The sequence below is a fragment of the Enterobacter sp. UPMP2060 genome, assembly GCF_053709655.1.
This window is the reverse complement of record NZ_JBSKJQ010000001.1, coordinates 848,292-904,025: the sequence shown is the minus strand read 5'-3', so window position 1 is coordinate 904,025 and position 55,734 is coordinate 848,292. Positions and strand designations below refer to the sequence as shown.

General features: G+C 55.9%; 60 protein-coding genes (2 of these 60 running past the window's edge). 37 read left to right on the top strand and 23 right to left on the bottom strand.

What is annotated here, in order from left to right:
- Nucleotides 1-651 carry the 3' portion of a GntR family transcriptional regulator gene (locus ACWKXN_RS04470; RefSeq protein ID WP_023311557.1) on the top strand. The gene continues 36 nt to the left of window position 1, outside the view, so only the last 651 of its 687 coding nucleotides appear in the window; the start codon falls outside the window, past its left edge; it ends in the stop codon at nt 649-651.
- A gap of 33 nt (nt 652-684) precedes the next feature.
- On the opposite strand, the gene ACWKXN_RS04465 is transcribed toward ACWKXN_RS04470, so the two are convergent.
- On the bottom strand, nt 685-1,116 hold the full coding sequence (locus tag ACWKXN_RS04465) for a universal stress protein (RefSeq protein ID WP_033145406.1): 432 nt from the start codon (nt 1,114-1,116) through the stop codon (nt 685-687).
- Nucleotides 1,117-1,404: 288 nt separating this feature from the next.
- Here ACWKXN_RS04465 and ydfZ point away from each other — a divergent pair, with 288 nt between their 5' ends.
- Nucleotides 1,405-1,608, top strand: a complete 204-nt coding sequence (gene ydfZ, locus ACWKXN_RS04460; protein WP_014883679.1) for a putative selenium delivery protein YdfZ — start codon at nt 1,405-1,407, stop codon at nt 1,606-1,608.
- 43 nt (nt 1,609-1,651) lie between these two features.
- Here the strand turns inward: ydfZ and ACWKXN_RS04455 are convergent, their stop codons facing one another.
- The 5 genes from ACWKXN_RS04455 to ACWKXN_RS04435 all read right to left on the bottom strand — a co-directional run bounded on the left by ACWKXN_RS04455 (nt 1,652) and on the right by ACWKXN_RS04435 (nt 7,461).
- Entirely contained in the window at nt 1,652-3,115 is a 1,464-nt protein-coding gene (locus ACWKXN_RS04455) for a mannitol dehydrogenase family protein (protein ID WP_182930717.1), read from the bottom strand.
- 219 nt (nt 3,116-3,334) lie between these two features.
- Nucleotides 3,335-4,702 carry an MFS transporter gene (locus ACWKXN_RS04450; RefSeq protein ID WP_064672413.1) on the bottom strand — a complete coding sequence of 456 codons (1,368 nt, stop codon included), beginning with the start codon at nt 4,700-4,702 and terminating at the stop codon, nt 3,335-3,337.
- 73 nt (nt 4,703-4,775) lie between these two features.
- Nucleotides 4,776-5,795, bottom strand: coding sequence for a Zn-dependent oxidoreductase (locus ACWKXN_RS04445; protein ID WP_143347084.1), 1,020 nt, complete (start codon nt 5,793-5,795; stop codon nt 4,776-4,778).
- 14 nt (nt 5,796-5,809) lie between these two features.
- A complete protein-coding gene (gene manD, locus ACWKXN_RS04440) occupies nt 5,810-7,024 on the bottom strand; it encodes a D-mannonate dehydratase ManD (RefSeq protein ID WP_032657497.1) in 1,215 nt (404 codons plus the stop codon).
- A 110-nt stretch (nt 7,025-7,134) separates the two neighbouring features.
- On the bottom strand, nt 7,135-7,461 hold the full coding sequence (locus ACWKXN_RS04435) for a YnfA family protein (RefSeq protein ID WP_454543367.1): 327 nt from the start codon (nt 7,459-7,461) through the stop codon (nt 7,135-7,137).
- Nucleotides 7,462-7,613: 152 nt separating this feature from the next.
- Here ACWKXN_RS04435 and ACWKXN_RS04430 point away from each other — a divergent pair, with 152 nt between their 5' ends.
- Nucleotides 7,614-7,949 carry a DUF1283 family protein gene (locus ACWKXN_RS04430; protein WP_048976917.1) on the top strand — a complete coding sequence of 112 codons (336 nt, stop codon included), beginning with the start codon at nt 7,614-7,616 and terminating at the stop codon, nt 7,947-7,949.
- Nucleotides 7,949-8,509 (top strand): spermidine N1-acetyltransferase, encoded by a 561-nt coding sequence (gene speG, locus ACWKXN_RS04425; RefSeq protein ID WP_023311549.1) that lies wholly within the window; start codon nt 7,949-7,951, stop codon nt 8,507-8,509. Before ACWKXN_RS04430 ends, speG begins: the two co-directional genes overlap by 1 nt.
- Nucleotides 8,510-8,526: 17 nt before the next feature.
- Here speG and ACWKXN_RS04420 read toward each other — a convergent pair whose 3' ends face one another.
- Nucleotides 8,527-9,237, bottom strand: coding sequence for a YnfC family lipoprotein (locus tag ACWKXN_RS04420; RefSeq protein ID WP_454543366.1), 711 nt, complete (start codon nt 9,235-9,237; stop codon nt 8,527-8,529).
- 104 nt (nt 9,238-9,341) lie between these two features.
- Between ACWKXN_RS04420 and ACWKXN_RS04415 the strand changes: the two genes are divergently transcribed.
- From ACWKXN_RS04415 to dmsD, 3 genes are all read left to right on the top strand, one after another.
- Nucleotides 9,342-9,608, top strand: a complete 267-nt coding sequence (locus ACWKXN_RS04415; protein ID WP_029739394.1) for a DUF1161 domain-containing protein — start codon at nt 9,342-9,344, stop codon at nt 9,606-9,608.
- A 131-nt stretch (nt 9,609-9,739) separates the two neighbouring features.
- Complete coding sequence (gene ynfE / locus ACWKXN_RS04410) at nt 9,740-12,178, top strand: selenate/tellurate reductase subunit YnfE (RefSeq protein WP_454543365.1); 2,439 nt, start codon at nt 9,740-9,742, stop codon at nt 12,176-12,178.
- Between the two features lie 93 nt (nt 12,179-12,271).
- Nucleotides 12,272-12,886: a Tat proofreading chaperone DmsD gene (gene dmsD / locus ACWKXN_RS04405; protein ID WP_454543364.1), complete on the top strand. Its 615-nt coding sequence runs from the start codon at nt 12,272-12,274 to the stop codon at nt 12,884-12,886.
- A 39-nt stretch (nt 12,887-12,925) separates the two neighbouring features.
- On the opposite strand, the gene ACWKXN_RS04400 is transcribed toward dmsD, so the two are convergent.
- Both ACWKXN_RS04400 and ACWKXN_RS04395 read right to left on the bottom strand, forming a co-directional pair.
- Entirely contained in the window at nt 12,926-14,641 is a 1,716-nt protein-coding gene (locus ACWKXN_RS04400; RefSeq protein ID WP_454543363.1) for a SulP family inorganic anion transporter, read from the bottom strand.
- Between the two features lie 169 nt (nt 14,642-14,810).
- Complete coding sequence (locus ACWKXN_RS04395; RefSeq protein WP_454543362.1) at nt 14,811-15,236, bottom strand: VOC family protein; 426 nt, start codon at nt 15,234-15,236, stop codon at nt 14,811-14,813.
- Between the two features lie 252 nt (nt 15,237-15,488).
- On the opposite strand from ACWKXN_RS04395, the gene ACWKXN_RS04390 reads away from it, so the two are divergent.
- A complete protein-coding gene (locus tag ACWKXN_RS04390) occupies nt 15,489-16,037 on the top strand; it encodes a hypothetical protein (protein ID WP_320735385.1) in 549 nt (182 codons plus the stop codon).
- A 122-nt stretch (nt 16,038-16,159) separates the two neighbouring features.
- On the opposite strand, the gene ACWKXN_RS04385 is transcribed toward ACWKXN_RS04390, so the two are convergent.
- Nucleotides 16,160-16,996, bottom strand: coding sequence for a MipA/OmpV family protein (locus ACWKXN_RS04385; RefSeq protein WP_454543361.1), 837 nt, complete (start codon nt 16,994-16,996; stop codon nt 16,160-16,162).
- Between the two features lie 203 nt (nt 16,997-17,199).
- Between ACWKXN_RS04385 and ACWKXN_RS04380 the strand changes: the two genes are divergently transcribed.
- The 3 genes from ACWKXN_RS04380 (at nt 17,200) to ACWKXN_RS04370 (ending at nt 19,882) form a co-directional block, all read left to right on the top strand.
- A complete protein-coding gene (locus tag ACWKXN_RS04380; RefSeq protein ID WP_048976204.1) occupies nt 17,200-17,877 on the top strand; it encodes a response regulator in 678 nt (225 codons plus the stop codon).
- Nucleotides 17,877-19,265, top strand: a complete 1,389-nt coding sequence (locus tag ACWKXN_RS04375; protein WP_412730745.1) for a sensor histidine kinase — start codon at nt 17,877-17,879, stop codon at nt 19,263-19,265. Before ACWKXN_RS04380 ends, ACWKXN_RS04375 begins: the two co-directional genes overlap by 1 nt.
- A 137-nt stretch (nt 19,266-19,402) precedes the next feature.
- Complete coding sequence (locus tag ACWKXN_RS04370; protein ID WP_029739386.1) at nt 19,403-19,882, top strand: RrF2 family transcriptional regulator; 480 nt, start codon at nt 19,403-19,405, stop codon at nt 19,880-19,882.
- Between the two features lie 97 nt (nt 19,883-19,979).
- Here the strand turns inward: ACWKXN_RS04370 and oqxB are convergent, their stop codons facing one another.
- Both oqxB and ACWKXN_RS04360 read right to left on the bottom strand, forming a co-directional pair.
- Nucleotides 19,980-23,135, bottom strand: a complete 3,156-nt coding sequence (gene oqxB, locus ACWKXN_RS04365; RefSeq protein WP_454543360.1) for a multidrug efflux RND transporter permease subunit OqxB — start codon at nt 23,133-23,135, stop codon at nt 19,980-19,982.
- Between the two features lie 23 nt (nt 23,136-23,158).
- The gene (locus tag ACWKXN_RS04360) at nt 23,159-24,334 is read right to left on the bottom strand and encodes an efflux RND transporter periplasmic adaptor subunit (protein WP_033145392.1); all 1,176 of its coding nucleotides are present in this window, start codon (nt 24,332-24,334) and stop codon (nt 23,159-23,161) included.
- 336 nt (nt 24,335-24,670) lie between these two features.
- Here ACWKXN_RS04360 and ACWKXN_RS04355 point away from each other — a divergent pair, with 336 nt between their 5' ends.
- The 3 genes from ACWKXN_RS04355 (at nt 24,671) to ACWKXN_RS04345 (ending at nt 25,767) form a co-directional block, all read left to right on the top strand.
- Nucleotides 24,671-25,024, top strand: a complete 354-nt coding sequence (locus tag ACWKXN_RS04355; RefSeq protein WP_033145391.1) for a helix-turn-helix domain-containing protein — start codon at nt 24,671-24,673, stop codon at nt 25,022-25,024.
- A 70-nt stretch (nt 25,025-25,094) separates the two neighbouring features.
- Complete coding sequence (locus ACWKXN_RS04350; protein WP_039262680.1) at nt 25,095-25,412, top strand: YebG family protein; 318 nt, start codon at nt 25,095-25,097, stop codon at nt 25,410-25,412.
- 139 nt (nt 25,413-25,551) lie between these two features.
- Nucleotides 25,552-25,767 carry a DUF6500 family protein gene (locus ACWKXN_RS04345; RefSeq protein WP_039262681.1) on the top strand — a complete coding sequence of 72 codons (216 nt, stop codon included), beginning with the start codon at nt 25,552-25,554 and terminating at the stop codon, nt 25,765-25,767.
- Nucleotides 25,768-26,087: 320 nt separating this feature from the next.
- Here ACWKXN_RS04345 and ACWKXN_RS04340 read toward each other — a convergent pair whose 3' ends face one another.
- Entirely contained in the window at nt 26,088-26,699 is a 612-nt protein-coding gene (locus ACWKXN_RS04340; RefSeq protein WP_080934407.1) for a helix-turn-helix transcriptional regulator, read from the bottom strand.
- 14 nt (nt 26,700-26,713) lie between these two features.
- Complete coding sequence (locus ACWKXN_RS04335; RefSeq protein ID WP_096150476.1) at nt 26,714-27,343, bottom strand: helix-turn-helix transcriptional regulator; 630 nt, start codon at nt 27,341-27,343, stop codon at nt 26,714-26,716.
- A gap of 352 nt (nt 27,344-27,695) precedes the next feature.
- Between ACWKXN_RS04335 and ACWKXN_RS04330 the strand changes: the two genes are divergently transcribed.
- The 7 genes from ACWKXN_RS04330 (at nt 27,696) to clcB (ending at nt 34,334) form a co-directional block, all read left to right on the top strand.
- The gene (locus tag ACWKXN_RS04330) at nt 27,696-28,319 is read left to right on the top strand and encodes a glutathione S-transferase family protein (RefSeq protein WP_064672400.1); all 624 of its coding nucleotides are present in this window, start codon (nt 27,696-27,698) and stop codon (nt 28,317-28,319) included.
- 155 nt (nt 28,320-28,474) lie between these two features.
- Nucleotides 28,475-29,212 carry a YoaK family protein gene (locus ACWKXN_RS04325; protein WP_409245256.1) on the top strand — a complete coding sequence of 246 codons (738 nt, stop codon included), beginning with the start codon at nt 28,475-28,477 and terminating at the stop codon, nt 29,210-29,212.
- 276 nt (nt 29,213-29,488) lie between these two features.
- Nucleotides 29,489-30,199 carry an osmoprotectant ABC transporter permease OsmY gene (gene osmY, locus ACWKXN_RS04320; RefSeq protein WP_126544515.1) on the top strand — a complete coding sequence of 237 codons (711 nt, stop codon included), beginning with the start codon at nt 29,489-29,491 and terminating at the stop codon, nt 30,197-30,199.
- 18 nt (nt 30,200-30,217) lie between these two features.
- Nucleotides 30,218-31,117, top strand: coding sequence for an osmoprotectant ABC transporter substrate-binding protein OsmX (gene osmX / locus ACWKXN_RS04315; protein WP_454543359.1), 900 nt, complete (start codon nt 30,218-30,220; stop codon nt 31,115-31,117).
- An 8-nt stretch (nt 31,118-31,125) separates the two neighbouring features.
- On the top strand, nt 31,126-31,773 hold the full coding sequence (gene osmW / locus ACWKXN_RS04310; protein ID WP_006808875.1) for an osmoprotectant ABC transporter permease OsmW: 648 nt from the start codon (nt 31,126-31,128) through the stop codon (nt 31,771-31,773).
- Nucleotides 31,773-32,921, top strand: a complete 1,149-nt coding sequence (osmV, locus tag ACWKXN_RS04305) for an osmoprotectant ABC transporter ATP-binding protein OsmV (RefSeq protein WP_029739367.1) — start codon at nt 31,773-31,775, stop codon at nt 32,919-32,921. Before osmW ends, osmV begins: the two co-directional genes overlap by 1 nt.
- 102 nt (nt 32,922-33,023) lie before the next feature.
- Complete coding sequence (gene clcB, locus ACWKXN_RS04300) at nt 33,024-34,334, top strand: voltage-gated ClC-type chloride channel ClcB (protein WP_039262690.1); 1,311 nt, start codon at nt 33,024-33,026, stop codon at nt 34,332-34,334.
- On the opposite strand, the gene bioD is transcribed toward clcB, so the two are convergent.
- From bioD to ACWKXN_RS04285, 3 genes are all read right to left on the bottom strand, one after another.
- Nucleotides 34,269-34,964: a dethiobiotin synthase gene (gene bioD, locus ACWKXN_RS04295; protein WP_039262691.1), complete on the bottom strand. Its 696-nt coding sequence runs from the start codon at nt 34,962-34,964 to the stop codon at nt 34,269-34,271. The genes clcB and bioD overlap by 66 nt on opposite strands.
- Before the next feature lie 130 nt (nt 34,965-35,094).
- Nucleotides 35,095-36,315 carry a sugar metabolism global transcriptional regulator Mlc gene (gene mlc / locus ACWKXN_RS04290; protein ID WP_023311510.1) on the bottom strand — a complete coding sequence of 407 codons (1,221 nt, stop codon included), beginning with the start codon at nt 36,313-36,315 and terminating at the stop codon, nt 35,095-35,097.
- 94 nt (nt 36,316-36,409) lie between these two features.
- Nucleotides 36,410-37,342, bottom strand: a complete 933-nt coding sequence (locus ACWKXN_RS04285) for a LysR family transcriptional regulator (protein WP_048980481.1) — start codon at nt 37,340-37,342, stop codon at nt 36,410-36,412.
- A 121-nt stretch (nt 37,343-37,463) separates the two neighbouring features.
- On the opposite strand from ACWKXN_RS04285, the gene ACWKXN_RS04280 reads away from it, so the two are divergent.
- From ACWKXN_RS04280 to ACWKXN_RS04245, 8 genes are all read left to right on the top strand, one after another.
- Nucleotides 37,464-38,717, top strand: coding sequence for an MFS transporter (locus tag ACWKXN_RS04280; protein ID WP_454543358.1), 1,254 nt, complete (start codon nt 37,464-37,466; stop codon nt 38,715-38,717).
- A gap of 173 nt (nt 38,718-38,890) precedes the next feature.
- A complete protein-coding gene (locus tag ACWKXN_RS04275; protein ID WP_047742055.1) occupies nt 38,891-39,373 on the top strand; it encodes an Hcp family type VI secretion system effector in 483 nt (160 codons plus the stop codon).
- Nucleotides 39,374-39,386: 13 nt separating this feature from the next.
- Nucleotides 39,387-39,836: an STM2901 family protein gene (locus tag ACWKXN_RS04270; protein WP_064672393.1), complete on the top strand. Its 450-nt coding sequence runs from the start codon at nt 39,387-39,389 to the stop codon at nt 39,834-39,836.
- Complete coding sequence (locus ACWKXN_RS04265) at nt 39,836-40,165, top strand: DUF1493 family protein (protein ID WP_087822471.1); 330 nt, start codon at nt 39,836-39,838, stop codon at nt 40,163-40,165. The genes ACWKXN_RS04270 and ACWKXN_RS04265 overlap by 1 nt, the downstream gene beginning before the upstream one ends.
- A 101-nt stretch (nt 40,166-40,266) precedes the next feature.
- Nucleotides 40,267-41,754, top strand: a complete 1,488-nt coding sequence (locus tag ACWKXN_RS04260; protein ID WP_454543357.1) for a carboxypeptidase M32 — start codon at nt 40,267-40,269, stop codon at nt 41,752-41,754.
- 171 nt (nt 41,755-41,925) lie between these two features.
- Nucleotides 41,926-42,450: a thioredoxin fold domain-containing protein gene (locus ACWKXN_RS04255; RefSeq protein WP_232248372.1), complete on the top strand. Its 525-nt coding sequence runs from the start codon at nt 41,926-41,928 to the stop codon at nt 42,448-42,450.
- A 174-nt stretch (nt 42,451-42,624) separates the two neighbouring features.
- Nucleotides 42,625-43,203 (top strand): acid resistance repetitive basic protein Asr, encoded by a 579-nt coding sequence (gene asr / locus ACWKXN_RS04250; RefSeq protein WP_454543356.1) that lies wholly within the window; start codon nt 42,625-42,627, stop codon nt 43,201-43,203.
- Between the two features lie 280 nt (nt 43,204-43,483).
- The gene (locus ACWKXN_RS04245) at nt 43,484-44,305 is read left to right on the top strand and encodes a trypsin-like serine peptidase (RefSeq protein WP_045888859.1); all 822 of its coding nucleotides are present in this window, start codon (nt 43,484-43,486) and stop codon (nt 44,303-44,305) included.
- 1 nt (nt 44,306) lies between these two features.
- On the opposite strand, the gene ACWKXN_RS04240 is transcribed toward ACWKXN_RS04245, so the two are convergent.
- The 4 genes from ACWKXN_RS04240 to ACWKXN_RS04225 form a co-directional block, all read right to left on the bottom strand.
- On the bottom strand, nt 44,307-46,469 hold the full coding sequence (locus ACWKXN_RS04240) for a bifunctional diguanylate cyclase/phosphodiesterase (RefSeq protein WP_039262697.1): 2,163 nt from the start codon (nt 46,467-46,469) through the stop codon (nt 44,307-44,309).
- Between the two features lie 83 nt (nt 46,470-46,552).
- A complete protein-coding gene (gene mdtI / locus ACWKXN_RS04235) occupies nt 46,553-46,882 on the bottom strand; it encodes a multidrug/spermidine efflux SMR transporter subunit MdtI (protein WP_024909144.1) in 330 nt (109 codons plus the stop codon).
- Nucleotides 46,869-47,231 (bottom strand): multidrug/spermidine efflux SMR transporter subunit MdtJ, encoded by a 363-nt coding sequence (gene mdtJ, locus ACWKXN_RS04230; RefSeq protein WP_029739354.1) that lies wholly within the window; start codon nt 47,229-47,231, stop codon nt 46,869-46,871. The genes mdtI and mdtJ overlap by 14 nt, the downstream gene beginning before the upstream one ends.
- Nucleotides 47,232-47,349: 118 nt before the next feature.
- Nucleotides 47,350-47,520: a protein YdgV gene (locus ACWKXN_RS04225; protein WP_085930315.1), complete on the bottom strand. Its 171-nt coding sequence runs from the start codon at nt 47,518-47,520 to the stop codon at nt 47,350-47,352.
- A gap of 133 nt (nt 47,521-47,653) precedes the next feature.
- On the opposite strand from ACWKXN_RS04225, the gene ACWKXN_RS04220 reads away from it, so the two are divergent.
- On the top strand, nt 47,654-48,688 hold the full coding sequence (locus tag ACWKXN_RS04220) for an AI-2E family transporter (protein ID WP_039262698.1): 1,035 nt from the start codon (nt 47,654-47,656) through the stop codon (nt 48,686-48,688).
- Nucleotides 48,689-48,786: 98 nt separating this feature from the next.
- Here ACWKXN_RS04220 and ACWKXN_RS04215 read toward each other — a convergent pair whose 3' ends face one another.
- Entirely contained in the window at nt 48,787-49,812 is a 1,026-nt protein-coding gene (locus ACWKXN_RS04215; protein WP_454543355.1) for an LLM class flavin-dependent oxidoreductase, read from the bottom strand.
- A gap of 195 nt (nt 49,813-50,007) precedes the next feature.
- Here ACWKXN_RS04215 and ACWKXN_RS04210 point away from each other — a divergent pair, with 195 nt between their 5' ends.
- From ACWKXN_RS04210 to ACWKXN_RS04200, 3 genes are all read left to right on the top strand, one after another.
- Nucleotides 50,008-50,901, top strand: coding sequence for a PhzF family phenazine biosynthesis protein (locus ACWKXN_RS04210; protein WP_232938182.1), 894 nt, complete (start codon nt 50,008-50,010; stop codon nt 50,899-50,901).
- Nucleotides 50,902-50,978: 77 nt separating this feature from the next.
- Nucleotides 50,979-51,326, top strand: a complete 348-nt coding sequence (yajD, locus tag ACWKXN_RS04205) for an HNH nuclease YajD (RefSeq protein ID WP_003857471.1) — start codon at nt 50,979-50,981, stop codon at nt 51,324-51,326.
- A gap of 52 nt (nt 51,327-51,378) precedes the next feature.
- On the top strand, nt 51,379-51,648 hold the full coding sequence (locus ACWKXN_RS04200) for a hypothetical protein (RefSeq protein ID WP_454543354.1): 270 nt from the start codon (nt 51,379-51,381) through the stop codon (nt 51,646-51,648).
- 12 nt (nt 51,649-51,660) lie between these two features.
- On the opposite strand, the gene ACWKXN_RS04195 is transcribed toward ACWKXN_RS04200, so the two are convergent.
- On the bottom strand, nt 51,661-52,446 hold the full coding sequence (locus tag ACWKXN_RS04195) for a MipA/OmpV family protein (RefSeq protein ID WP_454543353.1): 786 nt from the start codon (nt 52,444-52,446) through the stop codon (nt 51,661-51,663).
- Nucleotides 52,447-52,570: 124 nt separating this feature from the next.
- Here ACWKXN_RS04195 and ACWKXN_RS04190 point away from each other — a divergent pair, with 124 nt between their 5' ends.
- From ACWKXN_RS04190 to ACWKXN_RS04175, 4 genes are all read left to right on the top strand, one after another.
- A complete protein-coding gene (locus ACWKXN_RS04190) occupies nt 52,571-53,266 on the top strand; it encodes a response regulator (RefSeq protein ID WP_029739347.1) in 696 nt (231 codons plus the stop codon).
- Nucleotides 53,263-54,459, top strand: a complete 1,197-nt coding sequence (locus ACWKXN_RS04185) for a sensor histidine kinase (RefSeq protein ID WP_454543352.1) — start codon at nt 53,263-53,265, stop codon at nt 54,457-54,459. Before ACWKXN_RS04190 ends, ACWKXN_RS04185 begins: the two co-directional genes overlap by 4 nt.
- A gap of 78 nt (nt 54,460-54,537) precedes the next feature.
- Nucleotides 54,538-55,686, top strand: a complete 1,149-nt coding sequence (locus tag ACWKXN_RS04180) for an efflux RND transporter periplasmic adaptor subunit (protein WP_454543351.1) — start codon at nt 54,538-54,540, stop codon at nt 55,684-55,686.
- A protein-coding gene (locus ACWKXN_RS04175) for an efflux RND transporter permease subunit (protein WP_454543350.1) crosses the window boundary here: on the top strand, nt 55,683-55,734 show its 5' portion. The gene runs 3,026 nt beyond the window's last position; the window shows 52 of its 3,078 coding nt (coding positions 1-52); it begins with the start codon at nt 55,683-55,685; the stop codon falls past the right edge of the window. Before ACWKXN_RS04180 ends, ACWKXN_RS04175 begins: the two co-directional genes overlap by 4 nt.

Sequence of the window (55,734 nt, the reverse complement as noted above, 5' to 3'; positions counted from 1 at the left end):
GTTAACCAGCAAATCTATCGCATTTTGCGACGTGATATTGTCCATTGCCTGATCCCACCGGGAACGCCGCTTTCTGAAAAAGAGGTGTCCGTGCGTTTTGACGTTTCCCGTCAGCCGGTACGTGAAGCGTTTATTAAGCTTGCTGAAAACGGACTGATTCAGATCCGCCCGCAGCGCGGCAGCTACGTGAACAAAATTTCACTCTCTCAGGTACGCAACGGCTGTTTCGTTCGCCAGGCCATTGAATGCGCGGTGGCGCGCCGCGCCGCAACGCTTATCAACGACAACCAGTGTTACCAGCTGGAGCAGAACCTGCACCAGCAGCGTATTGCGATTGACCGTAAGCAGCTCAATGATTTCTTCCAGCTTGACGATGAATTCCACCAGAAGCTGGCGCAGATCGCGGATTGTCAGCTGGCCTGGGACACCATCGAGAACATCAAGGCCACCATTGACCGCGTGCGCTATATGAGCCTCGATCACGTCTCCCCGCCGGAAATGCTGCTCCGACAGCATCATGATATTTTCAGCGCGCTGGAAAAACGCGACCCGGACGGTGTGGAAAAAGCGATGACGCTGCATCTGCAGGAAATTAGCGAATCCGTGCAGCTTATTCGTCAGGAAAATAGCGAGTGGTTTAGCGAAGAGTAATATGCGCCGCCCCTTTCGGGTGCGGCGAGGTGATTAGCGAACGACTAACACCGGGATCGTGGCGTAGCGCAGAATAGATTCCGCATTTGAACCCAGCAGATGCGTGGAGATGCTCGGATTTTTCGACCCGATGACAATCGCATCATATTTCCCCTCCTTGCTCAGCTTGATAATTTCATCCCGGACGTTGCCAAAACGCACCATGCTGTGAATATTCTCAGGGGCAATATCGAACAGTCTTTTTAACTCGTTCATTTTCTTCCCGGATTCTGCGGTCATATACTCTTCAAACTTTTTTATATCGGCGTTGAAACCGCGCAGCAGAGACCGGCTGCTGGCAGGCAGAATATTGACCAGGGTAATCGACGCGCCCTCAGCCTTCGCAAGGCTTGCCGCGTGGCGAACCGCTTTGTCGCTCAAATCCATTTCAAACACGTCTACAGGCATCAAAATGTTCTTATACATAAGCCTGACTCCTTATTCCGATGAAAGGGTTATTTCCTGCACACAGGATGACATCAAGAATATAAACCAACCCTCAACGCTTCCCTGTCGAAACTATCAATTAATGAAAATAACGGTCCACTTTGTAAATTACCGTCCTGAACCGTCAGCGCCCGACGAAATAAAGAAAAAAGTGTGAGTTTGATCAAAAACAAAAACATGAAGCGCGGACAGGCGTATTTATATGCCCCGTGAACGGCATAACCCGAAATAGCGCCGTAACGAACAGGTTAGAGAGGAGAAAATACCATGATGACATACGACCGTAACCGCAATGCAATCACCACCGGCAGCCGCGTCATGATTAGCGGCACGGGCAAAACTGGCGTGATTAAAGCGATCCACAGCGACGGGCTGGATGCCGCGCAGGTGCGCCGCAGCAAAACGGTTGAAGTGGAAGGATGCGAAGGTAAGTTCGAACCGATTGAGCTGATTCGCCTGGGGATGCACTAAGCTGTGCGCAGCCATGCCGCCGCGCGCGGCGGCATGTGCTGAACTACCGTTGAGACGCGTACTGCGCGACGGTCGCTTTCGCGCCTTTTTGCAGCAACGACCGGTACGCGGCCATCACCGCAGCCACAAAGCGCGGCTCCTTCGGTAACTCGTTACCAAAGATGGCCTCAATGCCGAGAAGCGCATTGACCCGGCTTTCGCCTTCCGCACTTCCGTTCACCGCCGCCTGAATCACCGCCAGCTGCGGATCGCTCACGTCGATGGCGTTACCCTGCTCGTCCACGCCGCCGACATAACGCATCCACCCAGCCACACCCAGCGCCAGCAGTGGGAAAGGTTTCTGGTGCACCAGGTGCCAGCGCACGGAGTCCAGCATACGCTGCGGGAGCTTCTGGCTGCCGTCCATCGCGATTTGCCATGTCCTGTGGCGCAGGGCCGGGTTGCTGTAGCGGGCAATCAGGAGATCGGCATAGCGGCCTAAATCAACGCCCTTCACTTTCAGCGTGGGCGCCTGCTCGTTAAGCATCAGCGCACGCGCGGCGAAGCGGTAGTTCTCATCTTCCATACAGTCGTTGATATGCGGGTAACCGGCCAGATAGCCCAGGTACGCCAGGAACGAGTGGCTGCCGTTGAGCATGCGCAGCTTCATCTCTTCAAACGGGATCACGTCTGACACCAGCTCGGCACCGGCCTTTTCCCACTCGGGACGTCCTGCCACAAAGTTATCTTCGATCACCCACTGGCGGAACGGTTCACAGGCGACCGCCGCCGGGTCACGCACGCCGGTCAGCTGTTCGATTTTATCCAGCGTATCGGGCGTGACCGCCGGCACGATACGATCCACCATGGTTGACGGGAAGGTGACGTTAGCCTCGATCCAGTCCGCCAGCTCGCCGTCTACGGCCCGGGCGTAAGCGCAGGTCACATTGCGCATCACGTGGCCGTTCTCCGGCATGTTGTCGCAGGACATCACGCTAAACGCGGGCAGACCCGCCGCTTTGCGACGCGCCAGCGCTTCCACCACCACGCCCGGCGCGGATTTCGGCTGGTGCGGGTTTTGCAGGTCGGCGACGATAAACGGGTGATCGAGCATCAGTTGTCCGGTCGCCGGTGAATGGCAGTACCCTTTCTCGGTGATGGTCAGCGAGACAATCGCCACCTGCGGTTCGCACATCGCCGCCAGAACGCTTTCCAGCCCGTCAACCTGCGCATGCAGCGCTTTTTTAACCACGCCAACCACGCGGGATGTCCATGCGTCGGCAGACATCTCCGCCACGGTGTAGAGGTTATCCTGCGCCTTCAGATCGGCAATCTGCTGCTCGCCGCCAATCAGGTTAACCTCACAGTAGCCCCAGTCGCTGCCGTGCCCGGCAGCGAGAATGTCGGCGTACACCGCCTGGTGCGCCCGGTGAAAGGCGCCAAAACCCAGATGAACAATGCGTGGTTGAAGGCTGTCGCGATCGTACTGAGGCAGCGTCGCGTTGGCCTGTAATAAGGTGTTTTCCATGATTAAGACTCGTTAATTAGAAAGTCCTGGACCGCTGCCGCTCCTCTGAAGCGGCGGCGCCTGCTGACTACACCAACTAGAATGGCAGTTGGGGTAAAAAAATAACTGCCATCAACCATACTGATACTGCCGTTTGAGATTTTGATTTATATTAACTTTTGCTCATGTGGTGTGACATAAAGATAAAGTTATGTGACAGGTCACGTAAGTTATAAACCATTAGCGTCGCGAGGAGACCGCGCCGTAACCCACGCTCTCCTCTGGCGCGGACTCCGCTGCGTCTTGCGCCGCGCTCAAATCACGGTCGCGCACTTCGGGCATCAGGATCGCCGAGACCAGCCCAATCACGGAATAGGCCACCAGCATGGCGACAATCGGCCACCAGGAGCCGGTCATGTTGCAGAAGATCCCCGCCAGCACCGGACCAAAGCCCACCGCCACCAGCCCGCCCGCCTCTTTCGAGATAGCCATACGGGTAAAGCGATTTCGCGAGCCAAACATCTCCGCCATGGTGATATTTTCCAGCGCAAACAGCCCCAGCACGGCGAAGTTATGGATAACGATGATCGAGAGCATGATTGTCCCCGGCGCATAGCTCTTATCGACGATGATAGAGAGCATCGGATACGCGAGAAGAATGGCGGAGATATTGAGGATAATGTACGGCAGACGGCGCCCTACTTTATCGGAAAGCCAGCCCAGCAGCGGAATGGAGATAAACCCGAGAATGGAGCTTACCATCAGCGCATCGGTCGGGATGGCTTTATCGAACAGCAGCGTCTGGACCAGATACCCGGCGAGGAACGTCTGGATCAGACCCGAGTTGCCCGCCTGACCGAAACGCAGGCCGGTCGCCAGCCAGAAGGATTTACTTTTCACCATTGAACCCAGCGAGGTGTCCGGCTGTACGGTTTGGGCATCGTTCACTTTCTCAAAGACCGGGCTCTCTTTCAGGTTCATTCGCAGCCAGATGGCGAAAATCATCACCACGACGCTGGCGAGGAACGGCACGCGCCAGCCCCAGGCAATCAGCTCTTCACGGTCGAGGGCAAAGAACATCACTGCCCAGATCGCCGTTGCGCTCAGCGTTCCGCAGTTAGTGCCCATCGCCACCAGCGAGGAGATAATGCCGCGTTTCCCTTTCGGCGCGTACTCCGCCAGCATGGTCCCGGCCCCGGAGATCTCAGCCCCGGCCCCCAGGCCCTGGATGATACGCAGCGTTACCAGCAGAACGGGAGCAAAAATCCCGATCTGCGCGTAGGTCGGCAGGACGCCAATCAGCGTGGTGCAGATCCCCATCATGGTGATGGTGATAAACAGCACCTTCTTACGACCAATGCTGTCGCCCATTCTGCCAAAGATAAAGGCGCCGACAATGCGTGCGATATAGCCTGCGCCGTAGGTCCCCATCGCGAGGATCAGCGCCATCGCGGCTGACTGTTCCGGGAAGAAGATCTCGTGAAAGACCAGGGCAGCCCCCAGCGAGTAAAGCTGAAAGTCCATAAACTCCAGGGCGGTGCCCAGCCAGCCGGAAACGGCGGCTTTCACCAGATCGGAGGTAGTTCTTTGAGGTTGTGCTTGCGTCATAATGGCTATCTCTGAAGGGTAAGATGCGTACCACATAGAGCCTGTCTGCGCAGGCTCTTAACCGCGTAAAGGATTATTGCCCGAACGTGAGCAAGACTTTGCAGCACTGCCGCTGGTCTTTCTCAAACAGTTCAATGGCGTCTGTTACATGGTGATAGTCAAAGGCATGAGTGATCAGTTTTTCCGGGTCGATCAGCCCTTTTTTCAGCCAGTCGATGACGACCGGGAATTTGTTGGCATTGAGGCGCGAGGAGAAGATCGCCAGCTCTTTGCCGGTGATGCCCTGCTGGACAATATGGCTCGGCTCGCTGGAGAAGCCCATCAGCACGATACGCGCCGCCGGAGAGGCCAGGGTAATCGCCTCCTGCAATATCGACGGATGACAGGCGGCATCAATGATTAACGTCGGTTTGATCCCCCTTTCGTCCAGCGCGGCCTGTAGCGACTGCTCGCCGTTATTCAACACCCAGTCCGCGCCGCTGCGCTGGGCCATTTTCAGGCGTTCGTCGATGCGATCAACCACGATAACCTGCTTCACCTTATAGACGCCCTTCAGCGCCTGCACGGTGACCAGCCCCATCGGCCCTGCGCCGTAAACCAGCGCGACGTCCTGCTCGATGGGGTTGGCCTGCCCCGTCACGTTGGCGGCGATGGTGAAAGGCTCCACCATGACGGCGTGTTTATCAGGAATGTCATCCGGAATAGGCCAGGCATTTTTAGCGGGTACCGCCGCGTATTCACTGAAGCCCCCGTCGCGGTGTACGCCCAGCACCACCAGCGAGGTGCAGACGTTCGGTTTTCCGACGGAACACGGATAGCAATGTCCGCAGCTGATCACCGGATCGACCGAGACGCGCTGGCCCAGACGGGCACTGTCGACACCCTCGCCTACGGCGTCAATCACGCCAAAAAACTCGTGGCCGATCGTGCGTGGATATTTCGCAAACGGGTTATGGCCGCGATAGATGTGGCTGTCCGAGCCGCAGATCCCCGCCAGCGTGATTTTGACGCGAACTTCACCTGCACCTGGCGCCGGGAGTGGCCGCTCTTCAATCACCAGTTCGTTCGGCTGTTGAATCACTACGCTTTTCATCGTTCGCTCCTCGTTTACCAGTTCCACAGCGTGCCGTCCTCAAGACGGGCCACCGGCAGATAGGCCGGATCGTACGGGTATTTCGCCGCCAGCTTTTCATCAAACTCGATGCCCAGCCCCGGCCTGTCGCCCGGATGCATATAGCCGTTATCAAAACGCCAGCTGTGCGGGAAGACTTCCAGCATCTGTTCGGAATAGCCCATATATTCCTGGACGCCAAAGTTCGGCACCCACAGGTCGAAATGCAGCGCGGCGGCGTGGCATACCGGCGAGAGATCCGACGGGCCGTGCGAGCCGGTGCGCACCTGGTAGAGCGAGGCGAAGTCCGCGATGCGACGCATCCCGGTGATCCCGCCCGCGTGGGTAATGGTGGTGCGGATATAGTCGATGAGCTGCTCTTCGATGAGCTGCTTGCAGTCCCAGATGCTGTTAAACACTTCCCCCACCGCAATTGGCGTGACGGTGTGCTGGCGGATCAGGCGGAAGCAGGCCTGGTTTTCCGCAGGCGTTGGATCTTCCATCCAGAACATGCGGAATTCCTCGATGCTCTTGCCGAATCGCGCCGCTTCGATTGGCGTCAGGCGGTGGTGCATGTCATGCAGAAGATGTTCATTGAAGCCGAATTTACTGCGCACCGCGTCGAACAGCTTCGGTGTGAAATCGAGGTATTTTTCGGTGGACCAGAGCTGCTCTTCCGGCCAGTCGCCTTTGGTCGCAGGCTCGTAGGCAAGCCCCTTCCCTTTGGCCATGCCGTAGGTGGTTTTCATACCCGGCACCCCGCACTGCACGCGGATCGCCTTAAAGCCCATCTCTTTATGGCGGGCGTAGTCTTCCAGCACGTCGTCAATCGTGTGGCCGGTCGTGTGGCAATAGACCATCACCCCTTCGCGGGATGCGCCGCCCAGCAGCTGGTAGAGCGGCATGTTGGCCGCTTTGGCTTTGATGTCCCACAGCGCCATGTCCACGGCGGAGATGGCCGACATAGTGACCGGGCCGCGACGCCAGTAGGCGCCCTTATAGAAAAACTGCCAGATGTCTTCGATACGGTGCGCATCGCGGCCAATCAGCTGCGGGCAGAGATGGTCTTTCAGGTAGGAAGCCACGGAGAGTTCACGCCCGTTCAGCGTAGCGTCACCGAGGCCGACAATCCCCTCATCGGTGGTGATTTTAAGGGTGACAAAGTTCCGCCCCGGGCAGGTAACAAACACGTCAGCCGCGACAATCTTCATATTTCCTTTCCTTACATCATTCGTTGTGATGCTGGAAACTTACCCACCAACCAGACTACCATACAAGTATAATGATCATAAAATCCGCTAACGATCACAAAACCGGGGGCTCAGGCCCGCCCCCATCCCGCCACAATAATCAGCATGCCGCACAGGGCAACCAGCGCGCCGGCCCAGTCGTACGCGCTGAGCCTGACGCCGTCCACCACGCGTAACCACAGCAGCGCGGTACAGACATAGACGCCGCCGTAAGCGGCGTAGACGCGGCCGCTGGCGGCAGGATGCAGCATTAACAGCCAGACAAACAGGGCCAGCGCGACGCTTGCCGGGATGAGGAGCAACACGGTTCCCCCCTTCTTCAGCCAGAGCCAGGGCAGGAAGCAGCCGATGATTTCGCATAGCGCGGTGGCAAAAAAAAGCAGCGTCGTTTTGAGCATATTTCACGTCAGGTGAGGATTTATTTAGACATCATACCTGATGATATCCTTTACTTTTCCATACTTGCACCGCGGGTATGACGTCTTTTCGCTTTGGTGTAGAATCTGTTCGGGGTAACTTGATTATCTGCACCCGTTTAAAAGGAAACGCTATGACCACATTAAGCAAACGCCTTTGTCTGACAGCCCTGCTGGCGCTGTCGTTCGCCTTTGCCGCCTCTGCGACAGCGGAAACCAGCAAGCTCATTATCGAGTCTGGTGACAGCGCGCAAAGCCGCCAGAACGCCGCCATGGACAAAGAACAATGGAATGACACCCGCAGCCTTCGCCACAAGGTCAACAAACGTGCTGAGAAAGAGTGGGATAAAGAAGATGTCGCTTTTGACGCGCGCGATAAGTGTCAGCAAAGTGCAAACGTCAACGCCTACTGGGAGCCAAACACCCTGCGCTGCCTGGATCGCCGCACTGGCCGCACGGTAGCCCCGTAATGTCGGCGCCCTGCGACGTTAAGCTTCGTCCGCTGGAGCGTGAAGACCTGCGCTTCGTCCACCAGCTCGACAATAACGCCAGCGTGATGCGCTACTGGTTCGAAGAGCCGTACGAGGCTTTTGTTGAGCTGTCCGATCTCTACGATAAGCACATTCACGATCAGAGTGAACGTCGTTTTGTGGTGGAGTGTGAAGGCGAAAAAGCCGGTCTTGTGGAGCTGGTTGAAATCAACCATGTTCACCGTCGGGCGGAGTTTCAGATCATTATTTCCCCTGAGCATCAGGGAAAAGGCCTTGCCTCACGGGCAGCGAAGCTGGCAATGGATTACGGATTCAACGTTCTGAATCTCTACAAGCTTTACCTGATTGTGGATAAAGAGAACGAGAAAGCGATCCATATCTACCGCAAGCTGGGCTTTATGGTGGAAGGCGAGCTGATTCACGAGTTCTTTATCAACGGCGAATACCGCAATACCATTCGCATGTGCATCTTCCAGCATCAGCATCTTGCCGGGCACAAGCCGTCAGGCGCCAGCCTGCTGAAACCGACCGCGCAGTAACCTGCGCGGTTTTATTCTCAGTAGTATTCAATCGTGTTTTTGATGGTGTATTTGTGCTCAACGGCAGGTTTGACGCTATCGTCCGTGATCGTCAGGTCGCAGCTCACCGGATTATTGTGTCGATCGTAATCGCAGCTCTGCTTCACGTTGCCCAGCGGCTTATTATTCAACATGCTCACTGCCGAGTAATCCATTCTTTTGCGAACGTCTTTAGACGGCGTCGACTGGACGGACAGGTGCTGATCCCCCGAGACGGTGGTTTTGCCCAGCGGGTAGCCATCCGCATCGTAACGATACTTCACTTCCATCTCTTTGCCGTGCGCCGCCACCACAAAACCGTTGTCGTCGGTATCCCACGTTATCCCGGCTGACGGCAGTTCGGCCAGCTGGCATTTCCCCTGCAGCTTCACTTTTCGCTGCTGGGTTTCCGCATCAAGGTAGTAATTGGCATCCAGCACCAGCGCCACGCCGGTATTGGCCTCCAGGTCGTGCAGTTCCAGGGTATCGAAACACCCTTCCGCCGACACGGTGCCGGTCACCCGTTTGGACACTTCGCCCTTCTCGTTGAGCAGCGTCTGGGTGAAGTCTTTCACCGGGCCGCGCAGGGGATCAAAATCAAATTCGTTCGAGAAACTCGCCATCTCGGGCGTAAACGACAGCGGCGCGGAGCTGTTGTCGCACCCCACCAGTGTTGCTGCCAGTAGCGTTATCGCTGCGTATTTCTTCACATTTATTACCGTACAGGGAGATTATTCCCAATCATATTAGCAAATACAGTTGTTTACACGAAGCCTGCTAAAATTAATCTCTACACAGAGAAAAGGAGCTAGAGATGAAACGGTTACCCTGGATTACCGCCCTGCTGTTAATGAGTGCCTCAACGGCCGCGCTGGCGGCACCGGATTCCTGCGAGCGCGTGAAAAGCGACATTCAGCAGAAAATTATCAACAACGGCGTGCCTGAATCAGGTTTTACGCTGAGCATTGTGCCGAACGATCAGGCTGACCAGGCGGGCACGCAGGTGGTAGGCCACTGCGCCAACGACACCTTTAAAATTTTGTACACCCGCACAGGCAACGGGGCTGCTGAAGCGCAGTAATTTACCCTCAATCCCCTTTGATTTGATGAGGATTAAGATTTAATACCCCCAAATCAGTAACACTCACCCCATCATTAGCCCGGTTATCATTTCGGGAAAAATAATACGTAATTATAATGATGGGGTGAGCCATGTCCGATACTGAACATCACGGCGGAATTAGCCGTCGAACTCTCATGAAATCCACGGCAATAGGTTCTCTGGCGCTGGCCGCCGGCGGGATCTCGCTTCCTTTCGGCTTAAAAAGCGCCGCCGCGGCGGTGAAGAACGCCGTCCAGCCTGCTGAAGATAAAGTGGTGTGGGGCGCCTGCTCGGTCAACTGCGGCAGCCGCTGCGCGCTGCGTCTGCACGTCCGTGACGACGAAGTGTACTGGGTCGAAACGGATAACACCGGCGAGGATATTTACGGTAACCATCAGGTGCGCGCCTGCCTGCGCGGACGTTCAATTCGCCGTCGAATCAATCATCCTGACCGTCTCAACTACCCGATGAAACGCGTGGGCAAACGCGGTGAAGGCAAGTTCGAGCGCATCACATGGGATGAAGCGCTGGACGCCATCACCGCCAGCCTTAAAAACGTGGTCAGCAAATACGGCAACGAAGCGGTTTACATCAACTACTCTTCCGGCATCGTCGGCGGTAATATCACCCGCTCCTCCCCTTACGCTTCGCTGGTGGCGCGCCTGATGAACTGCTACGGCGGTTTCCTGAGCCACTACGGCACCTACAGCACGGCGCAAATCGCCTGCGCGATGCCCTACACCTACGGCAGCAACGATGGCAACAGCACCTCGGATATTGAAAACAGCAAACTGGTGGTGATGTTCGGCAATAACCCGGCGGAAACCCGCATGAGCGGCGGTGGGATCACCTATTATCTGGAGCAGGCCCGCGAGCGATCCAATGCGCGCATGATCGTTATCGACCCGCGCTATACCGATACGGCAGCCGGACGCGAAGATGAATGGATCCCGATCCGTCCGGGTACCGATGCCGCGCTGGTGGCGGGAATCGCGTGGGTATTGATCGACGAAAACCTGGTCGACCAGCCGTTTGTGGATAAATACTGCGTGGGCTATGACGAAAAAACGCTGCCGGAAGGCGCGCCCGCTAACGGCCACTACAAAGCATACATTCTCGGCCAGGGCGATGACAACACGGCGAAAACGCCGGAGTGGGCCTCACGCATCACCGGCATTCCTGCGGATCGCATCATCAAACTTGCTCGTGAAATCGGCTCCGCGAAACCGGCCTATATCTGCCAGGGCTGGGGACCACAGCGCCAGGCGAACGGCGAGCTGACGTCGCGCGCCATCGCCATGCTGCCGATCCTCACCGGAAACGTCGGCATCAACGGCGGTAACAGCGGCGCGCGCGAGTCGACCTACACCATTACCATCGAGCGTATGCCGATACCGGATAACCCGGTCAAAACGCAAATCTCCTGCTTCAGCTGGACGGACGCCATCGCCCGCGGACCGGAGATGACCGCCATGCGCGACGGCGTGCGTGGTAAGGATAAGCTGGACGTGCCGATTAAGTTCATCTGGAACTATGCGGGCAACACCATCATCAACCAGCACTCCGATATCAATAAAACCCACGATATCCTGCAGGACGAAAGCAAGTGCGAAATGATTGTCGTCATCGACAACTTCATGACCTCGTCAGCGAAGTACGCCGATATCGTGTTGCCGGACCTGATGACCGTCGAGCAGGAAGACATTATTCCTAACGATTACTCCGGGAACATGGGCTACCTGATTTTCCTCCAGCCCGTGACCGCGCCGAAGTTCGAGCGTAAGCCGATCTACTGGATCATGAGCGAAGTGGCGAAACGCCTCGGGCCGGATATCCATCAGAAATTCACCGAAGGACGCACGCAGGAACAGTGGCTGCAGTTCCTGTATGCCACAATGCTCAAGAAAGACCCTAAGCTTCCGTCCTATGACGAGCTGAAAAAAATGGGCATTTATAAGCGTAAAGATCCGAACGGACACTTTGTGGCCTATAAAAATTTCCGCGAGAACCCGGAAGCCCATCCGCTGAAAACGCCATCGGGCAAGATTGAGATTTACTCCAGCAAGCTGGCGGAGATTGCGGCTACCTGGGAGCTGGCAAAAGATGAGACCATCAGCCCTCTGCCCGTCTACGCGTCGACCTTTGACGGCTGGGATGCGCCCGAGCGCGCGCAGTTCCCGCTGCAGCTGTTCGGCTTCCACTTCAAGGCCCGTACCCACTCGAGCTACGGTAACGTCGACGTGCTGAAAGCGGCCTGTCGTCAGGAGGTGTGGCTTAATCCTGTCGATGCAGCAAAACGCGGCATCAAGAACGGCGATACGGTGCGCGTATTTAACGATCGCGGCGAGGTGCGAATTGAAGCGAAGGTCACGCCACGCATCATGCCCGGCGTGAGCGCCATGGGCCAGGGAGCGTGGCATGATGCCAATATGAATGGCGATCGTATCGATCACGGCTCATGCATCAACACGCTGACGACCCATCGACCTTCTCCGCTGGCAAAAGGCAACCCGCAGCACACCAATCTGGTGCAGATTGAGAAGGTGTAGAGGGCGAAACGCGAGACCCTGGTTTATTCTGTGGTCAGTATTATCGGTTAACACAGTCGCGCGGGCGTCATCCGCGCGAGCAAGGAAAGTTTAATGAAAGACGTCTCACATCGTGAATCGTTCGCGTTCAGCGCCCGGGTGCTGGGCGCGCTGTTTTATTTCGCTCCCGACAGCGAGCAGGCCGCGCCGCTGGTGAAAGCGCTCACCGCTGGCGAATGGGTTCAGCACTGGCCCCTGCCTTCGGAAACGCTGCAGCCGGTTGCCGATACGTTTGCCTCATCTTCCGATGAACCGCTGGCGGACGCCTGGCAACGGCTGTTTATTGGTCCGTATGCCCTGCCCGCTCCGCCGTGGGGTTCCGTCTGGCTGGACCGTGAATCCGTATTGTTTGGCGACTCGACCCTCGCGCTGCGCCAGTGGATGCGGGAGAACAATATTGCGTTTGAGATGCAGCAGAATGAGCCGGAAGATCATTTCGGTACGTTGCTGCTGCTGGCGGCGTGGCTGGCCGAGAATGGCCGCGAGCCGCAGTGCAATCAGCTTCTGGCGTGGCACCTGCTGCCGTGGAGCACCCGCTTCCTGTCTGTGTTTGTCGACAACGCCGGGCATCCGTTTTATGCCGCGCTCGGCAGGCTTGCGCAGCTGACGCTCGCGGACTGGCGATCCGGGCTGCTTATTCCGGTTGCGGAAAAAACGCTGTATCGCTAAGGGTGTGGCTTGCTCGCGGATGGCGGGCAAGCCTTTAGCTTATACCTCGCCACCTGATTCACTCGCACTCTCTTTGCTTTGAATGAACCGAAGTGCCAGATAGAGGTCTGGCGCCAGAATCATGTCATCATCATTCATCGTTGGCCGGCTATCTTTAAACCAGCGCGTTAATTCCGTTTTTCTGCCCGCAAGGATTAACATAATCTCTCGACCTTTCAGATCGCGCTTTAACTCATTTATGGTTGCCAGAACGCTGATATCTGAATAGGTGAAGCATGCAACGGCATCAATGACCACCCATTTAGGCTGTACTGCTGCACCATCAACCAGGTTCAATACCCGACGTTTAAAATAAGCCACGTTAAAATAGGTCAACGCGGAGTTAAATCGATACATCAGCACGCCCGGGACCATTTTAATATCGGTTGTATTCCCTAATGAGTGAATCATTCCATCTTCGTCGGTTCCCAGTAAGTGCTCAGAGGGACGAAACACCGTACGCAGGAACTGTAACAGGCCAAGCAACACCGCAAGGCCGATCCCCTGGATAACGCCGATAATTAACACACAGCCAAACGTGAAAAAGGCCAGGCGAAATGCCTGTTTATTTCTTCGCCTCAGATTCCATAACCCGCGCAGATCAATTAATGACCAGGATGCGTACATCAGAACAATACCTAATGCAGATACCGGAATAAATTGTAATGGCTGAGTGAAAAACACCACCACGATACCGATGAGTAAGGCTGCGACGATGGAAACCAGCTGGCTTTTCCCACCCACTGAATCATTAACCGCTGTCCGGGAATCGGCTCCACTGATAGCAAACCCCTGAGATAACCCAGACATAATGTTCGCAATACCCAGCGCTCTGAACTCTGCATCAGCATTAATTTCATAGCCATTTTTCGCGGCGAAACTGCGGGCGGTCAGCATCAGGCTGACAAAACTGACCAACGCCAGGTTCAGTGCCGGGATCACTAAATCACGCATCGGACCGGGCTGGAACGCGCCCCAGTTAACGACGGGTAAACCAGGCTGGAAGCCTTCACCCCCAATAGTGGCAATACCGTACTGTTGCGCAGATGTCGCCCATACCAGTAGCGTTGTCATCACAATGGCAATCAACGGTGCCGGCCAGTGGCTGCGATACGTTTTGATCGCCATTAAAATAATTAACGTTAAAAGTGATATGCCAACGGTTAATAAATGGCTTTCTGAAAGACGGCCTGGCAAGGCCATTATTTTCTCAATAACCTGCGCTTCGTCGAGTTTTATCCCCAACACCTTGCCTAATTGCCCGACAATAATCGTTACGGCAACGCCATTAAGCAAACCCGTAAGGATGGGATGAGAAAGTAAATCGGCAAGTGCGCCCAGACGAAATTTACTGGCAAGCAGACACCACCCGCCCATCATCAACGTCATGATAATGGTCAGCTGCCAGTGCAGTTCGGGATTACCTGCAGAAAGCGGAAACACGACGGCCGCAATCACCGCGCAGGTCGTGGCATCAGGGCCCACAATAAGCTGACGCGAAGAACCAAAGAGTGCATACGCTATCATCGGTAAAACGCAGGAATAGAGCCCCACTATTGCCCCAACACCCGCCAATTCAGCATAAGCAATAGCCACGGGTAGCGCGACAGCCGCAACGGATAACCCGGCTTTAATATCATGTTTTAGCCAGCTTTTATCGTAGGCTAACAAAGTTTGTAAACCTGGCATGATGTTTAGCAATTGTTTTCCGAACACGTTGTTCTCCGGATAAGGATATTAGCCACGTCATGCTGGCACACTTCTCAGTGAGGTTCTGGCTTTCGAATGCTCCGGATTAAGGCGCCACTGTTCAGAATCTAATAACAGTTCAACTCTTTATTATTCTGACTGATGTTAAACATAGTTCAAAAACGACCGCTTGTGACTATTCTTCGTCTGGGAACGTATCTGCTTCAGGAGAATAATGCTGACAAACGCATGCCAGCTTATGACCGTCAGGATCGCGCAGATAGGCAACATAAAAATCAGGGCCGTACGCGGTTCGTGTCCCTGGCATGCCTTCACTCTTCCCTCCCGCAAGAAGGCCTGCTGCATGGAAACGTCTGACAAGCTCCGCGTTAGCTGCACGGAATGCGAACATTGTCCCGTTTCCCGCCGTTGCGGGTTGCCGGTCAAACGGAGGACAAATGCAGAAGCTAAACCCTTCATCTGGATTATTTTCATCTCCCCACATTGCCCAGTCCTTGGTCCAGGCAGGCAAACGTGAATAGCCAAGCACGTTAAAAATCGCGTCATAAAACGCCGCGGCGCGCTGAAGATCCTTTGTACCTATAGTGATATAAGTCAGCATCTTGTCACCTCCTCTTTGCCGTTTTCTGAACAGCGATTATACCTCAGAGTCTATGATTTTAGCGGCGGCAAAAGGCTGATTTTCACTCCTGTAAGCGCGTGGGGTAAGGGTTCGCAGAACATGTTCTATCGTAATTTCAGCCCCCATCCGCGACGTGAATATCTCGAGTTTTGGTATGTATGCTAAAATTTATCCAACTGAAGACCGAAAACAGTCCTTATAATTTCAGTACGTTAGCCAAAGTGAGCGAATATGGATAATATTCCACATAAGCAGACAGATCGGAAAAGATGCCCCACATGGCTGTGGTGCGGAAGTTTTTATCTTTTTACGTTGCATTGCTCTGCAGATGAAATAAATCTGTATTCAATAAACACCGGCTCATACGTTTATCATCTGACCCATAATCGAGGACAATACACGGAAAACTTTGAAAATAAGTTCATATCCGTGGAGAGGAAATTCTCGGATACGTCGAAATACAGTCTTGTGCTAGGGACAATGAAAAACAGCTTTAATGACAGATGCCTCGCTGCCGGCGTAAGAAGAGACTGGGCTGGATGGGATAACGGTTGGGTTTTTAAAGGAATCTATGGATATGTAGGTGAATTTTTCTTTGATACTTTCGATGATTGTGGTGACCATGGTTCATACCATGATTTTAAAAAAGCAACGGGGATAGGATTTTCGCCCTATATATATCATGGGTTCCAGTATAATTTTACATCTTATTTTGGAATGGATGTGGGTATTATCATACCTTCCGTGTTTGTCATTACGGCACAATGGAGCTTTAGATAAATCCGTCAACCTCGTGTGCAGTGCTGTAATTGTCTGCAAAGGGAACCGCCCCGCCATCTCAACCGGAGCGGCTTTAATTACCGCAAGTGCCTGCTCAAAACGTTAAGCCACCGCAGCCAACATCAAAAACTGTACGTCACCTTCAAACTCCCCGTGGGCGATGTTTTGCGTTGCACAATGGGACTATCACCCGCATCCCCCGTCAGCTGCGTAACGCCCGCTGAGGCAAGCACGCTCCAGCGCGAGGTGAGCCTGTGGGTCCAGTCAAGATTCATCGAGTAGCCATAAATCCCCGCCACGGCGTCATGTCGGGCAAAGCCCGATGCGCTCGACTGAGCGGCGCTGACCCCGTAGTAGGTCTGCATATACTTGTCGGATCCCCAGCTGCCGGTCAGCGCCAGCGTCACCTCATTTTTTGGTGAGGTATAGAACGGGCTGGAAATGCCGAAATGCACCGCTTCACCGTTGTCCCTCTCAGAAACCGGAACCTCTGCCTGCAGCTGCAGGTGAAGCCAGTCGGTCACCCTGTACTCAAGCCCTGGCACAACGATTGCCGAGCCTTTTATCTCGCCCATTCCTCGCAGCTCGTCGCTGCCGGAGCTGATCGAATCGCTGCTCACGTCTTTATCTTTACGCCCAACTCGATAGCTCAGCGCGGCGCTGTAATCCAGGTTGCCGATGTTGTTGCCGTAACCGATCCCTCTCGTGGTGCCGATAAAAAAGCCGTTTGCCATGGCGTACTCCACCACCTGAGCCGCACTGACGCGGGTTTTATCAGAACCCGAGTAGCGCGACGAGACGTCCACGCCGCCCCCCAGGGTTAAGACGTTACCCTGGCTCTGTTCTGCCGCCAGTACGGGCGTAGCCAGTAACGCCAGAACGACGCCCGGCACGATGTTTTTCAGGCTGCGGCCCGGAAGTAAATGGGGGAACGTATGACGCAGTTCGATGTTTCTCATTAAAGAAGCCCTTCTGGATTCAAATGATGACGATGCATGCGGTTAACCGCCAGAACGCCCATTTTGAATACCGACCCTAAGGTTCTTATGAGCCGAACATGAAGAAACACTGAAGCGCGAGCCGGTGCTGTAATCCGGGCAGGTTTCCTGATACCGTTTTTTTCTTAAGATGTTCTTCATTCACGGTTGATACAGTTGCCAGTGTGAAAATTCTACTAATCGAAGACGACCTGGATCTCGGCAACGGCGTACGTATCGCCCTCTCCGATCAAGGGTTTGACGTCATATGGGTACGCCGCAAAGAGGATGCGCTGCATCAGCTGGACGTCTGCGTGCCGGAACTTATTTTGCTCGACCTGGGGCTGCCCGACGGCGACGGCATGAGCCTGATGGCGCGTTTGCGTCAGCAGCTCAAGGGGATCCCGGTCATCATTCTGACGGCGCGAGGCACGCTGCAGGATCGGCTGTGCGGGCTGGATGCCGGTGCGGACGACTATCTCGTCAAGCCATTTATTCTCGCCGAGCTGCTGGCGCGGGTGAGAGCCCTGGCGCGGCGCAGCTACGGTTTCGAGAATGAGGCGATAGAAATTCGAGGCTTATCGCTTCATGTTCCGACGCGCCGCGTGACGGTGAGCGCGCGCCACGTAGACCTGACGGCGAGTGAATATGCGCTGCTGGAAACGCTGATGCTGCGCGCTGACCGCGTGATTACGCGACGGTTTCTGGAAGAACGGATATTCGGCAACAAAGAGAACCTCAGCAATGCGCTCGACGTGCATATGGGAAATTTGCGGCGAAAAATCGGCGACGGCTATGTGCGAACGGTGCGGGGCGTCGGGTATGTCATTGATACCGTCTCAGTCCAGAAGGTGTCCGGGTAATGCAAAACGTCTGGTACCACCTGAGACGCCCAACGCTGGTACGGCGAATTATTATCGCCCAGTTGCTGCTGCTTACCCTGCTGTGGTGTCTATTTTTAACCTTCATTCTGTGGGAGGACCTGCGCAGCCCTCCCATCCTTACGGGCAGTCATACCTACGACACCCTTTTTACCCTGGTCGAGCGGATGGACGAACACCCGCAGGATCGTACCGCGGTGCTGGAAGCCTTTAGCAAGGCGCTGCGTGAGGGCTATGGCGGCGGCGAAGATCCCGCGCTGTCAATCAACTTCATCGTGCGCAAAAATAACGCGATTATTTTTTCATCGCCTGATGCGCCAACGGGGGTAACCAACACCCGGTTTGGGGAAATGCAGCGTGTTCAGAGCGATGGTCGTACCTGGACCAGCCGAACCCTTAAATCCGCTCATTCCGACGTGGAGGTTACCCTTTTCACCCCGGCCGGCGGCTGGAACTTCTTTATCTACCTGAACTCGCGCGGCTACTACATCATGCCGCTGCTGGTCTGCTTCCCTTTTCTTCTGTTTCCCGCGTGGCTGTCAATCCGCATTGCGATGCGCCCCTGGAACAAGGTGGTCAATGAAATTACGCTACGCACGCCTGACGATCTCTCCCCTTTAAAAGCCGTTCCCGGACACAGGGAGCTTCGCCAGATGGTGGATGCGATCAATGACTTCCTTGCCAGGGTGCGTGAAAGCGCGGAAAGGGAACGGGTTTTCATTGCGGATGCCGCGCACGAGCTGCGTACGCCCCTCGCGGCGATGCGCATCAACGTGGAAGCGCTGCAGTCCTGGGTCATCAGTGAGAGCCAGCAGGAACTGCTTGCGGGGGTGATTCGCAGCAACAGCCGGGCAGCGCGTCTCGTCAACCAGCTGCTGCTGATGATGCACAGCGAAGCGCGGATTGATACGGACAGGGAGCCCGTGCCGCTGACGACGCTTATTCAGGAGCGAATGGCCGAGCTGGAACCGCTGGCGTCTGCGCGCAGGATTGAGCTGGAATTCTTCGCCGAGGATGACATCTGGATCCCCGGCGTCAGGGAACGCCTGGTATCGCTTATTGATAACCTCATTGAGAACGCCGTGAAGTACAGTCCCGAGCGCGGGCGAATTCAGGTCGATGTCTGCATAGCAGATGGCTTCGCGCGGCTTCGCGTTTCAGATGCAGGGCCCGGTATTCCGGTTGAACTGCGCGAGCGCGTGTTCGACCGTTTTTTCCGCGACCCCAATCAGGTGCAAAGCGGGAGCGGGCTGGGGCTTGCCATCGTTAAAGCGGTGGCGCAGCAACACAACAGCAGCGTAAACCTGAGTACTTCCGCTGAAGGTGGCCTGATGGTGACGGTTGACTTCCCGAACCGCACGTTTTGCTAAATCAGAACAGGGAGTTCGATCGCAAATGCCGCAGATTGCTTCAAAATAATTACCGTATTTGTTATATTGTTGTTTATTGCTTATTCACCTCTGCGGTGCCAAAAAGAACAAGATTCACCGCAACCCAGGACAGAAAAATGTTAGATTACCGCTTCCCGACAGCTTTGCAGATGGTTCTCAGCGTAGCGATGGCGGAGCAATTGGGTGAACGTTCCACGAGTGCGATTCTGGCCTACGGCCTGGAAGCGAACCCGAGCTTCATCCGCAAATTGATGGTTCCGCTGACGCGTGACGGCATTATCGTCTCAACGCTTGGCCGTAACGGCTCAATTCATCTTGGTCGCCCGCCGGAAGAGATCACCCTGCGCGACATCTACCTTTCGGTCATCGAAGATAAAAAGCTGTGGGCGTCGCGCCCTGACGTGCCGGCCCGCTGCGTGGTCAGCGCTAACGCCTGCTGGTATTTCAAATCGATATCCGAAGAAGCCGAGGAGGCTTCGTTAGCGGTACTGGCCCGCCATACCGTGGCCAGCGCCCTGGAAGCGGTTAAAAATGCCGATAGCAGCGGATGGGATCCGCTCCCGGACCTTATTGCCCAGTATCAAAAAACGTCGTAACGATCTTGCCGGGTGGCGCTGCGCTAACCCGGCCTGCATTCAGATGTAAAAAAACCGCCTTCACAATGAAGGCGGTTTTTTATTATCGGCAACGTCCCTATGCGGGCAGAACGTCCCTTTCCTCTTTTTTCCCGCGCGTCACGAATTTACGCAGCGTCACGTAAAACACCGGCGTCAGGAATAGACCAAACAGCGTCACGCCCAGCATCCCGGAGAAGACCGTGATCCCGGTGACGCCGCGCACTTCTGCGCCCGCGCCGTGGCCGAGGATCAGCGGAATAGTCCCGGCAATAAAGGCGATGGAGGTCATCACAATCGGACGTAAACGCAGGCGGCACGCCTCCAGCGCGGCTTCCATAATGCCTTTGCCCTGAATTTCCAGCTCGCGGGCAAACTCCACGATAAGAATCGCGTTTTTACACGCCAGCCCCATCAGCACCACCAGCCCCACCTGCACGAAGACGTTGTTATCGCCTCCGGTCAGCCAGACGCCAAACAGCGCGGAGAGCATCGTCATCGGCACGATGAGGATCACCGCCAGCGGCAGCGTCCAGCTTTCATACAGCGCCGCCAGGACCAGGAACGCCAGCAGCACCGCGACCGGGAAGACGATCAGCGCCGTGTTGCCCTGCGTCGCCTGCTGGAAGCTCAGGTCCGTCCATTCAATGTTCATCCCGTTTGGCAGGATCTGCTTAGACATCGCGTCCAGCTGCGTCATCGCCTGCGAGGACGAGAGCACGCGCGGGTCGGCATCGCCAATCAGATCCGCCGCCGGGTAGCCATTGTAGCGGATCACCGGATCCGGCCCGTAGGTGGTCGTGATTTTCACCATACTGCCAATCGGCACCATTTCGCCCTGACTATTACGGGTGCGCAGATTCGCAATATCTTCAACGCTGTCGCGGAACTGCCCGTCGGCCTGCGCCATCACGCGCCAGGTACGGCCGAACTGGTTGAAGTCATTCACGTACGACGAGCCCAGATAGGTTTGCAGCGTTCCGAAAAGATCGGTCAGCGACACGCCCTGCGCTTTCGCCTTGTCACGGTCGACCTGCACGTCCAGCTGCGGAACGTTAGCCTGGTAGGTTGAAATCGGGAAGTGCATTCCCGGGGTCTGCATAATCGCGCCGGACATGGTGTTCACCGCGTTTTGCAGCGCGCCATACCCCAGACCGCCGCGGTCCTGGATGTACAGAGAATAGCCCGACCCCTGACCCAGCCCTAAAATCGGCGGCGGCAGAATGGAGAAGCCAAAGCCTTCCTGAATTTGCGCGATTTTCGCGTTGATCTCCGCGTTAATTTCCGCCGCAGTATGTTTGCGCTGGTCGAACGGCTTCAGGCCAAAGAAGACCGTCCCGGTATTCGGCGTATTGGTGAACTGCAGCGCGTTCAGCCCCGGGAACGCCACCGCGTAGTCCACGCCTTCGGTATTCATCCCGATTTCGCTCATTTTGCGGATCACCGCGTCGGTGCGCGCCAGCGACGAACCTTCCGGCATCTTCACGCCGCCAATCAGGTACAGCTTATCCTGCGTCGGAATAAACCCGCCGGGCACCGCTTTAAACATCACGCCAGCGGCACAGAGCAGCAGCAGATACACCACAAATACCGAGCCGCGTCGTCCCAGCGTTTTGCCCACCAGCCCTTGATAGCCGTTCGAGCTGCGGTGGAAAAAGCGGTTAAACGGACGGAAAATCCAGCCGAACAGACGATCGATAAGCCGGGTCGGGAAATCTTTCGGCGCGCCGTGCGGTTTTAACAGCAGTGCCGCCAGCGCCGGAGAGAGCGTCAGCGAGTTAATGGCGGAGATGACCGTGGAAATCGCGATCGTCACCGCAAACTGCTTGTAAAACTGACCGGTAACGCCCGAGAGAAACGCCATCGGCACAAACACCGCGCACAGTACCAGCGCAATCGCGATAATCGGCCCGGACACTTCGCGCATCGCCTGATGCGCCGCCGCAAGCGGAGCAAGCCCCTCTTCTATGTTTCGCTCGACGTTTTCCACCACCACGATGGCATCGTCCACCACGATGCCGATGGCCAGCACCAGCCCGAACAAGCTCAGGGTATTCAGCGAGAAGCCGAGCAGGTAGAGAATGCTGAAGGTACCCACCACCGAAACCGGCACCGCGATCAGCGGAATGATCGACGCGCGCCAGGTTTGCAGGAACAGGATCACCACCAGCACCACCAGCACCACCGCTTCCAGCAGCGTTTGCACCACCGCACGGATCGAATCGCGCACGAAAACGGTCGGATCGTAAGGTGCCGCCCACTTCATGTCCGCAGGGAAGCGCGTGGACAGTTCGTCCATTTTCGCGCGCACCGCGTTAGACAAATCAATGGCGTTCGCCCCCGGCGACTGGAAGATACCAATCCCGACCGCGTCTTTATTGTTCAGCTGGGAACGCAGCGCATAGCTGCCGGACCCCATTTCGATACGCGCCACGTCGCGCAGGCGGACGACCGTACCGTCCTGCGTCGTTTTCAGGACAATATTGCCGAACTCTTCTTCGGTATGCAGACGGCCCTGGGCGTTAATGGAGATCAGGAAATCGCTCTCTTTCGGCAGCGGCTCGGAGCCAAGCTGCCCGGCGGACACCTGTACGTTCTGCTCCTGCATCGCCGTGACCACGTCCGACGCGGTCAGCCCGCGGGCCGCCACCTTGTTAGGATCCAGCCAGACGCGCATCGCGTATTCACCCGAGCCGAAAATCTGGATCTGGCCGACGCCGGGCAGGCGCGCCAGCTCGTCCTTCACCTTCAGCGTGGCGTAGTTACGCATATACAGGGAGTCGTACTTGCCGTTGGGCGAAAACAGATGCACCACCAGCGTCAGCGTCGGGGACTGTTTCTGGGTGGTAATGCCCAGGCGCCGGACGTCTTCCGGCAGACGCGCTTCGGCCTGCGCGACGCGGTTTTGCACCTGCACCTGCGCCTGATCCGGGTCGGTTCCCGGCCGGAAGGTGACGGTGGTGACCAGCACGCCGTCGGAGCCCGCGACGGACTTCATGTACATCATGTTCTCAACGCCGTTGATCGCCTCTTCCAGCGGCGTCGCCACCGTCTCGGCAATCACTTTCGGGTTGGCGCCCGGATACTCCGCGCGCACCTGCACGCTTGGCGGCACGACGTCAGGATATTCGCTCACCGGCAGCAGCGGGATGGCGATTAACCCTGTGATAAAAATCAGAATCGACAGCACCGCGGCAAAAATCGGCCTGTCGATGAAAAAGCGGGAAAAGTCCATGGATGGATTCTCAGGTCAAGGGATCAGTTGAGGGCGGCGCTGGCGGTCATAGCAACGGTTTTCGCGTTAACCGGCATACCCGGCATAAACACTTTTTGTAAACCCTCGACGATAACTTTATCGCCAGGGTTCAGCCCCTGCCGCACGATGCGTAAACCGTCTGCCAGACGGCCCGGCGTAATGTCGCGGCGCTGCGCTTTCCCCTCTTTATCGACGATATAAACGTACTTACGATCCTGATCGGTCAGCACCGCTTTGTCGTCGATAAGCGTGGCTTTGAACTCCGCGCTGCCCGGCAGGCGGACGCGGGCAAATAGTCCCGGCGTGAACTGACGCTGGGCGTTATCCAGCAGCGCGCGCATGCGGATGGTGCCGGTACTCGGCGTCAGCTGATTATCAAGGAAGTCCACTTTGCCCTGGTGGGGATAACCCTCCTCGCCCGTCAGGCCAATCTCAACCGGAAGCGCCGTGTGATTGCTGGACGCCCCCTGCCCGCTGCGGGCCAGATTCTGGTAGTGAAGGTAGGTCGACTCGTCCACGTCAAAGTAGACGTAAACCGTCTTCTGCGAGACCAGCGTGGTGAGAACGCTGGCGGTGTCGCCCGCAGTCACCAGATTGCCGCTGGTGATCAGCGCCCGGCTGGCGCGACCGTCGATAGGCGCGGTGACTTTGGTGAAGTCCAGGTTGAGCTGCGCGGCGTCAACTGCCGCCTGCGCGGCACGGATATCGGCCTGCGCCTGAGTGGCGGCCGAACGACGCTGCTCCCACTCTTCACGGGAGACAACGTTGGTATTGACCAACTTATCGGTACGGTTGGCCTCACTTTGCGCCAGGCTGGCCTGCGTTTTAGCTCTCGCCAGGTTCGCCTGCGCCTGTTCCAGCGCCGCGCGATAGGTTCGGTCATCAATCGTGAACAGCACCTCGCCCTTCTTCACTTCCTGGCCGTCGGTGTAATTCACTTTATCAATGTAGCCGGACACGCGCGGACGGAGCTGAACGCTCTCCACCGCTTCAATCCGGCCGTTAAAGCTATCCCACTGGCTAATGGATTTCACCACCACGTCAGCAGCGCTGACGGCGGGCGCAGGCGGCGCGGCGTTTTGCGCGACGCTGTTGTCGCATCCGACGAGCAGCACGGAGAGCAACATGACCCCCAGCGCGTTCAAATGAAAGTTACCCCAGGTTTTTTGCAGGCTCATTATTTTTATTCCGGTAATTGTCGCCGCCGGGCAAGACGCAGCAGGAGGCACTGCGCCACTTCCTTTGTCCGGTGGCTGTCTTAAGGCCATTTGTGTCGTTCATCGCCACAAAACTGTAACAGTTGCGAATCCACTATCGCGGCGATTGTAGGAAGGCGCTTAACTAAGTGCAAGAATAATTGTTGCACTTTATGTGCTATTTGAGCGGATGTGAAAAGACCCGTTACGGTCAGGGATTTAAATGCAACAATAAAACTTGCAAATAATACAAAAACGCGCCACCTTTTAATGCAATAGACAAAGATACTTTTTAACAGGCAGCGTGGGAGTAACCCGATGAACACTGGCGCATTTATGCATGATTTACTCGACTGGATCGACAACAACCTGGATAGCCGTCTGGACATTGAGTCCGTTGCCAGGCGATCCGGTTACTCAAAATGGCACCTCCAGCGCCTGTTCAAAGAGCATACGGGCTATCCCCTCGCCGGGTATATTCGCGCGCAAAAGCTGCAAAAATCGGTTGAGCGCTTAACCCGCAGCGATGAACCGATTCTGAACGTGGCTATCGCGCTGGGCTTCGACTCCCAGCAGTCCTTCAACCGCAGCTTTAAGCGTCAGTATGGTCAGGCACCCGGGGCGTGGCGGCGGAGTGTGGGTGGCCCGGAATCGCAGCAGCTTTGCCAGTAATGCATATTTTGCTGCAACTTCTATCGGGAGCTGCTATACTGTATATAAATACAGTATAGCGAGGTGCACGATGGCTGTTGAAACAAAATTTGTTGTCGTTAGAAAAGGTGAAGAGAAAATGACATTTGCCAGTAAGAAAGAGGCTGACGCTCACGACAAGCTGCTCGATATGGCAGACGCGTTCACCGACTGGCTGTTGCAAAGCGGAATGCAAATGGATGAAACGCAGGCTGAAAATCTTGGCCTGTATCTCGCCGAGCAGAAAGAGACCGTGCAGCATATTCTGCGTACCAGCAAGCTTCCCGATCTCAATGCTTCAGCTGCAACGGATAAAACAGAATCCGATGCGGCTGACACGAAAAAAATCAGGGCCGTGAAAGCTGCCTGATTGCCAGGAAAATCATTACAGATCCCGGCGCCGTAAGCAGATAACTGCTCACGGCTTTTTTGCTGTCTGTTGGGATCCACTGCCGGTTGATGGTAACAATGTCATTGTTTCATATTCAGAACATAAATAAGGAGATGACGTGCGCCAGGAAATGAAGGCGAAAATTATCAGGATCTGTGATTCAAAAATTGCCTCTAAGGGAAGCCACGTTGGGCTTTCGTTTTATGCTTTTTTTGCTAATAAAAATGACGATCCAGAACTGCTTATGGAAGTTGCGCACTGGTGGATTATGGAAATGAAACTCGATCATTTTGAAAAGGCAGAAAAGATCAGAAACCTCGTCTCAGCCCTGTAACACGCTAAAGCGGGATGGCGGGTGAGGACAAAACCGGAAGATGAATCCCCACCCGCTCGGTCAGGGCGGGAATACTCCTGCCACAGGCCATGACGACGCGCTCTGCATCCCGTTTCTCCCGAAAGGACAGGACGCCAGCTTACACGCCAACTTCTCGTTCAAAGCTGATTTTTTTCTGCTGATGTGCGCTTTGCACTGTGTGTTGAATAGCTTAATGAGATCGTCCGGCGTTTAGCACGTTCGGTGTCAAATCAGCTTTATCGCACCTTTCAGTGTTAATACTAAGTCCTGTAATGCGCTCCGTAATAATAGATGCCGCATTACTGCGGCGGCTGGAGCTTCTGTATCACTTTGCGCAGTTCCAGATCATTCTTGACCCCCAGCTTAAACATAATCTTTCGCTTATGGGTACTGATCGTTTTCTGACTTCGAAACATTTCGCGTGATAATTCAATCCCGGTTTTACCGCTTTTGAGGCCAATAAGTACTTTTTTTTCTGCATCGGTAAAAATCATACCGTCGGTTATATTATTCTCCTGCTCCTGCAGTCGCAGGAAGTGAGCACTGATATAACGTTGTTTTTTCATACTGTGTTTTATTAGCTCACGCAGTTCAAGCAGACGTTCATCCACACAAAGCAGTGAACAACGGTATGACCTCATGAGCTGATGCGCCAGCTTCTCCTGACATGCAGAGAGCATAACCAGAGCAGTTCCTTCACCTGGCCGGCAGAGACTTTCGTACTCCGCGGCGGAGATATCAGTAAGCGTGTCATATGCAGAGAAATCAAGCAAAGTCAGATGTGCATTGTCATGCCGTATAACTTCATAATTCCATTCGGGATTTTGTTCGCAAAAAGCCTTCAGGCTGGATAGAAACCCATTCAGTAAAGTCGGATGAACCACACGGGAAAAAACAGTAAAAGTAAACATAGTTCTCCAGATGTTCAGACTGAATAGATCTGATCCAAACGATTAAGCAGATCCAGCCAACTGGCTGACTTTTGCAGCCCCAGACGCAACCGGATGTTATGTTTATGGGTGAAGACCGTTTTATATCCCATATGGCGCAGACTGGCGATTTCATAGGCACTCAGACCTCGGGCGAAGTCGATAAGAATATTAAGCTCAGAGTGTGAGAGCCTATTTTTTTTATTCATATTATTTATTAGCATGGGGCGTGAAGGCAAATATCCTGATCTGAAATTTTTGGATAACATGCGCTGAGAGAGTTCTTCTTCCAAATAATTCTCACAGAGTAGCGTCTGTACACCAAGCTCGTACATCAGTCTAATAAGAAGGACATCTCGTTTTGCAACCCATACGATAATTTCTTTTCCCTGCATTATCAGATGATGAATTATCCGTAATAGAGAATATATTTCTTCACCGGCACCACTAACGCCTGCAGCGAATAAAGACGTTTGATCAGTAAAGAGGGTTACCTCCTCTATCAGCTCGTCTGGTTCAATCACCAGCAGGGAGCTATTGGCGACCTGGATGCTGTTTTTAGCCGCATTGCGAAACAGTGGCCGGGGTTCATAAAGTATAATTTCTGTTATTTTTGGCTGTAACATCGTATCATTTATAAATATAAGTCAATACTAATAATATTAGAGAAACATGTTGAAATATTGGAGTGGTTTTATGTCCAATAAAGGATGTCAATTGTATATAATTATTTTCCAGGGGATTCCCGGGGCGGAATTTATTTTTTCGGCAGGAAAACGGTGGTCGCTGGCTTTGTACCATCGACAACTCCTGCGGTACGAGCGCGGGGCAGTTGTCAGCGACGGCAAAAAGATCGGCATCCGCCGGAAGTGGTCGATTGGGCAAGACAGTACATCCCACTAAATTTTGCCCCAACCTTCCCCGCGCAACTGGTGTATTGTTTTTAGACAATTCATTCCTCTAAAGGACACCTGCGCAATGATCACCATCCTCGGCAAAACCACCTCCATTAACGTTCGTAAAGTGCTCTGGACCTGCGAAGAAGCAGGCCTCGAATATCTACAGGAAGATTACGGCAGCGGTTTTGCCTCAACGGAAACGGAGGCCTTCCGAGCGCTGAATCCCAACGCCATGGTGCCGGTGCTGATCGATGACGACTTCGTGCTGTGGGAATCCAACGCCATCTGCCGATACCTGGCGCGCAAGGCCGGACGTCACGATCTGCTGCCCGCAGAACCGCAGGCCTGCGCCAACGTTGAGCGCTGGATGGACTGGCAGGCAACCGAATTTAACAACGCCTGGCGCTATGTCTTCCCGGCGCTGGGGCGTAAAAACCCGGACTTTAACGATCCAGAACGTATTGCGGCGGGAATAAAAGAGTGGAACCACTGCATCACCATTCTGGAAATCCAGCTGCAGCGCACCGGGGCCTTTGCGGCGGGCGAGACGTTTACCCTTGCGGATGTCGTGCTTGGGCTGTCGGTGAATCGCTGGAAAATGACACCCTTTGATAAGCCCGACGTGCCCGCGATCGAGGCCTGGTTTGAACGCCTTAACCAGCGACCGGCGTTTTTGCGTCACGGAAATAACGGCATGATTTAAAGTATTCTCGACCCCATTTTGAGTAAGGATATTTTAATTAATTACTAAACCCTGAAAGTCGTCAGAGGAAATAATAATTAAGCCATATCCTGGACAGCCCGTTGCGCCGCTTTGCTAGCCTGAATATTCAGGCAAAGCTCAATCTGGAGGTATTCTTGCTGATTAGACTCAAGAAAGAACGAACGCATAAGGAGGATCGCCGGCTTGCTCTCTGGCTGGCGACCTCGGCAGGTTTGCTGAATGCCATCGCTCTCGGGGCATTTGGTTTTTTCCCCTCACACATGACCGGCAACACCTCACAGTTATCGAGCGAAGTCTCTTCCACCGATCTGAGCGATATGATTTTCTTCGGCTCGATTATTCTCTCTTTTGTCGCAGGCGCCATTATTGCGCGCATGATTGTGATATGGGGCATTATTCATAACGTCAGGCTGGTTTTTTGCCAGATCCTGTTTGTCGAAGGGTTATTACTGACCGGCGTCTCCTTCTACGAGATGTATTTTCATGCCCTCACCAGCAACCGCATGATTATTCTTTTTCTGTGCGGACTAATGGGCATTCATAACTCCACCTCCACGCAGCTTTCCGGCGGGCGGGTGAGATCAACGCACATTACCGGCACGCTGACGGACGCGGGGATATCCCTGGCCTCGGTACTGGTGGCGATGCTGCGCAGGGATTACTCCAAAGATACGGCGGCGCAAAAAAGTCAGCTGACAACCCACTTAACCACTCTTTTCTCGTTTATTTCGGGCGGCATCGCGGGGCTGCTGCTGTTCAGATGGATCGGGTTTAACGCCATGCTGGCGCTCGGGTTGATGCTCGCCGTGGTCGCTATCGTTTCAATTATCACCGTCTCGACGCGGGTTCGACGGGTTCGTGCCTCTCTCTGAAGTTAATGACCGATATCCGGCGTATGAGCTCCTTAGATGTGACACCGTCACATCTAAAAATTCGCTTTAGGACTATTCTGTCTGACCCTCAATCAGCCCTTATGCCATAAGGCCTAACCCAAGGTTGTCACTGTTTTCATAGGGTTACTGATTTTACCCCTTCGCTGGAACCCTTCCCAAACGCTTGCTATAGGTGAAATACCCCTGCCGAAACATGGCATAACAACAGGCAACCGGTGGTTGCTATAACGCATGCGCACAGGGAGACACACCGCAATGCACCCATTACTCAAACGTTCGCTGCTGTTTGTCGGCGCTATTATCGTGGTCCTCGCCCTCCTCGTCTGGGGTATCGGGATGGAGACGATAAGGGCGCGCCAGGTTGACCTGGTTTATCTCGGGCAACAGCACATGATTCTGGTTTTCTCATCGATGTTTTTTGCCCTGCTGGTCGGTATTCCGGCCGGTATTCTGCTGAGCCGCCCGGCCGCGCGGGGTATCGCCGAATATGTGATGCAAATTTTTAACGTCGGCAACACGCTCCCGCCGCTGGCCGTACTGGCGCTGGCGATGGTGGTGATTGGCATCGGCGATACGCCCGCCATCATCGCCCTGTTCCTCGCCTCGCTGCTGCCGATCGTGCGCAATACCTACGCCGGGCTGTGCTCGGTACCGCCGTCGCTGCTGGAAGCGGCAAACGGCATCGGGATGACCAAATGGCAGCGTCTGCGTCAGGTTGAGCTGCCAGCCGCCTGGCCGGTCATGCTCTCGGGGATCCGCATCGCCACCGCCATTAACGTCGGTACCGCGCCGCTGGCGTTCCTGATTGGGGCCAGCAGCTACGGCGAGCTGATTTTCCCCGGTATCTACCTGAACGATTTCCCGACCCTGATCCTCGGCGCGGCGGCCACCGCCCTGTTCGCCCTGATCCTCGATACCCTGCTGGCGGCGCTGGGTCGCGTAATGAGTCCCCATCTCGCTCGATAACTATAACAAGGAGCTTCTATGAGACTGTTTTCCGGCCTGACGGCGCTGTGTGCCGCGGCGCTGTTCACCAGCCAGGCGATGGCGGCCCCGCTGATTCTGGCGACCAAGAGCTTTACCGAGCAGCATATTCTCTCGGCGATGACCGTGCAGTACCTGCAAAAGAAAGGTTTTCAGGTCCAGCCGCAAACCAACATTGCCACGGTGATCTCCCGCAACGCGATGATCAACAAGCAGATTGACATGACCTGGGAGTACACCGGCACGTCCTTGATTATTTTTAACCATATCAACCAGCGCATGTCGCCGCAGGAGTCTTACGAGACGGTGAAACGCCTGGACGCAAAGCACGGTCTGGTCTGGCTCAAGCCCGCCGACATGAACAACACCTACGCTTTCGCCATGCAGCGCAAGCGCGCCGAGGCGGAACACATCAACACCATGTCGGAGATGGTGGCGAAGATTGAGCAGGTCCGTAAAACCAACCCGGACAAAAACTGGCTGCTTGGCCTGGACCTTGAATTTGCCGGACGCAGCGACGGCATGACGCCGCTGCAGGAGGCCTACAAGATGGAACTGGACCGCCCGCAAATCCGTCAGATGGACCCCGGTCTGGTCTATAACGCGGTGCGCGACGGCTTCGTTGACGCCGGCCTGATTTACACCACAGACGGGCGCGTAAAAGGCTTCGACCTCAAGGTGCTGGAAGACGATAAAGGCTTCTTCCCGAGCTACGCGGTAACGCCGGTGGTGCGTAAGGACACGCTGGAGGCCAACCCCGGCCTGGAAGAGGCGCTCAACACCCTCTCGGCCCAGCTCAACAACGACGTTATCACCGAGCTGAACAAGAAGGTGGATATCGACCATCAGTCACCGCAGCAGGTCGCCCGCGATTTCCTGCGTAGCAAACAGCTGCTGTAGGAGGCGCTATGGAGACGATTCACTACATTCTGGACAACTGGGATTACCTCTTAACCCTCACCCTTCAGCACCTGTGGCTGGTGGCGCTGGCCGTAGGTTTAGCCATCATCATCGGCGTACCGCTGGGCATTCTGATTGTCCGCCATAAGTGGCTGGCTACGCCGGTGCTGGGGATAGCCACCATCGTGCTGACCATTCCGTCCATCGCCCTGTTTGGCCTGATGATCCCGCTGTTTTCGCTGATCGGTCAGGGTATTGGCGCCCTGCCCGCGATCACGGCGGTGTTTCTCTACTCGCTGCTGCCGATTGTGCGTAACACCCATACGGCGCTCGACAGCCTGCCGCCGGGCCTGCGCGAAGCCGGACGCGGCATCGGCATGACCTTCTGGCAGCGGCTGCGCTGGGTCGAAATCCCGATGGCGCTGCCGGTGATTTTCGGCGGGATCCGCACCGCCGTGGTGATGAACATTGGCGTGATGGCGATTGCCGCCGTGATCGGCGCGGGCGGTCTGGGCCTGCTGCTGCTCAACGGCATCGGCGGAAGCGATATTCGCATGTTGATTGCGGGCGCGCTGATGATTTGTCTTTTAGCAATTGTGCTCGACTGGCTGCTGCACCGTCTGCAGGTGGTTCTGACTCCAAAGGGGATTCGATAATGATAAAACTGGAAAACCTCACCAAACAATTTTCACAGAAGCACGGCCAGACCTTTAAGGCCGTCGACAACGTCAACCTGACCGTGCCCGAAGGGGAAATGTGCGTCCTGCTCGGCCCGTCCGGCTGCGGGAAGACCACCACCCTGAAGATGATTAACCGCCTCATTACCCCGAGCAGCGGGACGATCCTGATCAACGGTGAAGACACCAGCGGGATGGACACCGTCACCCTGCGCCGCAACATTGGCTACGTTATCCAGCAGATTGGCCTGTTTCCGAACATGACCATAGAAGAGAACATTACCGTCGTGCCGCGCATGCTGGGCTGGGATAAAGCGCGCTGCAAAACCCGCGCCGAAGAGCTGATGGATATGGTGGCGATGGATCCGCATAAGTTCCTCAACCGCTACCCGCGCGAGATGTCTGGGGGCCAGCAGCAGCGTATTGGCGTCATCCGCGCCCTGGCGGCGGATCCTCCGGTACTGCTGATGGATGAACCCTTCGGCGCGGTGGACCCGATCAACCGCGAGGTGATCCAGAACCAGTTCCTGGAGATGCAGCGCAAGCTGAAAAAAACCGTCATGCTGGTCAGCCACGATATCGACGAAGCCCTGAAGCTCGGCGACCGTATTGCGGTGTTCCGTCAGGGAAAAATCGTGCAGTGCGCCAGCCCGGATGAACTGCTGGCGAAACCGGCGAACGAGTTTGTCGGCTCGTTTGTCGGTCAGGACCGCACCCTGAAGCGTCTGCTGCTGGTATCGGCGGGCGACGTCACCGACCAGCAGCCGACCATTACGGTGCGGGGCTCTACTCCGCTTCCCGACGCCTTTGCGACCATGGATGATAATGACATTCGGGCCGTTACGGTGGTTGACGAGCACGGCAAACCGCTGGGCTTTGTGAAGCGTCGCGAAGCGCGTAACGCCAGCGGTACCTGCGCCGACATCCTGCATCCGTTCCGCATGACCGGCAAGGCGGAAGACAACCTGCGCGTGGTGCTTTCACGTCTGTATGAGAGTAATACCAGCTGGATGCCGATCGTGGATGAGGACGGTCGTTACAACGGCGAGATTTCGCAGGACTATATTGCCGAGTACCTGAGCTCCGGGCGCACGCGTCGGGCGCTGAATATTCATAGCGACAGCTAACCTTTCTGGCCGGGCATCGCCCGGCCTTTTCGCACGCAGACCTTTTGCTAACCCCGCGATTTCCCGCCACAATATCGTATCGTCCCCGTTAAAACGCGACCCATGCAACGTCTTCATACCTACCCCGATATCCGCGCGATGTTTCGTCGCCTGCTGATTGCCACCGTCACCGGCGTGCTGGCCGCGCTCGCCGTTGCGGTATTCCGCCACAGCATGTACCTGCTGGAGTGGCTGCTTCTCAGCAACGACAGCGGCAGCCTGGTGAATGCGGCCGCGTCGCTCTCGCCCTGGCGACGCGCATTGACGCCAGCGCTGGGTGGGCTGGCTGCCGGACTGCTGCTCTGGGGATGGCAGCGTCTGACCGCGCAGCGGCCTCATGCCCCCACCGATTACATGGAAGCGCTGGAGACCGGAGACGGCCAGTTTGACTACGGCGCCAGCCTTGTGAAATCCCTTGCCTCGCTGCTGGTCGTGGCCAGCGGAAGCGCCATCGGGCGTGAAGGGGCGATGATCCTGCTCGCCGCCCTCGCCGCCTCCCTTTTCGCCCGGCGCTTTACGCCCAAATCCGAATGGAAATTATGGATAGCCTGCGGTGCCGCCGCCGGGATGGCCAGCGCCTATCACGCGCCCTTAGCAGGAAGCCTGTTCATCGCGGAAATTCTGTTTGGCACGCTGATGCTGGCCTCGCTCGGCCCCGTGGTGATTGCGGCGGTGGCGGCGCTTCTTACGACGCAGCTCCTGGCACCGGGCGCAGGTACGCTCTACGCGGTCCATCTGAGCGGCATCCTCACCGCGGCCGATTATGCTCTTCTCGTCGCGATGGGGCTGGTCGCGGGCCTCTGCGGACCGCTACTGATGTGGCTGATGGACGTCAGCCACGGGCTTTTCCTGCGCCTCAAGCTTTCGCCGCCGTGGCAATTAGCGCTGGGCGGTGCGATCGTCGGGCTGCTGTCTCTTCTCACGCCGAAGGTGTGGGGGAATGGCTACAGCGTGGTTCAGGCTTTTCTGCTCGCCCCGCCGCTGCTGTCGGTGATTGCCGGGGTGTTCATCTGTAAACTGCTGGCGGTACTGGCGAGCAGCGGATCGGGCGCGCCCGGAGGGGTGTTTACGCCCACGCTGTTTGTCGGTATGGCAACAGGAATGCTGTTCGCGCAGCTTTTCGCGCTGTGGCTACCGGGCTCTGAGACGGCGATTTTGCTGGGTCTGGCGGGGATGGCAACGCTACTTGCCGCGACCACGCATGCGCCCATTATGTCAGCGCTGATGGTCTGTGAAATGACCGGGCAGTATTTTTTACTGCCCGGCTTGCTGGTCGCCTGCGTGGTGGCGTCCGTGCTGTCGCGGACGTTACGCCACGACTCGGTCTATGGTCAACACGCCACCGAGGGCAGAGAGATCGATGTACTGCGCTAGCTCGCGCTGCTCGGCGCGGGGCAGATAAGGCAGTTCACCCACCAGCGGCCCGGGCAGCTTTTTGCTCAGCACGTCGATGATCTCGGCGTAGTGCGCCAGGCCCGGATTGATGCGGTTTGCTACCCAGCCAATCAGCGGCAGGCCATCATTGGCGATCGCCTGCGCCGTCAGCAGCGCGTGGTTGATGCACCCTTCCTGGATACCCACCACCATTACCACCGGAAGCTGTTCCTGCACGACCCATTCGGACAGCGGGCGCAAATCATTCATCAGGCTGCGCCAGCCGCCCGTCCCTTCCACCACCACGTGGTCCACCTTTTCGCTCAGGTTCGCCAGGCCGTCGGACAACAGGGGATAATTAATCAGGCCGCTGTGCGCTACGCTGCTCTCCTCTTCGCTTAACGCAATGGGATTGACCGCGTGATAAGGCAGTTCCAGCGACGAGACGCTTTGCAGCACCAGGGCGTCTTTATTACGCAATCCCTCTGGCGTCTCTTTACTGCCTTTTGCGACCGGTTTGTACCCTGCCACGCGTTTACCGCTTGCTGCCAGCGCCTGCAGCAATGCGCGGGATACGACGGTCTTGCCGACAGAGGTATCAGTACCAGTAACAAAGAAACGCTTAAGCATGACTCACTCCACCTCTTGGGTATGCTTCGAAAATATAAACCAGGTAAATAATTCAGTGGAGGAAGTCTACGGGATGCGTGCGCTACCCGGCTTGAGATAGCGCAATTTTTCTTACATCTGCGGAAAAGAGTTAACCCTGCAACAGGCGGATCAACAGCGAGCCGTTATACATGGCATCTTTGACCAGCGCCGCGCCGGCCATGGTTCCCTGGTTGGAAAACTGGGTGCTTTCTACCGCAATATTTTTGCTGTAGGCGGGAAGCGACTGCTGATGGATACAGGCCGAAATCGCCGGGAAGAGGATCTCCGCCGCCTGGCTCAGCGGTGAGCCAATAAGGATTTTTTGCGGGTTGAAGAGGTTCACCATAATGGCCAGAATGCGGCCAACGTTATTCCCCACGCCGGTAATAATGTCCTTCGCCAGCAGATCGCCCTGGCGCGCGGCGGCGCAGAGGGAATCCACCGTCAGGGGTTGTCCGTGCAGCGAGGAGCTCATGGACTGGCTGAGCCGGACCTGCGCCAGCTCCAGCACGCTTTCCACGCTGGCAATGGTCTCCAGACAGCCGTGGTTTCCGCAGTAGCAGCGCTTGCCGTACGGATCGACCTGGGTGTGGCCAATTTCCACCAGGCTACTGCTTCCGGCGTGGAGAAGACGTCCGTCGGTAATCACGCCCGCCCCGACGTTATGGTCGATGACCACCTGAATCACATCCCGCGCACCGCGCGACGCGCCAAACAGCGCCTCCGCCATCGTCCAGGCGCTGATGTCATGCTGAATATAGACCGGCACGCCGGTATGGTTTTTCAGCACCTCGCCCAGCGGCATCTCTTTGACATCGTCGTAAAACGGCATGCGGTGAACAATACCGTTTTCGGTATCAATAATGCCCGGCATGGTGATGGCAATCGCCGTTAAGCGTTCCAGCCGCTGCTGATGGCGGATAAAGAAGTGATCGATATGCGAGACAATCGCGTCGAGGAGCGGTTCCTCCGCGTTGAGCGGCAGTTCAAGCCGGTCTTCCACCACCAGCTTGCTGCTCAGGTCGCGCAGCGCAAGGAAGATCTCCCCCCGGCTGATGCGCAGTGACAGGTAGTGCCACGCTTCCGTTTCAACCACCAGCCCGACTGCCGGACGACCGCGGCTGCCCGGCTCCTGAATTTCCGTCTCCTGAACCAGGTGCGCTTCCAGCATCTCGCGGACAATCTTGGTGATACTGGCAGGTGCCAGTTGTGCCAGGCGCGAAAGATCGATACGCGAAACCGGACCAAGCTGATCAATCAGGCGATACACCGCGCCAGCGTTGGTCTGCTTAATCTGATCGATATGCCCTGGCTGACTATCAGCAACCACCTCGTACTCCCTTATTTTCGAGCTTCGAAATAAACTGTTTGCTATGGTGAAGCACTTGCATGGCCGTCGTCAAATATTTACTTAGCCATGTGATTTACCGCACATTTTTACCCTCTTTTGCGTGAAAATGCCGCCCGGCAGAGGCGCTCATTAGCTGCTGTTTGAAGCGCTGTGCGGCATGGCTCTGTTCACGGTGTTTTGACCACACCAGCCACATTTCGGAAACGGCATCCTCTTCGGCGATGGTCACCCAGCGCATTTCGCGCAGCTGCACCCGCTTAAAGGAGGCCGGAAGAATAGATACGCCCAGACCGGCCGCGACCAGGCCGATAATGGTCATCGCTTCCCCTACCTCCTGAGTGATGACCGGGGCAAGATCGTAGCGGCGCATCAGCCCCAGGATATCGTCATACAGACCCGTCCCGACCTGCGGGTCAAAAAAGACAAACGGCTCTTTTGCCAGCTCTGCCAGCGAGACCTCCGGACGCGACGCCAGCGGGTGATCGTGCGGGATCATAGCCATCAGCGGTTCGCGCAGGATAACCTCCCACGCCAGCGTGTCCGGCAGCTGGGTGTTACGCATCAGCCCCAGATCCAGCGCTCCCTCATTCAGCGGTGCAATCTGCTCGCGGGTGTTGATTTCGCGCGTCTGAATGTGAACATCCGGAAAGTGGCGACGAAATGACGATAGGGTCTCCGAGACGGCGCTAATAAACGGCGCGGACGAGGTAAACCCGATCCGAAGCTCTCCGGCTTCCCCGAGATAGAGCCGTTCAGCACGGGCGGCGGCGTCATCGACCATGCTCAGAATTTGTCGGCTGTCGATCAGGAACTGTTTACCCGCCGCCGTCAGGCTCACGCTGCGGTTGGTGCGGGCCAGAAGGCGCGCCCCGACCTGCTGCTCCAGGATTTGAATCTGCTGGCTTAACGGTGGCTGAGAGATATTCAGGCGTGCCGCCGCGCGGCCAAAATGCAGCTCCTCGGCGACGGCGACAAAGTAGCGAAGATGACGCAGCTCGATATTCATATTTTTAAAGTATCATTTGAGATTATTAATATATTAGACAGAATATTTACGTTTTCCTACCCTGAACAGGTGGTCATACCCGTCACCAGAAATCACGGGGATGTTTAAGCAAGGAAACAGTGTGAGCCGTACAACGACTATTGATATCGATCCGGCCAGCGATATCAATGATTTACCCGCAGCACCGCAGCCGGTCCAGTTCATTAAACGTGGTACACCCCAATTTATGCGCGTCACGCTGGCGCTCTTTTCCGCCGGTCTGGCGACCTTCGCCCTGCTCTATTGCGTTCAGCCGATCCTGCCCGTTCTCTCTCATGAGTTTGGCGTATCGCCTGCCAGCAGCAGCGTTTCGCTCTCTGTTTCTACCGGCATGCTGGCGATTGGCCTGCTCTTTACCGGGCCGCTGTCCGACGCCATTGGCCGTAAACCGGTGATGGTGACCGCGCTGATGCTGGCGTCGGTCTGTACGTTACTCTCGACCATGATGACCAGCTGGCACGGTATTCTGGTGATGCGCGCGCTGATTGGGCTCTCGCTCAGCGGCGTGGCGGCGGTCGGGATGACCTACCTCAGCGAGGAGATCCACCCGAGCTTTGTTGCTTTCTCTATGGGGCTTTACATCAGCGGGAACTCGATTGGCGGAATGAGCGGCCGTCTGCTGAGCGGGGTGTTTACGGATTTCTTTAACTGGCGTATTGCGCTGGCGGTAATCGGGTGTTTTGCGCTGGCATCAGCGCTGATGTTCTGGAAAATTCTGCCGGAATCGCGTCATTTCCGCCCGACATCGCTGCGCCCAAAAACGCTGTTTATCAACTTCCGCCTGCACTGGCGCGACAAAGGTTTGCCGCGCCTGTTTCTGATGGGATTCCTGCTGATGGGCGCCTTCGTCACGCTGTTTAACTATATAGGCTACCGCCTGATGCTCTCGCCGTGGCATCTGAATCAGGCCGTTGTCGGTTTGCTTTCTGTGGCCTATCTCACCGGCACGTGGAGCTCGCCGAAAGCCGGGGCGATGACCGCACGCTATGGACGCGGGCCGGTACTGCTGGTATTCACGGGCGTGATGTTACTCGGCCTGCTGCTGACGCTCTTTTCCTCGCTGTGGTTCATCTTTGCCGGGATGCTGCTCTTCTCCGCCGGGTTCTTCGCCGCCCACTCTGTCGCCAGCAGCTGGATTGGCCCGCGCGCGCGTCGCGCCAAAGGCCAGGCATCATCGCTGTATCTGTTTAGCTATTACCTGGGCTCCAGCATCGCCGGGACCCTTGGCGGCGTGTTCTGGCATAACTACGGCTGGAACGGCGTGGGCGGGTTTATCGCGCTGATGCTGTGCGCGGCGCTGCTGGTGGGGAAAAGCCTGCATCAGCGTTTGAAATAAACAAACGCTATCCCCCGCATATCAGCTAATGTACGGGGGAGCGTTTCTCATGTTAGCTAAACTTAATTCAGTATTAAGTAAAACGAATTCTTTATAACCATTTTGTGCATTCAGCTCTCTTCCCTCTCTCTGTAAGCTCATCGACTTCATCGTATGAAAAGAGGGATTTTAAAATGGCCATTCCAGGCAATATGTGGTTGTTCGATGACGGTGGTGCGCTTATCAAAGGCGGTTGTGATGTGCAGCACAGGGAATACAGCATTGAGTTCAAAGGATTTCACCACAATCTTTCGACGCCAACCGATAACCTGACGGGTAAACCTACGGGTAAACGCATCCACTCCCCAATGATGATCGTAAAGGAATTTGATTACTCATCACCCTATCTCTACAAAGCGGTCGCGACAGGTCAGGCTCTGCAAAAAGCCGAACTTAAATTCTACAAGATTAATGACGCAGGTCTTGAAGCGGAGTATTTCAATATTCTTCTGGAAGGCGTGCGGATTGTTTCAGTATCACCTGCAATGGCTGCGCCGGGCGACAATAATAACAACCACCTCGAAACGGTTGAATTGCGCTATGAGAAAATTACGTGGAAACATAACGACGGCAATATCATTTTCTCTGACGCATGGAATGAACGGGCGACAGCGTAACTGGGGTACTGGTATGGATACTACGGAAGAGATTAACGGAACCTATTTCTACAGAGGTCATTCAGACGTTACTCCGGGCGAGTTACTTGAGATCATTTTTCTTGAGGAGTTTTGTATGGAGTTGGGGATAGATGCCGTTTCAGGCGCGGCTATTTTGGGCGGACAACCGTGGCTAAGTACTCGGGCAAAACCTGAAGGCGCTATCCTGGGGACAAGCGTTGTTTCTAAGTACGCGCGAATAATTTTACGGGACGCTCGTCTTCCTTTCGGGATTAAAATTCCCACTCCCGTGGGAGTCAGGATGCAGCCAACTAACAAACTCGCAGCGGTAATTGGTCGCTATATCCCCTGGCTTGGATGGGCCTCACTTGCACTGACTCTTCATCGAGTTTCAACGCGTACACGAGAGAAATACAATTTGATTGCACGACCAAAAGACCGCATAGCGTGGACATCTTTCTAATGAGCATCGTAGACGACGTGTTATTTATGTTTCGGGATGAAATTCCTGGTTATCTGGATAACGACTGGAAAGAAGTTCCCCTGGAACTGGATTCTGATTTATTCGATTCACCGGGCGATGACCTACACGATGCATTAACCCGATACGAGAAAGAGTTCAACGTCGATTTGTCTGGTGTGGATTGGTCTCGCTATTTTCCCTGGCAGAATACGCCCTTGTTAAAGCGCTGGTTCAGGTTAAAGCGGGAAGAAATTGAGGCAACCCGCATACCGTTGACCGTAAGAATGTTTGCAGAGTCGGCAAAAGCAGGAAAGTGGCTCTACGACTGACTAATAAGGGGCTTCGTGCCCCTTGCATCAAAAGTGCACTAATCCTCCATAATTCGCGATACACTCCCTCAATACTCCCAAAACGATAAGGAAGAACAAGAATGGAAAAATCATCGGCTTATCAGGCACTCACCCGCACCTTCCAGCGTCTCTCCCGCTTCTCCCACCTCTCCTCCATCGCCAGCTGGGACATGTTCACGATGATGCCGCCGGGGGGCAGCGCCGCGCGCGGTGAAGCACTCGCGGAGATGAGCGTCCTGCAACATCAGATCCTGACCGATAAAAAAGTCGGCGACCTGTTAGCGGCGGCGGCAGGTGAAGATCTGAATGATGTCGAACAAGCCAACCTGCGCGAAATGACGCGCCACTACCAGCAGGCCACTCTGCTGCCGGAATCGCTGGTGGAAGCCAAATCCCTGGCGGGCAGCAAGTGTGAACACGCCTGGCGTACTCAGCGCCCCGCTAACGACTGGCAGGGTTTTTCCGCCAACCTGAAAGAGGTGGTCAAACTCAGCCGCGAAGAGGCTCGCCTGCGGGCCGAAGCCAAAGGCTGTACGCCGTACGACGCGCTGCTGGACATTTTTGAACCCGACATGACCAGCGCGCGTCTGGACGTTCTGTTCGGCGATATGAAGTCCTGGCTACCGGACCTGCTGGCAAACGTGGTGGAAAAGCAGGCTCAACGGTCGTTTATTCCGCCGCAAGGCCCCTTCCCGACGGCAACACAGCGTGAGTTGGGCCTTGAAGCCATGAAGATGCTTGGCTTCGATTTTAACGGCGGTCGCCTGGACGTGAGCGCGCACCCGTTCTGCGGCGGCGTCCCGGAAGACGTGCGCATCACCACGCGCTATGACGAAGATGAGCTGCTCAGCGCGCTGTTTGGCGTGATCCACGAAACCGGACACGCCCGCTACGAACAAAACCTGCCGCGCGCGTGGGCAGGGCAGCCGATTGCCCTGGCGCGCTCAACCGCGATCCATGAGTCACAGAGCCTGTTCTTTGAAATGCAGCTGGGGCGCAGTGAAGCCTTCCTCAGGCATCTTCTCCCTGCGGTACACGCCCGCTTTGGCAGCCAGGCGGCGTTCAGCGAAGAGAACTTTATTGCCTGGAACCAGCGCGTAAAACCAGGCTACATCCGCGTCGATGCGGACGAAGTGAGCTACCCGGCACACGTGGTGCTGCGCTATGAGATTGAGCGTGCGCTGATCAACGGCGAGATCGAGGTGGACGATATTCCCGCCCTGTGGGACGAGAAAATGCAGGCCTGGCTCGGATTATCCACCAAAGACAACTACCGCAACGGCTGTATGCAGGACATCCACTGGACCGATGGCGGTTTTGGTTACTTCCCGTCATACACGCTTGGCGCTATGTACGCCGCGCAGCTGTTCCATGCCGCCCGAACCGCACTGCCGGGTCTGCAGGCCTCCATCGCTGAGGGCGATTTTTCCGCACTCTTTGGGTGGCTGCGTCAGAACATCTGGCAGCACGGCAGCCGCTTCAGCACGTCGCAATTAATCACCCAGGCGACGGGTGAAGATCTGAATATCCGTTACTTCCGCGAACATCTGACCTCCCGTTATCTTTAATCCCTCTGCCGGAGCCTGCTCCGGCACTCTTCTCACCCTTTTCAATAAGAATATGATTTAGCACATGTTGTCATGATTGTGTCGGGTGTATGAATGCGTGTCCTTCCGACACAATTAGACTGCCATCTGGTCAGGATTAAAAAAATAAAGGGATGAATGATGAAAGGCATAATGAAAACGATGTTAGCCATTCTGTGTGCGACAAGTTTAAGTACTTTCGCAGCCACGGATAATACCCCGCAAGACGCGTTCAACGATATTACCCGCTCTCTTGCAGACCTCCAGCCCATCACGTTTCAGGCTCCTGCTGAAAAATATAAGCTGCTGGTGTTTATTGATAATCAGTGCATTTACTGCAGCAACGTAGTGAAAAACGTTAAGCAATATACGGATGCCGGTTTGACGATGTCGTTTCTGACCGTTGCGCCCAACGCCATTCGCGACTCGGTAATTGAAGATATGGGGCGCGTCTGGTGTTCAACCGATAAGGTCAAAAGCCTGCAACAAGCGATGGCGGGATTTTTACCGGATAACGACACCACCACAGCCTGTTCCGATCTGATCGCGCGGCAATCTGCCCTGGCAGAACGACTGGGCATTAGCATCACTCCGGTAATGGTGGTGATCGAGCCTGAATCACGGTCGATTATAGGCAGCCAGTCTCCGGCGGCTATTCTGGCCACACTGAACAAATAACAGAGGCCCGTACGAGCAGCGGCGTTTGGCCTGTTCGTACACTTTCCTCCCCTCTGTACATTCCGTTACACGCTGATACCAATCACTCACGGAAACCTCGAATTTACAGGGATATAGTTATTTCAACGGCCCCGCAGTGGGGTTAAATGAAAAACCAAATTCGAGGGTATGAGAATGAATAAAGTATTAGCTCTGGTTGTTGCCGCTGCTATGGGTCTGTCTTCTGCTGCATTTGCTGCTGACACTACCGCAACTGCCGCACCGGCTGCCGCGCCTGCTGCAACCACCACCGCTGCGCCAGCAAAAGCGGTTCACCATAAGAAACATCACAAAGCTGCAGCGAAAAAAGAAGCCGCTGCACCAGCAACCGCAGCACCAACCGAGCAGAAAGCTCAGGCTGCCAAAAAGCACCACAAGAAAGCCGCTAAACCGGCTGTAGAGCAGAAAGCGCAGGCTGCTAAAAAGCATCACAAAAAAGCGACCAAACCGGCTGTAGAGCAGAAAGCTCAGGCTGCCAAAAAGCACCACAAGAAAGCCGCTAAACCGGCTGTAGAGCAGAAAGCGCAGGCTGCTAAAAAGCATCACAAAAAAGCGACCAAACCGGCTGTAGAGCAGAAAGCGCAGGCTGCTAAAAAGCACCACAAAAAAGCGACCAAACCGGCTGTAGAACAGAAAGCTCAGGCTGCTAAAAAGCATCACAAAAAAGCAGTAAAACACGAAGCTGCTAAACCAGCTGCACAGCCAGCTGCGTAAGAGTACAAGCTTAACCGTGCCCTTCGGGGCACGTTGGTAAACCGGCGCTGACCCGGAACAGGTTCCGCGCCGTTTTTTTATTTCCGGAGGGCGTATGCTGCGACGCTATCGGTTTGAGCTGATTCTTATCCTGCTTATTTTATGCGCGCTCATCGCCAGCCATTTTTATCTTTCCTGATTGTAGCACGCTGATTTTACTCCCACTTTAGCGCTGTCCCGTCTATAGTATTTTCATAGGGTTCACTTTTAATAATCATAATTACCCCCACCAGAGTGTGATATGCGTAAATCTGTTGTGTTGTTACTGGGAACGTTTGGTGTTTTTTCTGGATTCTCACATGCGGATGATGGCGGTGATGACACCATTAGCGCGAAAGAGCTAAAGACGCTTTTTTTCGGTCATGACGATCGTACGCGCGTCGCCGATCCCACCCAGGCCCCCTGGGATGCTATAGGTCAACTGGAAACCGCCAGCGGTAACTTATGCACCGCGACGCTGATCACCCCGCAGCTTGCCCTGACGGCAGGCCACTGCCTGTTAACGCCGCCAAACGGCAAGCCGGATAAAGCGGTTGCCTTGCGGTTTGTGTCGCAAAAAGGGACCTGGCGCTATGAAATCCACGGCATTGAAGGACGGGTCGATCCGTCTCTCGGCAAACGCCTGAAGCCGGATGGCGACGGCTGGATCGTGCCACCGGCGGCCGCCTCATGGGACTTTGGCCTGATCGTTTTACGCTACCCGCCTTCGGGCATTACGCCGCTGCCGTTATTTGACGGCGACAAGGCCGCCCTCACCGCCGCGCTGAAAGCCGCCGACCGAAAGGTGACGCAGTCAGGCTATCCTGTCGATCATCTGGATACGCTTTATACGCACAGCGACTGTATTGTGACGGGCTGGGCGCAAACCAGCGTACTCTCGCATCAGTGCGATACGTTGCCGGGTGACAGTGGTTCGCCGCTGATGCTGAAAACCGACAATGGCTGGCAGTTGATTGGTGTCCAGAGCTCTGCCCCGGCGGCAAAAGACCGGTGGCGCGCCGATAACCGCGCCTTGTCCGTTACCGGTTTCCGCGACCAGCTGGAAGCGCTGGCGCAGCAGTAAATCAGCAGCGTCTGACCTTACGTAACGCTTTGATTGACTCAATTGGCATCGGCTGGCTGAACCAAAAACCCTGCAGTTGATCGCAGCCAGCCAGCCGCAGCAGTTTCATTTGCTTCTCGGTTTCCACCCCTTCTGCCACCACCGCCATGCCCAGCGCATTGGCGATCCGCACCGTACCGCTCACCAGCGCGGCCGCCTGTTCATCGTTATCCACCAGCCCGGCCAGGGATTTATCGATCTTGATGGTGTCGAAGTTAAAACGCCGCAAATAGCCAATGCTGGAATAGCCGGTGCCAAAGTCATCCAGCGCCACCGCCGTACCCAGCGCTTTAAGATTCGCTATCGCCATGCGGGCTCGCTCCGGATTTTCCAGTACATACGACTCCGTAACCTCAAGCTGTAGCCGGTTGGCCGGGAAACGGGTGCTCTCCAGCACGCTGGCCACTTTTTCTTCGAAGGCAGGATCGCGAAATTGCGCGGGGGAGATATTCACGGAGAGCTTTAATTCACCGTACGGCTGCAGATCCTCACAGGCCCGCTGCAACACAAACTGACCCAGCTTGTATATCAGACCGCTGGTCTCCGCAATGGCGATAAAGGTATCCGGACCCAGCGGCCCCTCCGGGCGACGTGGCCAGCGGACCAGCGCTTCGACGCTGCTCATTGTCTGACTGCGGGCGTCAACGATCGGCTGATACCAGACCTCAAACTCATCGCGCTCCAGACCGCTGCGGATCTGATTTTCAATCGCCAGCTTGCGTTCCCGGACGCTGTTCAGCTCCGCGTCGTAGTGGGTAATACGCCCTTTCCCGCTCATTTTGGCGTGATACATGGCAATATCGGCGCGGCGAAACAGTTCGGAACTGTTGCATTCCGTCAGAGTTCCGCTGGCAATGCCGATGCTGGCACCGATATGGATGGTGCGTTCCCCCAGCTGAACCGGGGTGGTGAGAAAATCCAGCACGGAAACGGCAAAGGCGGTAGCCTGCGCCTCTGCATCATCACCGCCGATGGTCATGGCAAACTCATCCCCGCCCATGCGCGCCAGCATACCGCCCGGCGGCACGCGTTCATTCAGCGTTTTCGCTATCGCCACGATGAGGTCGTCCCCCACGCTGTGGCCGTAGATGTCATTCACATCTTTAAAACCGTCCAGATCGATAAACACCACGCTTTTGACGTCGGTATCGCCGCGTAAACGCACCCGATCAAGCGTTTCTATAAGCGCGCGTCGGTTCGGCAGATGGCTTAGCCAGTCCGTTCTTGCAACCAGACGCGCCTGGCTTTCGCCGCGCGCGAGTTTGTACAGCCCCACGCTACTCACCAGAATGAAGAGCAGAATCAGCCCCGACACCAGCACCACAATCTGCCTGATATCAGACGATGCCGCCCGGGCGGCCTGTGCGCCCGGGAGCCGCGCCTGCCAGTTCAGATATCCGACTAACTCCCCTGCCGCACTGTGCAGCGGCATACTGCGATCGTTGATTTTGCCAGGGGTAAAATGGAGGTTATCGATCTGAAAGGTGCCGCCCAGGTCGGATAATATTCTGGCGTTCAGATGGCGGGTAATCACCAGATAGCGGCGCGTTCCGTCGTGGACCTGTAAGCTGCCGACCATCGGGCGAATCAGTCCAATGCCGACAAAGGCCACGCCGTTGCGCGTCTGGCTGATCCCCGCATAGATATTTTTTTCGCCCGCAAGCTCGCGCCCGTGCTGGTCGATAAGCGCTTTGAGGCCTTTACCAAAGAAGTCGAGGTTTTTTTCGTTAAAGGGCCGGCTTTGAAACGATCCCCAGAGGACGTTGAAATGCTCATCCAGCACGAAGGTGCCGTCATAGAGGTTATTGATTTTAAAGCCAGTACCCCAGGTGTTGTACAACCAGTCGGTATCGAGCGTGGGACGGTAGGCCTCCCGCACCGCATCGTCCCAGACGGCGTTATCAAGCACCAGAGAGGAGACGCGGTTAACCGATGTCTGAATAGACCCCTGCACGGAAAGCGCCGTGCGGTGTTCATCAATTTCGTTGGTTTTGGTGCTGATAAGATGCAGGGATAGATAGAGCAGTGCGACGATGGAGATGATTAAGCCGATGCCCGCCATGAAGACCAGGGCAAACAACGTTCTCGCATTGGGAATATTGCGCCAGCTTAATGTGCGATACATCAGCCATCCTCTTCATGTTTTGCTTTTCTAAGCGTAATACAGGCAGCGAATTTCGCTGCCTGTAAATCATGGCGAGAGGTCTGTCAGGCGAGTTTTATCATGATCATGCCGGCAAGCAGCAAGATGAGCCCCATCCAGCCCTTGTTGTTTAAGCGCTGGCCGAAGAGTACCCAGCCAGCGGCCAGGGTAGCGGCGATACCAAAACCGCCCCACAGCGCATAGGCCACCGAAAGATCGATCCCTTTTACCGCCTGAGACAGCGCGCTGAACGCCCCCAGAACCGCGGCAATCGACATCAGGCCGTAGAGTTTACGGCGAAAACCATCCGAGAATTTCAGCAGAACGTTCGCCAGGATTTCCAGCACGATGGCGAGCCCCAGCCAGGCCGCATGAACCCACTCAAACTGTTGCATGGTTCTGCTCCTTCTGCTGTTTGCCAGGTTTACGGGTACCCGATTTAATCAGCACAATACCCGCGACCAGCGTCGTTAATCCGGCGACCTTCATTGTTGTTAATGTTTCGTCAAATATCAGCACGCTGAACAGCGTAATCAACAAAATACCGATCCCTTCCCACAGTGCATACGCGACGCCCAGCGCAATTTTTTTCACCGCAAACGAGAGGAAAATATAAGAAAGTGAAATCATCACCAGCATCAAAATAAAACCGGTGTTGCCATCGCTGACGCTTGCCCATTTCATAGACAGCGTGCCGGTAATTTCAGCGATGATAGCCAACGCTAATAGGATCCAGTAAAACATGTTTTTCTCCTGCTTGAGAATATAATCCATCGTGGCTCGCTGCGTGCAGCAAACCCAAAAAAAACGAATTGAAATCAGATAGCTAAGCGCTTAGCGCCAGCTCAGGCAGAAGACGTGACTATAGTGCGGTGCGCCAGTGTTGCTCACCAGAAAGCAGGCAGAAAGAAGTGGAGTAGACAGCGGTATTGTTTGAAGAGTACGTCCTGAACATATTGTCCATAAAATTACAATTATCCGCGTTGTTGCTTCTCGTCTTTGCGGATGAAAATTGTCCTCGGTAGTTAAACACACCAGATTTGTACCATAAGCCAGGATTTTACTCAAAGTCTTTGCAATTCTTTACCCATACCGTTTGATTTTGGTTAGTTTATTGCAACGCCTTTCACCTTTATTATAAATATAAAGAAAAATTCGGAGTCACCATGGCTAAACCCATTATTACCCTGAACGGGTTAAAAATTGTCATCATGCTGGGCATGCTGGTGATCATACTGACGGGCGTTCGTTTTGCCGCCGACATTATTGTGCCTTTTATTCTGGCCCTGTTTGTTGCGGTGATCCTTAACCCGCTGGTGCAGCGCATGACGCGGCTACGCATCCCGCGCGTGCTGGCGATAACGCTGCTTATCAGCATCATCATTGTAGCGATGGTCTTGCTGGTGGCGTATCTGGGGACCTCGCTCAATGAACTGGCGCGAACGCTGCCGAAGTACCGCTCTTCGCTGGCGATACCGCTGCTGCAGCTGGAACCCTGGCTGCAGCGCGCGGGTATCGAAGTCTCGGTTGAGGAACTCCTGAAATATATCGACCCCAACGCAGCCATGACGATCGTCACCAGCCTGCTGGCGCAGCTTTCCAATGCCATGACCTCCATTTTCCTGCTGTTTTTAACGGTGGTGTTCATGCTGCTGGAGGTGCCGCAGCTGCCGGCAAAGCTGCAGCAGATGATGGTCCGTCCGGTTGAAGGAATGGGAGCGATTCAACGCGCGCTGGACAGCGTCTCCCGCTATCTGGTGCTGAAAACGGCGATTAGCTTGGTCACGGGCGGTGTTGTCTGGGGGATGCTTCTGGCGCTGGACGTTCGCTTTGCGTTTGTCTGGGGGTTACTGGCGTTTGCGCTTAACTACATTCCCAACATCGGCTCCGTGCTGGCGGCGATCCCCCCTATCCTCCAGGTGCTGGTTTTCAGCGGGCTTTATGACGCGCTGATCCTGCTGGCCGGCTATCTGGTCATCAACCTGGTGTTCGGTAATATTCTTGAGCCACGCATGATGGGTCGGGGGCTGGGACTCTCCACGCTGGTGGTCTTTTTGTCCCTGATTTTCTGGGGCTGGCTTCTCGGGCCCGTTGGGATGCTGCTCTCCGTCCCGCTGACCATTATCGTCAAGATTGCCCTGGAACAGACGGCGGGCGGGCAAACTATCGCCGTGCTGTTGAGCGATATGAGCCATAAATAGCGCTGACAGGAGGGACGTATTGCCCCTCCTGTCTTCGCGATAAGCGCCCGGATAGTTACACATAGAGAATCACGCCACGCGCTATCCCTGCGTGCCAACTACTCGCGCCAGCCCATTGCCGGTGCGACGTGTTTGAGAATGGATTCAATCACGTGCGCATTGTAATCCACACCGAGCTGGTTCGGCACGGTCAGTAATAACGTATCGGCTTCGGCAATCGCCTCGTCCTTTTTCAGCTGTTCGATCAGCTTGTCCGGCTCCGCCGCATAGCTGCGCCCGAAGATGGCGCGCGTTTTCTCATCAAGGTAGCCCACGCTATCGCTGTCGTTGCGGCTGGCACCGAAATACATCCGGTCGCGGTCGTCCATTAGCGCAAAAATGCTGCGGCTGACCGACACCCGCGGCTGGCGCGTATGCCCTGCCTCTTTCCAGGCCTGACGGTACGCGCGGATCTGTTTTGCCTGCTGAATATGGAACGGCTCGCCGGTTTCATCGTCCTTCAGGGTTGAACTTTGCAGGTTCATTCCCAGCTTTGCGGCCCATACGGCCGTCGCATTGGAACCGGCGCCCCACCAGATACGCTCGCGCAGCCCTTCAGAATACGGCTCCAGGCGCAGCAGCCCCGGCGGATTCGGGAACATAGGCTGCGGATTGGGTTTGGCAAACCCTTCACCGCGCAGCACCTCAAGCAGCACCTCGGTATGACGGCGCGCCATGTCCGATTCGTTTTCCCCTTCCTGCGGGACATAGCCGAAATGGCGCCAGCCATCAATGACCTGCTCCGGCGAGCCGCGGCTGATGCCAAGCTGCAAACGACCGCCGGAAATCAGATCCGCCGCGCCCGCGTCTTCGGCCATGTACATCGGATTTTCATAGCGCATATCAATTACGCCGGTACCGATTTCGATGGTTTTCGTTTTTGCGCCAATGGCCGCCAGCAGAGGAAACGGCGAGCTCAGCTGTCGAGCGAAATGGTGCACGCGGAAATAGGCGCCGTCTGCCCCCAGCTCTTCAGCCGCCACGGCTAAATCAATGGACTGCAGCAGCGTGTCTGCCGCCGAGCGCGTGCCGGACTGCGGTGAAGGCGTCCAGTGACCAAAGGATAAAAACCCGATCTTTTTCATAACCATGTGTCCTGAGAATGCTTTGCGTCCTATACACTTTACGCATTACCCGGTAAGAATAAATACCGTTTATTTAACGGAATAATTCAAATAAATTGACTGAATTTTTTTCAGGTCCGTCAGGTAAAAAACGGCTGGTTATCGGTTTGATTTAACGTTACTACTCTATGTCAGGATTTTTACACCGGACAGAAAATGAAGAGACGCTATGTTGTTGCGGATGTTTTTACTGACACCCCGTTTCAGGGTAACCCTGTCGCCGTCGTACTCGATGCGGAGGGTATGAGCAAAGCACAAATGCAGCAGGTCGCCGTTGAATTTGGCTACAGCGAAACCACGTTCGTTCTGCCGCCAGACAATCCCTCCAGTACGGCACGCGTGCGAATTTTTACGCCCTCGCGCGAGATCCCCTTCGCCGGGCACCCGAATGTTGGAACTGCGTACGTGCTGGCCTATCACGCCGCGATGAATCATCAGCCCCTGCCTGAAACGCTGCACTTCGAGGAAATAGCCGGTCTGGTGCCAGTACGCCTGCTGCGTGACAACGATACCGTGACTGGCGCAGAACTCCTGGTGCCTGAGGCACTCTCCTGCCGCTCTGAAGTAAGCCCGGAAAGCGTGGCTGCCTGCTTATCCCTGAACGCAGAAGATATCCGTACCGCGGTACATATGCCTGTTGTCGCGTCGGTAGGTCTGCCCTTCCTGATAGCCGAGCTGACTTCTCGCGAGGCGCTTCGTCGGTGCGTGCCGAATTTACAGGGTTTTCGCGCAACGTTACCGCTGGATGGCGCGGTTTCCCTCTATGCCTATACCCTGGATACGGATCCCGATGAACCTCACGATGTGCAGGCCCGCATGTTTACTCCCCGCATGACAGAAGATCCTGCAACAGGTAGCGCGACCGCCGCTACAACGGCGCTGCTGGCGTTACACCGCAATAAAACGACGCTTAACCTTAACGTCAGTCAGGGCGTTGATATGGGGCGAGCAAGCGTGCTGTTCGCGGGTTACGATGCCTCGTCAGGAAAGGCGGTGGTTCGCGTAGGGGGAAAATGTGTGATTACGCTTGAAGGCGCATTTTCACTCTAACGGAGCAATGGCGTTTACCTTTACGGCACCCGATGGGCTATATTGACACACTATTTTTATCACAGGTAAAACCGGCAATGGCTTTGATCCCCAAAAACTACGCGCGGCTGGAAAGCGGCTATCGCGAAAAAGCATTAAAAATCTATCCCTGGGTCTGCGGACGCTGCTCGCGCGAGTTTGTCTATTCCAATCTGCGTGAACTCACGGTTCATCATATCGATCACGACCATACCAACAACCCGGAAGATGGCAGCAACTGGGAGCTGTTGTGCCTGTTTTGCCACGATCACGAACATTCGAAATACACCGAAGCGGATCAGTACGGCACCACCGTGGTCGCCGGGGAAGACGCGCAAAAAGACGTGGGCGTCGCTACGTTTAACCCGTTTGCCGATTTAAAAGCGATGATGGATAAGAAGAAATAATCTTTCACCGCCCATACCTGCCGTATGGGCGGCTCAGGAAAGGATAAAGGCCATGGACACCCTCCGCTGCTACTGGGATATGTTTTATACCGCCTACGGTTTACTTTTCACGAGAATACTTTGCCTCATACTTCTGGTCTGGCTGTGCCATGATTTTCTGCGCCGCCCAGGGAAAAAAGCTGCTGATGCCGCTGGCCCGATTGCAAAAGCCGATGCCCGGGAGCGATATCAATGGCGTTTTCAGCTGTGGTCATTGCGAACGGTACATCTCCTCTGCGTGCTCTCACTTTTCTGGATGCTTATTAAGGGACTCTTTGCCTGACCCTTTCCCTCGTTAAAATGTCCAGGTGATAGCGGCGGTTGCAGCTCCCTCATTGCGCCGCATCACGATCGGGCTGTTATTCGCACGATCGCCAAGCCAGGTATAGTCCGCGCTCAGCACCGTTCCCCAGTGGGCATCGAACTGATGGCTCCAGGTCAGGCTGGTGTCGACGCCATAGAATCCACCCGGCGCAGCATAGCGGCGATAGCCGGTGCGGCGGCTCTGCTGCTCGCTGACCCCATACCAGGTATTCAGATAACGGCTGTCGCCAAACAGGGCCGCAGACTGAAAGGCGACCGTGTCCTGATTATTTTGTACCGGGATTAGCGTAACGGAAGCCTGATAGCTTCCCCCCTGGCTGTCCGTTAACGGCAGCGTCGCTTTGCCTTCCATACTCAGCCATGGCGCGGCCTGCCAGCCGACGGCAAGGCCGGTATTCAGGGTGGCATCAATGTCCCCCATCCCTTTCAGATTGTTTGCGCCCTCACGCCAGCCAGAATTTTTATCAGCCCTTCCGAAGTCGTAGCCCAGCGTGTGTTCGAAATACCAGCCGCTGTCGTTTTGCAGGTCATATCCCACCCCTTTTTGCGCATCAATAAAGAAAGCGCCTTTACGACCCTGCAGCACCGGAACCACCTGCCACACCTGCTTGTCTGAGCCTGAGTAACGTGGGGCATACTGTCCCCCCAGCCCGACGGTTAAGGAATCGGACGCGGAGCCATCATCCGCCTGCGCGCCGGAACTCACGGCCATCAGAAGCGGGACGGACATATACAGGACTTTTTTTATCGCTATCATACTGCTCTCCATACGGACGCTGGCGCCTCCTGATACGGGGGCGGCCACACAATGTGGGCGCAGTATGATTTGGCTGAATCAATGAATCGTCGGGATAGTGTTAAGAAATGGTCAAGGTGAACGGATGTTGTCCAGAAGAGTGCTGATTATTGAAGATGACGCCGATGCGGCCGGCGTGCTCGAGGCCTATTTACGGCGGGAAAATTACGACGTGACCATTACCGGAGACGGTCATTCCGGACTGGATATGGCGCAGCGGTGGAAGCCCGACCTCATCCTGCTGGACGTGATGCTGCCGGGGCTTAACGGCACCGAGGTGCTGGCTGGCCTGCGTCGTAAAAGCGATGTGCCGGTGATCATGGTCACGGCCATGGGGGATACCCCGGACCGCATTGGTGCCCTGCGGTACGGTGCCGATGATTACGTTGTGAAGCCTTATCATCCGGGGGAAGTGGTGGCTCGGGTGCAGGCGGTGCTGCGGCGCAGCAGTAAAAAAGAGACGGATGAAGCGATCCTTCGTTGGCAAACGCTCGAGGTGGACGTTGCCGCCATTGTGGCGAGCGTGGATAACGGCGGCGACGCGCCCGTGATGCTCGATCTTACGCCAACGGAATTCTCGCTTCTGGCAACGCTGCTGCGTTCTCCGGCGCACCCGTTCTCCCGCCAGTATTTACTGGAGCACTGTTTGCCGGAAAGCGAGGCGCTGGAGCGCGTGGTGGACACCCATATTTATAACCTGCGTAAAAAACTCGAAGCGGCGGGGATCTCCGGCGTGCTGATCAACGTTCGCGGCGTGGGTTACAGGTTCAGACAGCCATGATTAGAAATCAGCACTCCTCTCTGTGGCGCTGGATTTGCGCGCGCATCCTGGCGCTGGCTATCGGCAGCGTGATCGTCATTGCCACCTGCATGTGGCTGCGCTATGCGGTTCAGAACTACTGGATAATGGGCAAAATGCCAGCGGCGGTCCGCCAGGAGTTTCTGACGCTCAGCCAGAACCCGCAGGCCAATCCGGCCCGCTTCCACTCGATTGTGGACACCTGGTGGGGCCTGAGCTATTCCACGCCGTCTATCGCCTCAGCCGACTGGGCCACGGTGGCCCTGCTGGTGCTGGTGATGATCCCGTTTATCGTGGTGATGGGGCTCAAACACGCCCGGCCGCTGGCGCTGCAGTTCAGCCGCCTTCGCGATGCGGCAAAGGATGTCGCCGACGGGGAGTTTGGCCGCCAGGCGGAACTTATCAAGGATGCGCCGGCTGAAATGGTCAGCTTTGCGACCGACTTTAACTCCATGACGGGACAGCTCGCCCGCTATGAAAAAGAGCTCCGCGCCTCGCACGTCGCTATGGCGCACGAGCTGCGCTCGCCCCTGACGGCCGCCATCGGGCGTCTGCAGGGCATGTTAGACGGCGTGTTTGACGCCAGCCCGGCGCAGCTCGGCATGGTGATGAAACAGCTCCAGCACCTCAACCGCCTCACCGATGAGCTTCACCTTCTCTCGCTCGCCGACGCGGGTAACCTCGTGCTGGAGGACCAGCCGTTTTGTCTGGATGAGCTGATTCAGGAGCGGGCTGCCTGGATCATGCCCCAGGCTGACGCGCATCATTTCCGGATAACGCTTCGCAACCCGCGCACCAGCCCCTTCAGAGGCGATGCGTTCCGTCTTGGACAGGTCGTTACCATCCTCATGGAAAATGCGCTACGTTACGGGCGCGATGGCGGCCACCTTGAGGTGGCGCTGCACTACGCCAGCGGGCATTACATCCTCGAATTTACCGATGACGGGCCGGGCGTGTCGCCCCAGTTCTTACCGGAAATGTTTAAACGCTTTAGCCGCGAGGAGCAGTCCCGCGCGCGGCATTCCGGCGGCAGCGGCCTCGGTTTATCCATCGCCCGGGCGATTTGCGAGGCGCATGGGGGTGAGATTAGCGCGTCATTACCGGAAACCGGCGGCCTCGCCGTGCGCATTTTATTGCCCTGGCACCCGTCCGGTAATGAAAATCTTCACTCTTGATAAAGCCTTGACAGAACATCGAATCTTTCTCGACGTAGCGCGCATTTAATAACGCCATTCCCTTTATGGAGCGGCGTTATGTCAGACGAATTTTTTCTCTCCCTCCGCCACTGCCTGCATCATTTGTACGGCGTGGCGCGCACCCTTTCCTGGCTGCATTTTCTTCCCCTGGCCCTGCTTGCGCTGGCGATTTTTCCGCTGACCGGCTGCGGTGATAAACACGAAAATAAGCCTGACCCTGCGCGAGCGGTACGCTACGTCGTCGTCGGGGCCGCCCAGACCCTTCCCGCGCTGGAAAGAACCGGTGAGATCCATGCCCGCGATGAAACGACCCTGAGCTTTCGGACCGGGGGCCGGATACTGACGCGCAGCGTTGATATTGGCGACCGGGTCACTGCCGGACAGCTGCTGGCCACGCTTGACAACACGACCGGGCAAAACCAGCTCGACAGCGCGGCGGCCGACTATGAAGGTGCCAAAGCCTCGGCGCAGGTCGCCGCGCTTAACGTCAGTCGAATGCAAAAGCTCATGCCAACGGGCGCGATAGCCCGCACGCAGCTCGACAGCGCCCGTGCGGACTGGCTTGTCGCCCGCGCGCGCTTAAAAAGCAGCGAGGCCGCGTGGCGAAATGCCCGCGAAAGCCTCGGCTGGACGCGCCTGATCGCGCCGCAGGCGGGCGTCATCACCGCCGTGAACGCTTCTGCGGGGCAGGTTGTCAGCGACGGTCAGTCCGTGCTGACGCTGGCAACGGGTGAAGCCCGCGACGTGGCGTTTGATATTGCCACTCCGGATGCGATCCCGCCTCTGGATAAGGCGGAGTTGCGGGTTTCCCTCCTCAGCGACCCGTCGGTGCAGGCGTCTGCCGCGCTGCGGGATATCACCCCGCAGGCCGATCCTCAGACCCGCACCTGGCGCGTCAGGGCCACCCTGCAAAACCCGCCGGCGGCCATGGCGCTGGGCGCCAGCGTAACCGTCACGTTGCCATCGTCTGCCCCGCGCGCCTACACCCTTCCCGCCTCGGCGCTGACCCGCATCGGCGACAAACCGGCCGTTTTTGTGATTACCCCGCAGTCGCGGGCGCAGCTGCGCGCGGTGGTGCCCGCGAGCTATACGGCCACCTCCGTCATGATTGCCTCCGGCCTTGAGCCGGGCGACAGGGTGATTACGGCGGGCGTGAGCACATTACGATCCGGCGAGCCGGTGGTTGCCGGAGAGGTTCAGCCATGAACACAGTACCGGAAGCCAAATTTAACCTCTCCGCCTGGGCGCTGAAGA

Bases quoted from the DNA above. Each gene is read 5' to 3' on its own strand.
- ACWKXN_RS04465 (WP_033145406.1), bottom strand. From the start codon at position 1,116: ATGTATAAGAACATTTTGATGCCTGTAGACGTGTTTGAAATGGATTTG.
- ydfZ (WP_014883679.1), top strand. From the start codon at position 1,405: ATGATGACATACGACCGTAACCGCAATGCAATCACCACCGGCAGCCGC.
- ACWKXN_RS04455 (WP_182930717.1), bottom strand. From the start codon at position 3,115: ATGGAAAACACCTTATTACAGGCCAACGCGACGCTGCCTCAGTACGAT.
- ACWKXN_RS04450 (WP_064672413.1), bottom strand. From the start codon at position 4,702: ATGACGCAAGCACAACCTCAAAGAACTACCTCCGATCTGGTGAAAGCC.
- ACWKXN_RS04445 (WP_143347084.1), bottom strand. From the start codon at position 5,795: ATGAAAAGCGTAGTGATTCAACAGCCGAACGAACTGGTGATTGAAGAG.
- manD (WP_032657497.1), bottom strand. From the start codon at position 7,024: ATGAAGATTGTCGCGGCTGACGTGTTTGTTACCTGCCCGGGGCGGAAC.
- ACWKXN_RS04435 (WP_454543367.1), bottom strand. From the start codon at position 7,461: ATGCTCAAAACGACGCTGCTTTTTTTTGCCACCGCGCTATGCGAAATC.
- ACWKXN_RS04430 (WP_048976917.1), top strand. From the start codon at position 7,614: ATGACCACATTAAGCAAACGCCTTTGTCTGACAGCCCTGCTGGCGCTG.
- speG (WP_023311549.1), top strand. From the start codon at position 7,949: ATGTCGGCGCCCTGCGACGTTAAGCTTCGTCCGCTGGAGCGTGAAGAC.
- ACWKXN_RS04415 (WP_029739394.1), top strand. From the start codon at position 9,342: ATGAAACGGTTACCCTGGATTACCGCCCTGCTGTTAATGAGTGCCTCA.
- ynfE (WP_454543365.1), top strand. From the start codon at position 9,740: ATGTCCGATACTGAACATCACGGCGGAATTAGCCGTCGAACTCTCATG.
- dmsD (WP_454543364.1), top strand. From the start codon at position 12,272: ATGAAAGACGTCTCACATCGTGAATCGTTCGCGTTCAGCGCCCGGGTG.
- ACWKXN_RS04395 (WP_454543362.1), bottom strand. From the start codon at position 15,236: ATGCTGACTTATATCACTATAGGTACAAAGGATCTTCAGCGCGCCGCG.
- ACWKXN_RS04390 (WP_320735385.1), top strand. From the start codon at position 15,489: ATGGATAATATTCCACATAAGCAGACAGATCGGAAAAGATGCCCCACA.
- ACWKXN_RS04385 (WP_454543361.1), bottom strand. From the start codon at position 16,996: ATGAGAAACATCGAACTGCGTCATACGTTCCCCCATTTACTTCCGGGC.
- ACWKXN_RS04375 (WP_412730745.1), top strand. From the start codon at position 17,877: ATGCAAAACGTCTGGTACCACCTGAGACGCCCAACGCTGGTACGGCGA.
- ACWKXN_RS04370 (WP_029739386.1), top strand. From the start codon at position 19,403: ATGTTAGATTACCGCTTCCCGACAGCTTTGCAGATGGTTCTCAGCGTA.
- oqxB (WP_454543360.1), bottom strand. From the start codon at position 23,135: ATGGACTTTTCCCGCTTTTTCATCGACAGGCCGATTTTTGCCGCGGTG.
- ACWKXN_RS04360 (WP_033145392.1), bottom strand. From the start codon at position 24,334: ATGAGCCTGCAAAAAACCTGGGGTAACTTTCATTTGAACGCGCTGGGG.
- ACWKXN_RS04355 (WP_033145391.1), top strand. From the start codon at position 24,671: ATGAACACTGGCGCATTTATGCATGATTTACTCGACTGGATCGACAAC.
- ACWKXN_RS04350 (WP_039262680.1), top strand. From the start codon at position 25,095: ATGGCTGTTGAAACAAAATTTGTTGTCGTTAGAAAAGGTGAAGAGAAA.
- ACWKXN_RS04340 (WP_080934407.1), bottom strand. From the start codon at position 26,699: ATGTTTACTTTTACTGTTTTTTCCCGTGTGGTTCATCCGACTTTACTG.
- ACWKXN_RS04335 (WP_096150476.1), bottom strand. From the start codon at position 27,343: ATGTTACAGCCAAAAATAACAGAAATTATACTTTATGAACCCCGGCCA.
- ACWKXN_RS04330 (WP_064672400.1), top strand. From the start codon at position 27,696: ATGATCACCATCCTCGGCAAAACCACCTCCATTAACGTTCGTAAAGTG.
- osmY (WP_126544515.1), top strand. From the start codon at position 29,489: ATGCACCCATTACTCAAACGTTCGCTGCTGTTTGTCGGCGCTATTATC.
- osmX (WP_454543359.1), top strand. From the start codon at position 30,218: ATGAGACTGTTTTCCGGCCTGACGGCGCTGTGTGCCGCGGCGCTGTTC.
- osmW (WP_006808875.1), top strand. From the start codon at position 31,126: ATGGAGACGATTCACTACATTCTGGACAACTGGGATTACCTCTTAACC.
- osmV (WP_029739367.1), top strand. From the start codon at position 31,773: ATGATAAAACTGGAAAACCTCACCAAACAATTTTCACAGAAGCACGGC.
- clcB (WP_039262690.1), top strand. From the start codon at position 33,024: ATGCAACGTCTTCATACCTACCCCGATATCCGCGCGATGTTTCGTCGC.
- bioD (WP_039262691.1), bottom strand. From the start codon at position 34,964: ATGCTTAAGCGTTTCTTTGTTACTGGTACTGATACCTCTGTCGGCAAG.
- ACWKXN_RS04285 (WP_048980481.1), bottom strand. From the start codon at position 37,342: ATGAATATCGAGCTGCGTCATCTTCGCTACTTTGTCGCCGTCGCCGAG.
- ACWKXN_RS04275 (WP_047742055.1), top strand. From the start codon at position 38,891: ATGGCCATTCCAGGCAATATGTGGTTGTTCGATGACGGTGGTGCGCTT.
- ACWKXN_RS04270 (WP_064672393.1), top strand. From the start codon at position 39,387: ATGGATACTACGGAAGAGATTAACGGAACCTATTTCTACAGAGGTCAT.
- ACWKXN_RS04265 (WP_087822471.1), top strand. From the start codon at position 39,836: ATGAGCATCGTAGACGACGTGTTATTTATGTTTCGGGATGAAATTCCT.
- ACWKXN_RS04260 (WP_454543357.1), top strand. From the start codon at position 40,267: ATGGAAAAATCATCGGCTTATCAGGCACTCACCCGCACCTTCCAGCGT.
- ACWKXN_RS04255 (WP_232248372.1), top strand. From the start codon at position 41,926: ATGAAAACGATGTTAGCCATTCTGTGTGCGACAAGTTTAAGTACTTTC.
- asr (WP_454543356.1), top strand. From the start codon at position 42,625: ATGAATAAAGTATTAGCTCTGGTTGTTGCCGCTGCTATGGGTCTGTCT.
- ACWKXN_RS04245 (WP_045888859.1), top strand. From the start codon at position 43,484: ATGCGTAAATCTGTTGTGTTGTTACTGGGAACGTTTGGTGTTTTTTCT.
- ACWKXN_RS04240 (WP_039262697.1), bottom strand. From the start codon at position 46,469: ATGTATCGCACATTAAGCTGGCGCAATATTCCCAATGCGAGAACGTTG.
- mdtI (WP_024909144.1), bottom strand. From the start codon at position 46,882: ATGCAACAGTTTGAGTGGGTTCATGCGGCCTGGCTGGGGCTCGCCATC.
- mdtJ (WP_029739354.1), bottom strand. From the start codon at position 47,231: ATGTTTTACTGGATCCTATTAGCGTTGGCTATCATCGCTGAAATTACC.
- ACWKXN_RS04220 (WP_039262698.1), top strand. From the start codon at position 47,654: ATGGCTAAACCCATTATTACCCTGAACGGGTTAAAAATTGTCATCATG.
- ACWKXN_RS04215 (WP_454543355.1), bottom strand. From the start codon at position 49,812: ATGAAAAAGATCGGGTTTTTATCCTTTGGTCACTGGACGCCTTCACCG.
- ACWKXN_RS04210 (WP_232938182.1), top strand. From the start codon at position 50,008: ATGAAGAGACGCTATGTTGTTGCGGATGTTTTTACTGACACCCCGTTT.
- yajD (WP_003857471.1), top strand. From the start codon at position 50,979: ATGGCTTTGATCCCCAAAAACTACGCGCGGCTGGAAAGCGGCTATCGC.
- ACWKXN_RS04200 (WP_454543354.1), top strand. From the start codon at position 51,379: ATGGACACCCTCCGCTGCTACTGGGATATGTTTTATACCGCCTACGGT.
- ACWKXN_RS04195 (WP_454543353.1), bottom strand. From the start codon at position 52,446: ATGATAGCGATAAAAAAAGTCCTGTATATGTCCGTCCCGCTTCTGATG.
- ACWKXN_RS04190 (WP_029739347.1), top strand. From the start codon at position 52,571: ATGTTGTCCAGAAGAGTGCTGATTATTGAAGATGACGCCGATGCGGCC.
- ACWKXN_RS04185 (WP_454543352.1), top strand. From the start codon at position 53,263: ATGATTAGAAATCAGCACTCCTCTCTGTGGCGCTGGATTTGCGCGCGC.
- ACWKXN_RS04180 (WP_454543351.1), top strand. From the start codon at position 54,538: ATGTCAGACGAATTTTTTCTCTCCCTCCGCCACTGCCTGCATCATTTG.